The sequence below is a fragment of the Streptomyces sp. NPDC001920 genome (assembly GCF_053594495.1).
This window is the reverse complement of sequence record NZ_JBSFEP010000001.1, coordinates 460,104-517,774: the sequence shown is the minus strand read 5'-3', so window position 1 is coordinate 517,774 and position 57,671 is coordinate 460,104. Positions and strand designations below refer to the sequence as shown.

Sequence of the window (57,671 nt, the reverse complement as noted above, 5' to 3'; positions counted from 1 at the left end):
AGGTTGGCGGCAGGTAGTTCCAAAGGTGACGCCGGAGTCATGCGTGCGAGGGATCCGGGGATTATCTGCCTTTCGATGGAATGGGGCTGAACAATCAGGGAGTCCCGAGGAGTGACATGGCCGCAGAACCGGAAAAGAGCCGCGCCGGCACCGTGAAGGCGGGTCCCCCCGTCATCGACCTGCCCCGCTCACGGCTCCTGCTCGTGGGCTGTGGAGCGTTCGGTGTCACGGCTCTGCCGAGCTGGGCGGTGCTGATGAGGATGTGGTACGGCTGGGACATCCGGGCCTGCCTCACGCATGCAGCGTCCCAGCTGGTGTCCTCGCAGGCCCTGGCCGCCGCCACGCAGGCTCCGGTCGAGGGCCCTGACTGGGACACCGCCCGTGGCGTGACACCGCACCAGGAACTGGCGGAGTGGGCCGACCTCGTGATCGTCGCCCCGGCCACGACCAACTTCGTCGCCAAGTGTGCGCTCGGCATGCCGGACAGCCTCGCCCTGAGCGCCGTACTGTCCACGCGGGCGCCCGTGGTGCTGGCGCCCAGCATCCCCGAGGGAGCCTTCGAGCGGCCGTCCGTGCAGCGCAACCTCAGCCGGCTGGCGGAGGACGGCTTCCATGTGGCCCCCATGCAGCCGGGCGTCTCCGTCCACAAGGCCAAGGTGGGGGTGGCCGCCGGTATGCCGGACATCAACACCACGCTGCGTTTCGCCGCCGCCGTCCTGCGGCCCGAGGCGGCGCACGGTGCGGACCCCTCCGTACCGGCCTAGGTGTGCTGTTCGGGCGGTCCGGTGCGATGTCCGCGGTGTCCGGCGCGTGCTCCGGGGTGCCCGGCCGAAGGCCCTCGCACCGGACGTACGCGGGGCTTCGGCCGGTGCGGCCAGAAGGCGCGCCGGGCGCCGCGGGTGCTGAGCGGGACTTCTCGAAACACCCCCTGGACCGGCGCACGGGCAGGGTGCGGCCCGGGTTCGAAGTCCGGGACGTCCGTGCCGCGTGCCGAGCGAGGTGGCCGCCGCGGCGCAGTGCCTTGCCGTGGAGTGCCGTGGGTATCGGTCCGGGGAGGCGCGAGGTCCCCACGCCGCCCGCAGGCGGTCGGTCCCGTGGCGTCGGCGTCGTGCGGGGCCGCGCCCCCGTCGAGCGGGTGGGGCGGCCGTGTTCCGGAGGTCGGCCGGCGTTCCGCAGGCGAGGCGGTGCGCCTCGGTGGGCGCGGTCTCCTCGAGGAGGTCGCGCCCGACGGCCGCGGTGGTGGCCGCCGTACGGACGCCTCGCCGGTGAACTCGTCGACAGCGGGCGTCAGTACCGCTCGGCGCACCTCGCGGCGTCGACCGCCCGGCGGGCACCCGGATCCGCGGGAGCCCGCCGGGCAGACGCCCGCGGACCGTGCCAACCCCGGCCGGGTCAGGCGGACTTGTGCCGCTGGACGAAGGCGACGAGTTCACCGACGGTGTGCAGCTGGGTGAACTCCTCGTCGGGGATGGCCACTCCGAAGCGGTCCTCGATGGACACGCCGAACTCCACCATCAGCAGGGAGTCGACGTCGAGGTCGTCACGGAAGCGGGCCTCGGGCGTGATGTCCCCGGCGGGGATCTCGGCTATCTCCACGAGAAGGTCGGCGACGGCACCGAACAGTTCCTGGTCGAGGGTCTCGGTGGACTGAGTGGTCATGTTTTCGTTCCCATCTTTTCGTGCGTCGGTTGGGGCGCTGAGGTTCCTGCGGGGTGGTCAGCTGGCCCGCTGTCTCACCCAGCTGTCACGAACGCTGAGTGCCGCCTCCACCCGGCTGCGCAGGCCGAGCTTTCCCAGGACGCGGCTGACATGCGTCTTGACCGTGTTCTCGGACACGGTCAGGAGGGCGGCGATCTCAAGATTGGAAAGGCCCTGGCTCACGTAGGCGAGTACCTGTTGCTCGCGTGGGGTCAGCACGCGGGCGAACCGGTCGTCCAGCGTGACCAGGTCCTCGGGTCCCACGTTGGCCGCGGCGTTCACCAGGGCCCTGATGACTGTGGGATCCATGAAGCCCAGTCCGTCGGCGATGAGCCGGATGACGTGGATCAACTGCTGGGCGTCGGTGTCCATCGGCAGGAAACCGACGGCGCCGGCGCTCAGAGACTGGAGGATGGCGCCGTCCACCTGGTTCGGTGTCAGCACCAGGACATCGGTGGTGCCGAGGTCCGCGATGTCTCTGATCACGTCCGGACTGCCGAGTCCCAGCCGGCCGCCGTCGATGATGGCGATGTCCGGTCGGAGACGTCGAGTGAGGTGCACTGCCTGGCTGCCCGACGCGGCCTCGGCCACGACGCTGATCTCCTCGTCGCTGTGGAGGATCCGGACGATGCCGGCTCTGGCGAGTCCTTCTGTGTGCGCCACGAGTATGCGAATGGTCATGTACTGAACTAACCCCCGAGTCGAGGGCACACCGTGAAGCCCCGTGTGGGGTGGAGGGGTCCGGCGTGCCCATCTCTGATCATCACAACATGATCTTTCGGTGAAGGGATCCTCCTTCCGGGTGACCCGGAATGTAAACCTAAGAACTAGCCGACTTCACTGGCCGGAATGACGCGCCCAGCCCCCGCGAAACTGCAGGCTATGTCTGCCTGGAAAACAGAGGCGCCGGAACGCGGTCCCCATCGCGCAGCCGGGGGGATGCGTCATGGACCTGTCAGGAGGCCAAGTGATCGAGCAGCGCCAGCTGTACGGCTGGGCGGACCTCGTCTTCTATGAGACGCCCGCTCAATGGGCTGCTGACCAGGACCGATTCGCTGCGGCTGACCGTGAGCCGCCGACCGGGTGGGCCCGCACCGGGCAGGACGTCTGGGTGTCCCTCAAGCCGGAGGGTGCCGAGCTTCCCGCGCAGGGATGGAAAATACACATCTCCGCGGTGGCGGCCGATGCCGAACGGATAGTGGAAACGGCCTGGTCCTATTGCGTCGAGCGGGAAATACCCTTCAAATTCCTGCGCGACCGGCACCTGTTTCGGATGTACAACTCGAAGTACATGCCGCGGCAGGCGAGTGGAAAACTCGTCACTATTTACCCTGCGGACGACGAACAGCTCCGGCGCACGCTGGAAGAGCTGGCGTCATTGCTCCAGGGCACCTCTGGACCTTACATCCTGAGCGACCTGCGCTGGGGAGCGGGCCCGCTGCATGTCCGGTACGGAGGGTTTCGCACGCGTTTCTGTACCGATGCCAAGGGCGATCGGGTCCTCGCCATCGAGGACGCCGACGGAACGCTGGTACCGGACGAACGCCGCCCCGGGCACTACGCCCCACCCTGGGTGGAGGTCCCCGACTTCCTCCGTCCCCACCTGGAGCGCCGCAAGTCCGGCGGCGGCAGCTTCCCCTACCGGGTGCTGCGCGCCCTGCACTTCTCCAACGGCGGCGGCGTCTACCTCGCCGAGCGGCTGTCGGACAACCGGCAGGTCGTGCTCAAGGAAGCGCGCCCCGGAGCCGGCCTGGACATGTCCGGACGGGACGCCGTGGAGCGGCTGGAGCGCGAACGCTGGGCCCTCGAACGACTCGCCGGCATCCCCGGCATACCGCGGCTCCACGACAGCTTCCAGGCCGACGGCCACCATTTCCTCGCCATGGAACACATGGCGGGCGACGTGCTGTGGCTGTGGCTGGCCACCTACCACCCCATGGTCCACTTCGGCACCGGACGGGCGGAGGAGGCCGCGTACACGGCCAAGGCGGTGGACGTGGCGGACCGCCTCGAAGCGCTCCTTTCCGCCGTCCACGAGCGCGGCGTGGTCTTCGGGGACCTGCACCCGGGCAACGTCCTGATCACCCCCGAGGGTGAGCTGTCCCTCATCGACTTCGAGGCGGCCTTCGAGGCGTCCGAGGAGTCCGCCCGCCCCGCGCTCGGCGCCCAGGGCTTCCTGGCACCCCCCGGCGTCACCGGAACCGCTGTGGACCGCTACGCCCTCGCCATGCTGCGGCTGTGGCTGTTCCTCCCGGTCAACCGCCTCTTCCCGCTGTCGCGGACCAAGCTGGCGGAGACCGTCGACACCGTCGAGCGACGCTTCGCCGACCTGCCGGACGGCTTCGTCGCCCGGCTGCGCGAGGACACCGCCGTACCCGCCCGACCCGGCACCGTCCCGGCCGCCTCACCGCTGCCCGCCGCCCTGGTGCGACGCCGCAGCGAGCTGCTCGACGCACCGCTCGACGTGGATCTCGACGCCCCCGAGCCGGACTGGGACGCCGTCGGCAGGTCATTGAGCGAGGCCATCCTGCTCAGCGCGACGCCGGAGCGGACGGACCGTCTGTTCCCGGGCGACGTCCAACAGTTCCTGCACGACGGGCTCAACCTCGCGCACGGCGCCGCCGGAGTGCTCTGGGCCCTGCACGCCACCGGAGCGGGACGGTACCCCGAGCACGAGCGCTGGCTCCTGGACGCCCTCGCCCGGGGCCCGGTACTGCGGCGCGGGTTCTACAGCGGCCGGTACGGCATCGCCTACGTCCTGGACCGGCTCGGGTACGCCGACGAGGCGGCCAAGCTGCTCGCCGACGCCGGCGACGCCCCGCCCACCGTCGACGCCGGACTGTACGGCGGCACGGCCGGAGAGGGCCTGACCCACCTGTACTTCGCCGACCGGTACGACGACGCCGGGCACCTGGAACAGGCCCGGCTCCGCGCCGGGCGGATCGAGCGCCTGCTGAACGAGCCCGGCCACCCCGCCGCTCCCACGGCCGCCCGAGCGGGCCTGATGCACGGCTGGTCCGGCTGCGCGCTGTTCCTGCAGCGCATGTACGAGGCCGACGGCGATCCCCGCTACCTCGACCTGGCGTTCCAGGCGCTGCACCGCGACCTGGAGGTGTGCGTCACCCGGTCCAACGGCAGCGTGCAGGTGGCCGACCGCGGGATCCGCACGCTGGCGTACCTGGAGGTGGGCAGCGGCGGCATCGCCCTGGTGGCGGACGAACTGCTCACCGCACGGCCCGACCCCGGCATCGAGGAACTCCTCCCCGCCATCCGGCGCGCCTGCCAGACCGAGTACGTGGCCGAGCCGCACCTGCTCAACGGCCGCAGCGGGCTGATGGCGACCGCCGCACGGCTGGCCCACCGGGACTCCGGAACCGAGGCCCGGGACGCGGTGCGCCGCCACCTCAAGGCGCTCACCTGGCACAAGCTCGCCTACCGGGGCCGGCTCGCCTTTCCCGGCGACCAGACGTACCGCCTCTCGATGGACCTGGCGACCGGGAACGCGGGAGTGCTCCTCGGTATCCGGGCCGCGGTGGACGGCACCGGCCCCTTCCTGCCCTTCTTCACTCCCCGCCCGGTGGTGGACGGGTCCGCGTGACCGCCCCGTCCACCGACCGCCCACAGACCTGCCGCGCCGGCCGGCTCGGCACCCATCGGCATGCGAAAGGAGGTGTGACATGACCGAGTCCGTTCTCGACCTTCAGGAGCTGGAGACCTCCGAGGAGGAGACCGCCCTGATGGCGGCCAGCGCGTCCAGCTGGCACTGCTGAGTCGCCGCGGTGACCCACCGCAGCGACACGGCCCCCCGGAGGGAGGCGCAAGACCATGACCGAGCCCGTTCTCGGCCTTCAGGAGCCGGCGACCTCTGACGAGGAGACCGCCCTGATGACGGTCGGCGTCACCAGCCGGGAGTGCTGAGGCCGGCCGGGCCGCGACGCCCGGCACGGACCACCGAGACCCTTGAGGAGGTGTGTGACATGACCGAGTCGATTCTCGACCTTCAGGAGCTGGAGACCTCCGAGGAGGAGACCGCCCTGATGGCGGCCAGCGCGTCCAGCTGGCACTGCTGAGCGACAGCTCACTAGCAGGACCGCGCGGGATGGCGTGAGCCGGCTGCACTTCGGCTCACGCCATCCCCACAGGGCGGGATACCCGCCCGCCCCCTCAGCATCCCCGTCATCCGGCCACGTACCACCCAGGAAGCAGGAAGCGACCGCCCCATGGCCACCACCAGGATCGTCGATCCCCTCGCGCCCCACGCAAGCGTCGACGCCGAGGCGTACGCCGCGGCCGTGGCGCGGGCTCTGCGCGACCGGGGCGTGCGCCGCGGCGACCGGGTCCTGGTCAAGGCCGGCAACTCCGCCCTGTACCCGGCACTGCTGTTCGCGCTGATCCACCTCGACACCTCGGTCGTCCTCCTCGACGGCCAGCAGACCCCGCAGGCCACGGAGCGATTCGCCGCCCTGGCCCGGGTCCGGCACGCCGTCCTCGACGGCACGGACCCGGCACCCGCGGGCGTCACCGCCGTGTCGACGGCGCAGCTGGCGGCCGACGCCGCGGCGCGCCTGCCCTCCGCCCCCGTGACAGCGCTGTCGGACAGCAGCTGGCGGGCGCGCGAGGACGCCCTCGTCCTGTGGTCGTCCGGTTCGACGGGCGAGCCCAAGGGCATCGTCAAGCCGGGCCGGGCCGTCCTGGAGAACCTGGAGCGCACCCGGCGCCTGATGGGCTACGGGCCGCAGGACGTCTTCCTGCCGCTGCTGCCCTTCTCGCACCAGTACGGGCTGTCCCTGCTCCTGCTCGCCCGCATGGCCGGCGCCGACCTGCTGATCACCCCCTACACCCGTCTCGACCGGGCGCTCCGGCTCGGCGCCGAGCACGGGGCCACCGTCGTCGACGCCACCCCGGCCACCTACCTCAGCATGCTCAACCTCGACGACCGCCGGCCCGGTCTCCTGGCCGCGCTGGACCGGGTCCGGCTCTGGTGCACCGGCGGCGCTCCGATGGACGGCGGCCTCGGCAGGCGCTTCGCGGCCACCGTCGGCGCGCCCCTGCTCGACGGCTACGGCAGCACGGAGGCCGGCAACGTGGCCTTCGCGACGCCCGCCAACCCGGTCGGCTGCGGGCGCGTGCTGGACGGCGTCCAGGTGCTGGTCACCGGCGAGGACGGCACCGCGCTGCCACCCGGCGAGATCGGCGAGATCAGGCTGCGCACCCCGGACCTCATGGCCGGCTACCTGACCACGGCGGGAACCCTCGACCCGCCCGCGGCCGGGCCGTACCGGACCGGCGACCTCGGCCGGCTGGACGCGGACGGCAACCTCTTCGTCCTGGGCCGCGCGTCCGCGGTCCACCGGCTCGGCCACACCCTGTACCCCGAGGTGCTGGAGCACCGCGCCGCCGCCTGCGGACGGCCCGTGAAGATCATCCCGCTGGAGGACGCCCGGCGCGGGCACGAGCTGGTCTTCGTCGTCGCGGATCCCGCGGGCGGGGACGCCCGGCACTGGCGGGAAGCGATCTGCGCCCTTCTGGCCCCCTTCGAGCAGCCCAACCACCTCCTGGTGGTGGACAGCTTCCCCGTCACCCACCGCGGCAAGGTCGACGTGCCCGCCCTGACCGCCCGCGTCGTCGGAACCCTGGAACAGCGGATCCGGGTGCCGGCGGCCCGTCCGGACCGGAACGAACGAAATGGAAGGTCCCATGTCACGCAACGCTGAGGGTGTGCCGCGCCGGCGCGTCGTCATCACCGGCGCAGGAGCGGTCACGGCGACCGGCTCCACCGTCGACGAGTACTGGTCGGCGCTGGTCGACGGGCGCAGCGGCGTCGGGCCGATCACCGCATTCGACGCCTCGGACCTGCCCACGCGCATCGCCGCCGAAGTGACGGGCTTCGACCCCACCCGGTACATGACCGGGATCGCCGCCCGGCGCATGGACCGCTTCGCCTGGTTCGCCGTCGCCGCCACCGCGGAGGCCATGGAGCAGTCCAAGCTCTCCGCGGAACACGGGCTCGGCCCCCGCATCGGCGCCCTCGTCGGCTCCGGATACGGGGCGAACATCGCCGGCATCGACGCGGTCGACCGCCTGCGCGAGCGAGGCCCCCGCGGTGTGCCCACCGGCTACGCCATCGGAGGCTCCCCGGACAACCCGTCCGCCGAGATCGCCATGCGGTACGGCGTCGAGGGCCCGACCGGTGCCATCATCACCGCCTGTGCCACCGGCACCACATGTGTCGGCGAGGCCGTGGACATGATCCGCTCGGGCCGGGTCGACGCCGTCATCGCCGGCGGCACCGACGACCCGATCACCCGCCTCGACGTCGCGGCCATGTCCAACGTGCGCGCCCTGTCGCGGCGCAACGACGAACCCACCCGCGCCAGCCGTCCCTTCGACCGGGGCCGGGACGGGTTCGTCTTCGGGGCCGGCGCGGGGATCGTCGTCGTGGAGGAGGCCGAACACGCCGTCGGACGCGGCGCGCCGATCCTCGGCGAGATCATCGGCTACGGCGCCACCACCGACGCCTACCACGCCACCGCCCCGCACCCCGAGGGCCTCGGCGCCCAGCGCGCCCTGCGGATGGCGCTGGACGACGCGGGGATCGGGCCCGCGGACGTCGACTACATCAACGCCCACGGCACCGGCACGGCGCTCAACGACGCCACCGAGATATCCGCCGTACGGGGCGTGTTCGGCGACCACGCCCCGCGCATCCCGATCAGCTCGCAGAAGTCGATGATCGGTCACCTCATCGGCGGGGCCGGCGCGGTGGAGCTCATCGCGACGCTGCGCACCCTGGCCACCGGGATCGTGCCGCCCACCCTCAACTGCGACGACCCCGAGGACCCGGAGCTCAACTTCGTGCCCAACGAGGCGCAGCGGCACGACGTACGCACGGCGCTGACCAACTCGTTCGGGTTCGGGGGCCACAACGCCGTACTCGCCGTGCGCCGTTGGGAGCCGTGATGCGCGGCGACCTCGTCTCGCTGGAGGCGTGCACCGGCGACGACTTCCAGCTCATCGCGGACTGGTCCGCGAGCACGGTGAGCACCTACTCCTCGGGGTCACCGCAGTTCCTCTCCGCCGACCAGCTGCGCCAGGCCGTCCAGCAGGGCGGCATGCACTACCTGATGATCGCCACCCTCGACGGCACCCGGGTCGGCGCGGTCAACTGGGGCCCCCTCGCCTACGAGGGCAGCTACACCATCGGCTCCGCGATCGGCGCCAGCGGACTGTGGACGCAGGGCCACGGCGTCGAGGCCAACGTCCTGCTGCTCAACTACCTGTTCCACGCGAAGAACGCGCACCGCGTCCAGCTCACCCTGGGACTGCACAACCGGCAGATGGTGCAGATCATCGCGCACGGCGGCTTCACCCTCGAAGGAGTGCTCAGGGACTACTTCTTCCTCGACGGCCGGTACTGGGACGCCGTCGTCTGCTCCCTGCTGCGCGACGAGTTCTACGCCCTGGCCCGCACCTCCGAACTCGGCCTGGCCGCCGACGTGGTGCCGGCCGACGAGAAGGACGAGGCCCGGCGGCTCTTCCTGGAGCACCTCGACCGCACCGAAGCCCGATACCTGCGCGACGTCTTCGAACGCCGCTGAGCCGCGCCGGAACGGGCGCGCACCGCAGCATCCCGGATGAAAGAGGCCCCACCCATGCCCTCCCACGCACCGGTGACCGCCGTCGGCGGCACCGGGTTCCACGACCTGCCACGCGCCGTCCGGCACTGGGCGTGCGACCGAGGTGCGGCCCCGGCGCTGACGTTCGTCGACCACGGAACCGACCGCAGGGGCGTGGCCACCACCCTGACCTACGCCGAGCTTGACCGGCGGGCGTCCGAAGTCGCGGCGGCCCTGGCCGTGCACTGCCGCCCCGGCGACCGGGTCGCGCTGACGGCACCGCACGGCCTGGACTACGTGGTCGGTTTCCTCGGCTGCCTGTACGCCCGTACGGTCGCCGTGCCGCTCTACGCCCCGGAACTCTTCCGCAGCAACGACCGGCTGGAGGCCGTGCTGCGGGACGCCGGACCGTCCTGCGTGCTCACCACCCGGGCAGCCGCCGACGGGGTCACCGCGCTGACCCGCACCACCTGCGGCGAGGACACGACCGTACTGCTCCTGGACGACCTGAGGACGGCCGGCGGCCGGGCCGCCGAGGCCACCGGGCCGGCCGGCCCCTTCGACATCGCCTACCTGCAGTACACCTCCGGATCCACCCAGTCCCCGCGCGGCGTGCTCATCGGCAACGACAACCTGGTGGCCGCGGCCCGGCAGAGCGCCGAGCAGTCGAGCCTGACGGAACGGGACGTCATCGTCTCCTGGCTGCCGTACTTCCACGACATGGGCCTGATCACCGGCATCGCGATGCCGCTGCTCGCTGGCGCCCGCGCCGTGCACCTGACGCCGATGGCCTTCGTGCAGCAGCCGTACCGCTGGCTCCGCCTGATCAGCGACTACGGCGGCACCTGGACCGCCGCCCCCAACTTCGCCCTCGACCTGTGCGTACGCCGCATCACCGGCGACCACATGGCGTCCCTGCGCCTGGACACCCTGCACACCCTGTGCAACGGCAGCGAGCAGGTCCGCTCGGAGAGCGTCCGGGCCTTCGCCGAGAAGTTCGCGCCCTGCGGCTTCGCCCTCTCCGGCCACGCCCCCGGCTACGGCCTGGCGGAGGCCACCCTGGGCGTCACCTCCGCCCTGGACGGCGCCACGATCCTCACGTTCGACCGTGCCGAGCTGGCCGAGGGGCGCGTGCGCCGCTGCCCGCCGGACGCGCCCGAGGCCTGGCAACTCGTGGGCTGCGGCACACCCCTGCCCGGGGTGGAGGTGCGCATCGCCGACGACGGCACCGAGCAGCCCTGCGACCGGGTCGGGGAGATCTGGGTCAGCGGCCCCAACGTCTCGCCCGGCTACTGGGGCCGTCCCGAGGAGACCCGGCGCTCCTTCGGGGCCGAGCTGCTCGGCCGGGACGGCACCCGCACCGGACCCGTGTGGCTGCGCACCGGTGACCTCGGCTTCCTCCACGAGGGCGAGCTGTTCGTCACCGGACGGATCAAGGACCTCGTGGTCATCGACGGCCGCAACCACTACCCGTCCGACATCGAAGCCACCGTGGGCACCGCCCTCGACGGCATGCCGGTCGCGACCACCGCGGCCTTCCCGGTCACCGACGAGCAGGGGGAACGGCTGGTCGTCGCCGTCGAACTGCGCCGGGCCGCGGGAGCCGACCTGCCCGGCACCCGTGAGGAGGCGGTGCGGTCCGTGCGCCGTGCCGTCGGCGAGCACCACGGCGTCGAACCGCACGAGGTCGTCTTCCTGCGGCCCGGCGCCCTGCCCAAGACCAGCAGCGGCAAGGTACGACGCCACGCCTGCGCGCAACGCCACCGCCTCGGGACGCTGGACTACCTGGAAACGGAGTGGTGGACCGCATGAACGAGCAGACCCTGCGATCCTGGCTCGTCTCCTGGCTGGCGCAGCACCTCGACGTCGCCGAGGACGACATCGCCGCCGACCAGCCCCTGGCCGGCATGGGCCTCACCTCCCGGCAGATCGTGGAACTCTCCGGGAACCTGGAAGACCTCCTCGACCGCGCCCTGTCGCCCGCCCTGGTCTACGAGGCACCGACCGTGCGGGCCCTCGCCCGGCGGCTCCTCGCGACCGGCCCCGCCGAGCGGACGGAGCCGGACGCTCCGGCCCTCCCGGAGGGGCCCACCGCCGGTCTAGAGGCCGAGCCCATAGCCGTCATCGGGCTCGGCATGCGCCTGCCCGGAGGGGTGGCCGACCCCGAGTCGTTCTGGGAGCTGCTGAGCGACGGCCGGGACGCCGTCTGCGACCCGCCCCCCGGCCGTTGGGAGCTGCTGGGGGCGCTGGACCCCGCCGCCCGGGCCGTGCTGGACCGCACGCCGGCCCGCGGCGGCTACCTCAGCGACGACCTGGCCGCCTTCGACCCCGCCTTCTTCGGCATGTCCGACCGTGAGGCCGCCGCCACCGACCCCCAGCAGCGCCTCATGCTGGAGGTCGTCTGGGAAGCGCTGGAACACGCCGGCATCCCGCCGCGCTCCCTCGCCCGCTCCCGGACCGGCGTGTTCGTCGGCGCCTCGGTCTCCGACTACGGAGCCGTGCAGATGAGCCACCTTGCGGAGATCAACGCCTGGAGCGGCGCCGGCTCCGCGCTCGGGGTCATCGCCAACCGGGTCTCCTACGTCCTGGGACTGCGCGGCCCGAGCCTGGTCGTCGACACGGCCTGCTCCTCCTCGCTGGTCGCGGTGCACCAGGCCGTCGGGAGCCTGCGGTCGGGCGAGAGCGACCTGGCCCTGGCCGGCGGGGTGAACCTGCTGCTCTCGCCCGCGGTGACGGTGAACTTCGAAGAGGCCGGGGTCATGGCCGCCGACGGCCGCTGCAAGACCTTCGCCGCCGACGCCGACGGGTACGGCCGGGGCGAGGGCTGCGGGGTGGTGGTGCTCAAGCCGCTGTCCTCCGCCCGGCGCGACGGCGACCGTGTGCTGGCGGTGATCCGGGGCAGCGCGGTCAACCAGGACGGCGCGTCCAACGGCCTGCTCGCCCCCAACCCGGAGGCGCAGGAGGACCTGCTGCGCACGGCGCTGGCCGCGGCCGGACTGACCGCGCGGGACCTCGACTACGTCGAGGCTCACGGCACGGGGACCGCCCTGGGCGATCCCATCGAGGCGGCCGCCCTGACCGCCGCCCTCCTCGACGGACGCGACCGGGACCTCCTCATCGGGTCGGTGAAGACGAACATCGGCCATCTGGAGGCGGCGGCGGGTATCGCGGGCCTCATCAAGGTGGTCCTGGCCCTCGGCCATGACGCGCTGCCGGCCAGCCTGAACTTCGACCGCCCCAACCCGCTCATCCCCTTCGACGAGCTGAGGATGCGCGTCGTCACGGAACGCACACCGTGGCCGCGCGGCGAGCGCCCCCGCCGGGCCGGTGTGAGCAGCTTCGGCTTCGGCGGTACCAACGCGCATGTCGTCATGGAGGAGGCGCCGCCCGAGGAGCCCCGCCCCCACACCGGCCGTGACCGGTCCGACGAGGTTCTCCTGGTGCCGGTCTCCGCCGGATCGGCGGACGCGCTGGACGACCGGCTGCGCCGGCTCGGGGACTGGCTGGCCGGCAAGGGCGCGGACGTGCCCTTCGACGACGTGGTGCACACCCTCGCCCTGCGCCGGTCCCACGAACCGGAGCGGCTCACCGTCCCCGCCCGGGACACGCACGGGCTGCGTCGGGCGCTCGCCGACCACCTGGCCGGCACCGCCGTGCCCGGACTCACCCGCGGCCGGGCCGCCACCGAACCGCCGGGCGCCGTCTGGCTGTTCTCCGGCCAGGGCTCCCAGTGGGCCGGCATGGCTCGCACGCTGCTGGACACCGCTGCGGCCTTCCGGCGGGTCATCGACGAGCTGGAACCGATGATCGCGGCCGAGTCGGGCTTCTCCCTGCGCCGGGTGCTCGACGAGCCGGAGGTGCCCACCGACGTCTCCGTCGTACAGCCGCTGATCTTCGCGGTGCAGCTCGGCCTCGCCGAACTGTGGCGGGAGCACGGACTACGGCCCGCGGCCGTCGTCGGGCACTCCATGGGAGAGGTCGCCGCGGCCGTGGTGGCGGGCGCCCTCGACGTCCGAGACGGCGTCAGGGTGATCTGCCGGCGGTCCCGGCTGCTGCTGAAGGTGGCGGGCCAGGGCGCCATGGCGGTCGTCGAGAGTCCTGCCGAGGAGGTCGCCGCCCGGCTGGACCGGACGGCTCAGGCGGGTGCGGTCACCGTGGCCGTCGTGCCGAGCCCTCGCTCCACCGTGATCGCCGGTGACCCCGAGGGCGTCCGGCACGTGGCCGAGGCCTACGAGGCGGAAGGGGTCAACGCCCGACTGGTCCAGGTGGACGTGGCGTCCCACTCGCCCCAGATGGACGTCCTGCTGGACCCGCTCGTCGCGGAACTCGCCGACCTCGCCCCGCGCCCGCCCCACACACCCTTCTTCTCCACCGTCGAGGGGCGAGTGGACCGTACGCCGGTCTGCGACGCCGCGTACTGGTGCGACAACCTGCGTGCCCCGGTCCGCTTCGCCGACGCCGTACGCACCGCCTTCCGCGCCGGCCACACCGCCTTCGTGGAGATCAGCGCCCATCCGCTGCTCACCCGCGACACGGCCGCCACCCTCGGCGACCACGACGGTGTGCTGGTCACCGGCACCCTCGTCCGGGACCAGGACGCCCAGGAGAGTTTCCTTGCGGCCGTCGGGCGCCTGCACTGCCACGGCCTGGAACCGGACTGGGCGCACCTCGCCCCGGACGGACGCACCGCCGACCTCCCGTTCATGTCCTGGCGGCGGACCCGCCACTGGACGGCCGTCCCCACCGTGACCGTGAGCAGTCCCGCCATGGCCGTGAGCGGTCCCGCCACCGGGGCCCCGGCCCCGTCCGGCACCGGACTGCTCGGCGCGGTCACCACCCTGGCGGCCCATCCCGGCACCCGGCTGTGGCAGCCGCAGCCGGCCGGGCCCGCATGGGATCCGCTGCGCGCACACCTCCTGCACGGCCGCGAAGTCATGCCGCTGTCCGGCTACGCGGCCCTCGCCCTGGCCGCCGCCGGGGAAGCCGGCCTCGACACTCCGGACGTACGCGACCTGACGGTGCACAGCCCGCTCGTCCTCGACGGGACGGTCCGCTCCCTGCAGATCACCCTGCGCACCGGGGACGCCCCCGGCGAGCCCGCCGACCTGGACATCCACGCCCTGGACGCGGCCGGGCACTGGCAGCGCCACGCCTCCGCCCGCATCCACGACGACCCCGGTGTCCCGTTCGACGAGCAACCCGGCGCGGACGTCACCGGGCGGCCGGCGGGGACCGGTGGCGACGAGGCCGCCGAGGGAGCCGACACCGTCGAGTACTACGCACGCCTGGCCGAGGCGGGCCTCACCTACGGCCCCGCCCTGCGCGCCCTGCGCCGACTGCGCGGCGGCCCGGGCCGGGCCGTCGCCGTCGCCGAGGCCGAGCCGCACACCGCAGCCGGGTCCCTGCGCGAACTCGACGCGGCCTTCCAGGCGCTGCCCGCCGTGCTGCCGCCCTCGACGGGCTGGACCGTCACGGGCTTCGACAGCCTGGTCCAGCGTCCCGGCAGTCCCTCCGGGCCCCTCACGGTCCGGGCCACGATCTCCGGCGACCCGGCCGGGGCGGCCCTCGTGGCGGAGCTGGACTGGTACCGCTCCGGCACCCGGGTCGCCCGCGCCCGCGGGGTACGCGTGCGCCGTACGGACGCGTGGCCCGCTGCCCTGCAGCCGGCCTGGCTGCACGGGCTGGAATGGCAGCCGGCGCCGCAGCCCGACGGTGTCCCGGAGGGTCCGGTCGTCGTCGTGGGGTCCGGTGTACTCGCCGACCTGCTGGCGCGGCGCCTCGCGGACCTCGGTGTCGCATGCCGGTCCGTGCCCGGTCCGGGCCCGGCCGACCTCACCGGCGCCGCACTGCGCCGGCACCTCGGACTGGACGACGGCGTCCGGCACCTGGTCCACCTGCCCGCTCCCGGCACCGGACCGGAGTCGGCCCTCGCGCTGACCCTCGATGCGGTCCGGCTGGTCCGCGCCGTCACCGAAGCCGACGGACCACGGCTGTGGTTCGCCACCCTGGGGGCCCAGCCCGCGGGCAGCGGCGGCCCCGTCGACCCCGCCCACGCCGCCCTGTGGGGCATCGGCCGCAGCGCCGCACTGGAGCACCCCCGCGCATGGGGCGGCCTGGTCGACCTGGAGGCGCCCGCAGGACCGGACGACGCCGCCGCCGCGGCGCGGGCGCTGGTGACCGAACTGGCCGCAGCGCCCGGTACCGGGACGCAGAGCGCCTACCGCGCCACCGTGCGCCACGTCCCCCGGCTCACCGCACGCCCGCCCGCCCCGGCCCGCGGCCGTGCCGCCCGGCTGGACCCGCACGGCGCACATCTCGTCGTCGGCGCCACCGGCCGCACCGGCCCCGCCCTGCTGACCAGGCTCGCCGCCCTCGGTGCCCGGCACCTGGTGCTGCTCTCCCGGCGCGGCGTGACGGGGGCCGCGGCCCGAACCGTGGAGCGGCTGCGGGCCACCGGCACCACCGTGCACGAGGTCGCCGCCGACGTCGCCGACGAGAACGCCCTGCGCGCGCTGTTCGACCGCTTCGGCGACGAACTCCCCCCGCTGCACGGCGTCTTCCAGGCGGCGTTCGTGGAGGACGTCGCCCCCCTCGCGGACCTCACCCCCGAGCGGGTGACGGCCGTGCTGCGGCCCAAGGTCGCGGGCACCGCCCTGCTGCACCGCCTCAGCGCCGGCCACCCGGTGGAGCACTTCGTGTGCTTCTCCTCCACCACGGCCCTGCTCGGGTCGCAGGGCCTGGCCCACTACGCCGCCGCCAACTGCTACATGGACGCGCTCGTCCACGAACGCCGGCGTACCGGAACGCCCGCACACGTCGTCAACTGGGGACCGTGGCGCGACGGCCTGGATCCGGCGGTCCACGAGGCCATCACCGCGACCGGCATGCGCCTCATGCCGGGGGAGCGGGCCGCCGCCGCCCTGGATCACGTACTCGGCGCGGACACGGCGCAGTTCGTGATCGCCGACGCCGACTGGCCCGCCGTCGCCGCCGCCTACGCCCTGCGCACCCCGGTGCCGCTGCTGGCGGACCTCCACCAGGAGACCGACCCCGGCCCGCCCGGTCCGGGGACGGCCGAGGACACCCGGCCGCAGCCCCTGGCCGAGGACGACGTGGCCGCCCTGCTGGCCGCCGCACGGACCGCCGAACGCCGCCGCGAGATCGTCGTGGCCCACGTGCGGGCCACGGTCGCCCGAGCCCTGGACCTCGAAGGGCCGCAGGCGCTCGACCCCGACGCCGACTTCCACGCCCACGGCATGGACTCGCTGATGACCATGACCGTCCTCCGACGCCTCAAGGCACTGGCTCCCGGTCTCAACCTGGCCGCGATCAGCCCGCACCGGACGGTGACCGCCCTGGCCGACGCCGTGCTCCGGCACCGGGAGGAGACCGGAGCCGCCTGACCCCGCCGTCGCCCGTCACCCACCCACCCACCTCGCACACAGACCGCGGGCACGTCCGCCCGCGGAGGGAAGAAGGAAACCGTCATGTCCGAGAACGCCTTCGTCGTCGTCCACGACCGTCCGTACGGAGCCGGTGTCGTCGCCGCCCGCCCGCTGGCCGAGGGTGAGGCCGTCGCCGACCTCAGTGAATGCGTCATCGCCGACGCCCCGTCCGTCTACACCATCGACGTCGGCGGCCGGCACATCGACGGCCCCCAGGTCCGCTACCTCAACCACTCCTGCACGCCCAACGTGTACGTGGACGCCGAGCGGATGGACGTACGCACCCTGCGGCCGGTCGCCGCGGGGGAGGAGCTGGCCTTCTTCTACCCCTCCACCGAATGGGACATGGTCGCCCCGTTCGACTGCCTGTGCGGCGCGGCCGACTGCCTGGGCACCGTCGCGGGAGCGCGCGCCGCCTCCCCCGAGACGCTGCGCGGCCACCGGCTGAACCGCCACGTGGCGGAGCGCCTCGCCGCGGTGGAAGCGATCCGGAGCGCCTGATGCCGCGCTCCTGCCTGGTCGTCGGAGGGAGCCGCGGCATCGGCCTGGCCGTGGCGGAGGAACTGCGCGCGGCCGGTGACCGGGTCGCCGTCACCTACCGCAAGGGCTCACCGCCCGACGGACTGTTCGCCGTGCGCTGCGACGTCACCGACACCGCGGAGGTCGATGCCGCCTTCCGCGCGGTCGAGGCCGAGCAGGGCGCGGTGGAGGTCCTGGTGGTCAACGCGGGCATCGTGCAGGACCAGTTGCTGGCCGCCATGCCGGAGCACCGCTTCACCGAGGTCCTGGACACCAATCTGACCGGCGCCTACCGGGTGGTGAAGCGCGCGGTGCGCGGCATGCTGCGGCAGCGTGGCGGACGCATCGTCCTGGTCTCGTCGGTGGTCGCGCTGCAGGGGTCCGCCGGGCAGGCCAACTACGCGGCGTCCAAAGCGGGTCTGATCGGCTTCGGCCGCAGCCTCGCGCGCGAGCTGGGGCCGCGGAACATCACCGTCAACATCGTCGCACCGGGCCTGACCGAGACCGACATGACCGCCCGGCTGGCTGAGGAACTGCTGGCCGAGTACCTCCGCCAGGTCCCGCTCGGCCGTATGGCGCAGCCCGCGGAAGTGGCCCGTGTCGTCGGGTTCCTGGCCTCGCCCGGCGCGGGCTACGTCACCGGGGCCGTCGTCCCGGTCGACGGCGGCTCCTCGATGGGGCACTGAGCGGGCACCGAGCCCCCGTAACAACCGCAAGGAGACTTGATGGGCATCCTCGAAGGCCGGCGCGTCCTGGTCACGGGCGTCCTCACCCAGGCATCCATCGCCTTCCACGTGGCGCGCGTAGCGCAGGCCGAGGGCGCGCGGGTCGTGCTCACCGCGCACGGCAGGCCCAGCCTGGTGCGGCGCATCGCGCAACGCCTGCCCGAACCGCCCCCGGTGATCGAGCTGGACGTCACCGACACCGCCCAGCTCGCCACCCTCGCCGACCGGGTGGGGGAGCACGTGGACGGCCTGGACGGGGTCCTGCACTCGATCGGGTACGCCCCGCCGTCCGCCCTCGGCGGCAACTTCCTGTCGACGCCGTGGGAGGACGTCGCCACCGCGGTCCACGTCTCGACGTACTCCCTCAAGTCCCTGACCACGGCGGTGCTTCCGCTCATGGACGAGGGCGGCTCGGTCGTCGGCCTGGACTTCGACGCCTCCCGGGCGTGGGAGGGGTACGACTGGATGGGCGTGGCCAAGGCCGGGCTGGAGTCCTGCGCCCGCTACCTCGCCCGCGAGCTGGGACCCCGTGCGATCAGGGTCAACCTGGTGGCCGCCGGTCCCCTCGCGACCACCGCCGCCCGCAGCGTCCCCGGGTTCGACGGCGACTTCTGGGACCGGGCCGCGCCGCTGGGGTGGGACGCGGCGGACGCGGAGCCCACCGCGCGGGCCTGCGTCGCGCTGCTGTCGGACTGGTTCCCGGCCACCACCGGCGAGATCGTGCACGTCGACGGCGGCGCGCACGCCGTGGGCGGCGGCTGATCCAGGTGGCGGTCAACAGGGCGTATCTCGGCCGAAGTTTCGCCGCTGCCGAGCCGTACGAGGTCACCCGCGCCGCAGTGCGCGCGTTCGCCGACGCCATCGGCGACCCGCACCCCGTCTACCACCGTCCGGAGGCCGCCCGCGCGGCCGGCCACCCCGACCTGGTCGCCCCGCCGACGTTCGCCGCGCTGGTCGCCGGGGACGCGTACTGGCCGCTGCTGGAGGACCCGGCCTTCGGATTCGGCACCGAGGGCACGGTGCATCTGGCGCAGCGGTTCGAGTACGTCCGTCCGATCCACGCGGGCGACAGCCTCCGGGCCGAGGTCACTCCGGAGACCCTGGACACCCAGGCCGGCCGCGACCGCGTCGTCTTGCGCAGTCTGCTGCGGGACGCCCGCGGCGCGACCGTGGCCACGGTCCTGACGACTCTGCTCGCCCCGGAAGCGGCGTCCGCGCCCTGAACCCGGCCGGTCCGTGCTGGCCGAAACCGGATATCGGACGGGGAAGCGCCCGGGACAATGACGATCGAACTTTCGCGCAAGGGAGCCTGTCATCCTCTATCTGATTCTCGCTTGTGACGTGCTGTTCTGGGTCTTCCTCGTCGGCGGCCTGGCGGCGCGCTACGCCGCCGGCCGGCGGCTCCTGGGCGGCGCACTGCTGGTCTGCGTCCCGCTGATCGACGTCGTACTCCTGACCGCCACCGTCCTCAGCGTCCGGGACGGAGCGGAGCCGACCGTCTGGCACGGCCTGTCCGCGGCCTATCTCGGCATCACCGTGGTGTACGGCCATCGGACCGTGCGCTGGGCCGACGCGAAGTTCGCGCGCCGCTTCGGCGGTGACGCCCCTGCGCCGCGCCCCAGGCTCTACGGTCGCGCGGCCGTGGCGGACGCCTGGAAGTCCTGGTTCAGGTTCCTGCTGGCGTACACGATCAGCGTCGGCATGATCTTCGGTCTGGTGGTGCTGGTCGGTGGCCTGGAGGAAGGTGCTCCGCTGCTGGTCTGGCTCAACCCGCTCACCAAGGTCCTGGTGTACAGCTTGATCTGGCCCGTGGTGACCACCATCTGGCCCGGCAAGGCCCCGGAGCCGGAGCCGGAGCCGCTGCGGGACAGGGCCGGCGGGGGCGGCTGAGCCGGCGTCGCGGCGGCGGGCCGAGGAGCGGCGTACCGCGAAGATCGTCGCCGCGTCCCGTGACGCGCGGCGGACCAGCAGGTCGCGGCAGTGGCGATCGCGCTGTTCGCGCGGGTGCGGGTCGCGGCGGGCTGAATCACCCTGGGTGTCCCATGACCACCCCAGAGTGAGGAGGGTCCATGCGTCGTTCCTTTGCCCGGCCGCTGACCCGGCCCCTGGTCCTTGCGGCCGTCGCCGCCGCCATACCGCTGGTCTCCGCCGCTCCCGCGGCCGCCGACAGTGTCGTCGTCGGGGGGTTCCCGGTCGACGTGTCCCAGAGCCCGTGGACCGTGGCGCTGTCCAGCCGTGACCGGTTCGGGGGTACGCGGGCGGGGCAGTTCTGCGTGGGCGTGGCGGTGGGCCGGTCCACCGTGCTGACCGCGGCCCACTGCATGAGCGAGGAGGTCCTCGGGGGTGCTCCGGACCGCGTCCGCGACCTCAGCGTCATCGCGGGCCGTACGGATCTGCTGTCGAGCCAGGGACAGGAGATCCGTGTCCGTACCACCTGGGTGAACCCGGCCTACGACAGCGCCACCAACGCCGGGGACTTCGCTGTGCTCTCCCTCACTCGGCCCCTGCCCGCCGGCTCGGTCATCGGCATGGCCGGCACCGGTGACCCCGCCTATGCGCCGGGGACGGCGGCGCTGGTCTACGGCTGGGGGGACATCACGGGCGCGGGCGACTACGCGCGGAGCCTGCGCGCGGCACGCGTGCGTGTGCTGTCGGACGCCCTGTGCAAGGAGGCCTATCCGGGCGGCGGCGACGGCAGGTACCTCGCGGAGAGCATGGTCTGCGCAGGGGAGCCGCAAGGGGGCAGGGACGCCTGCCAGGGGGACAGCGGAGGGCCGCTGGTCGCTCAGGGGAAGCTGATCGGGCTCGTGTCCTGGGGGAGCGGCTGCGGTCGCGCGGGCAGTCCCGGCGTCTACACGCGGGTGTCCGAAGTCGCGCGGGCCCTGCGCTGGCGCAGTGCTCCCACGGGTGCCTGACGGGACCCGAGGGCCCGCGGGTACGAGCGCGGGCGGCCGCCCCTGCTCTTCAGGGGCGGCCGCCCGTCAACCGGCCTGTGCCGGGGCTGGCTCGTCGTAGTGCGAGATGTCAGCGCTCTTCTTCGGACGCGGATGCCGGAACGGACGTCAGCCGCTCCGTCTCGTCCTGTATCTCAGCGGCGATCTTCTTGAGTTCCGGCTCGAACTTGCGGCCGTGGTGGGCGCAGAAGAGCAGTTCTCCACCGCTGAGCAGGACGACACGCACGTATGCCTGTGCGCCGCAGCGGTCGCAGCGGTCAGCGGCCGTCAGCGGGCTCGCGGGGGTCAGAACAGTAGTCACGTCGCCTCTTCTCTAGCTCGACGAGCTGTCGTACCAGGGTCAACATCCAACCAGCCCCAAAACGTTCCCGCTCGTGGCTTCTCCCTCAGTGAAATTTTTCCGAGGGGGCTGGCTGCTGCCGGTGTGGCGGCGAATGTGCCGTAGTGCGTCTCTGTCTTGCTTACGGTTTCGCGCTGTCGGTCAAGGTCAGGTCCTCCCGGCTGGCTTGCCGGTTCGTTCATGAGGACGTGCCCGGAGCCTAAATGGTTCATGCCCCGAAGGGAACGTGATATGTACTTCACCCCATCGAGGGATCGAACAGGTATGCGAGCCTGGACTAGTCTGTGTTTCGCACGAGGGTGGCGTTACAACGGCTCTACCAGGCCTCGGTACCCTCTTGACGGCGACCGAAGCCGCGCCCTTACCCATCGGGGCGTCATCTGAAATTCAGCGAGGAGCGAACCGCGTGACCGCCGAGACGTCCGTGCCGTCCACAGCGCTGCTGGCAGGAGCAGACCGGGACGGTTCCAACTACACCGCGCGGCACCTGCTCGTCCTTGAGGGCCTCGAAGCCGTGCGCAAGCGCCCGGGCATGTACATCGGCTCCACCGACAGCCGCGGTCTCATGCACTGCCTGTGGGAGATCATCGACAACTCCGTCGACGAGGCACTCGGCGGCTACTGCGACCACATCGAGGTGATCCTCCACGACGACGGCTCCGTGGAGGTCCGGGACAACGGCCGGGGCATCCCGGTCGACGTCGAGCCCAAGACCGGACTGTCCGGCGTCGAGGTCGTCATGACCAAGCTGCACGCCGGCGGCAAGTTCGGAGGCGGCTCCTATGCCGCCTCCGGCGGCCTGCACGGCGTGGGCGCCTCCGTGGTGAACGCCCTGTCCGCCCGGCTGGACATCGAGGTGGACCGGGCCGGTCACACCCACGCCATCAGCTTCCGGCGCGGTGTCCCCGGCGTCTTCGCCGGGGACGGCTCGAACGCCAAGTTCGAGGCGAAGGGCGGCCTGCGCAAGGCCAGGAAGATCCCCAAGACCCGCACCGGCACCCGCACCCGCTACTGGGCCGACCGCCAGATCTTCCTCAAGGACGCCAAGCTCTCCTTGGACACCCTGCACCAGCGCGCCCGGCAGACCGCGTTCCTGGTGCCCGGACTGACCATCGTCGTCCGCGACGAGTTCGGCCTCGGCGAGGGCGGCAGCAAGGGTGAGGAGTCGTTCCGTTTCGACGGCGGCATCAGTGAGTTCTGCGAGTTCCTGGCCACCGACAAGCCTGTATGCGACGTCCTCCGCTTCTCCGGCCAGGGCACCTTCAGGGAGACCGTCCCGGTCCTCGACGAGCACGGTCAGATGACCCCCACCCAGGTCACCCGTGAGCTCGACGTCGACGTGGCGCTGCGGTGGGGCACGGGGTACGACACGACCCTGAGGTCGTTCGTGAACATCATCGCCACCCCCAAGGGCGGCACCCACGTCGCCGGCTTCGAGACGGCGGTGACCAGCACCATGAACGAGGTGCTGCGCGCCAAGAAGCTGCTGAGGGTCGCCGAGGACGACATCGTCAAGGACGACGCCCTGGAAGGACTCACGGCGGTCGTCACCGTGCGCCTGGCCGAGCCGCAGTTCGAGGGGCAGACCAAGGAGGTCCTCGGCACCTCGGCGGCCCGCCGCATCGTGAACACCGTGATCTCCAAGGAGCTCAAGGCGTTCCTGACCTCCACCAAGCGTGACGCCGCCGCCCAGGCCCGGGTCGTCATGGAGAAGGCGGTCGCCGCCGCGCGTACGCGCATCGCGGCCCGCCAGCACAAGGACGCGCAGCGCCGCAAGACGGCACTGGAGTCGTCGTCGCTGCCCGCCAAGCTCGCCGACTGCCGCAGCGACGACGTGGACCGCAGCGAGCTGTTCATCGTCGAGGGGGACTCCGCGCTCGGCACCGCCAAGCTTGCCCGGAACTCCGAGTTCCAGGCGCTGCTGCCGATCCGCGGCAAGATCCTCAACGTCCAGAAGTCGTCCGTGACCGACATGCTCAAGAACGCCGAGTGCGGCGCGATCATCCAGGTCATAGGAGCGGGCTCCGGGCGGACCTTCGACATCGACGCCGCCCGCTACGGCAAGATCATCATGATGACCGACGCCGACGTGGACGGCTCCCACATCCGGACCCTGCTGCTGACGCTGTTCCAGCGCTACATGCGGCCGATGATCGAGGCGGGCCGGGTGTTCGCCGCGGTACCGCCGCTGCACCGGATCGAGCTCATCCAGCCGAAGAAGGGCCAGGAGAAGTACGTCTACACGTACTCGGACCGCGAGCTGCGCGACAAGCTCATGGAGTTCCAGAGCAAGGGCATCCGCTACAAGGACTCCATCCAGCGGTACAAGGGTCTCGGTGAGATGGACGCCGACCAGCTGGCCGAGACGACCATGGACCCGCGCCACCGCACGCTGCGCCGGATCAACCTCTCCGACCTGGAGGCCGCCGAGCGGGTCTTCGATCTGCTGATGGGCAACGACGTGGCCCCGCGCAAGGAGTTCATCTCCGGGTCCGCGGCGACGTTGGACCGGTCGCGCATCGACGCGTAGCCGTTGCGCCCAGGCCCAGGCCGGTTCTGCCGGCCTGGGCCTCACGCGTTGTCCGGGTTTCCCACCCGCACCGTCCGCCCGAGGTACGTACGCGGCGTACGGACGCGGTCGGCACGACATATGCGTGCTTCAGCGGGTGAATCACCTGATGGGGTGAAGCGTACGAAGAAGCCGAGTCCGGGATCCTTCCGTTCTGTCCATGCTTGGACATGTACTCAAGCGACGGTCGTCCCCGCGACGCCAGAAACATGCGGTACGACGATCCCTGGTACGACGCGCTGGCGGCCGGGTGGGGGGAGTCGGACGGTGCGGACGCTCCCGAGGCGGCGCCGCCGGTCGCGGGCAATGTGTACCTGGAGGTACAGCGCAGCGCGGCCTTTCAGGAGGTGCGCGGTCGCTACCGCCGGTTCGTGGTTCCGGCGGTCGCCGTGTTCCTCTCCTGGTACGTGGCGTACGTCGTGGCCGCCACCACCGCGCCGGAGCTGATGGCCCGGCCCGTGGCGGGCGCCGTGAACGTGGCGATGCTCGCGGGGCTCGGACAGTTCCTCACCACCTTCCTGTTCACCTGGGCCTACGTCCGTCACGCACGGCTGCGCCGGGACCGCGCGGCGCTCGAACTGCGCTGGGACACCCAGGAGTTGACGCGCGTCACACAAGGCGGTGCCTCGTGACGGGAGAGCACCAGAGACTGGCGCTGATCCTGTTCAGCGTGTTCGTCGCCGTCACCCTGGCGATCACGACGTGGGTGAGCCGCAGGAAGCAGGGGTCGGCGGAGGAGTTCTACGCGGGCGGCAGGCTCTTCTCGCCCATGGAGAATGGTTTTGCCCTCGCCGGCGACTACATGTCCGCCGCCTCCTTCCTCGGCATCTCCGGACTCATCGCCCTCTTCGGCTACGACGGACTGCTGTACTCGGTGGGCTTCCTCGTGGCCTGGCTGGTGGTGCTGTTCCTGGTCGCCGAACTGGTGCGCAACTGCGGCCGGTTCACGCTGGCCGACGTGGTCGCCGCGCGAATGAGGGAGCGCCCCGTACGGATCGCGGCGGGAACCTCCTCGGTCACCGTGTCCGTGCTGTACCTGGTGGCGCAGATGGTGGGGGCGGGCACCCTGGTCGCGCTGCTGGTCGGGGGTGCGGGCGAGGCGGTGCGGACCTGGGCCGTCGTCGGCGTCGGCGCACTCATGGTGATCTACGTGTCGCTGGGAGGGATGCGTGCCACCACCTGGATCCAGATCGTCAAAGCCGTTCTGCTCCTCGGCGGGACCGTCGCCCTGACCGCGCTCGTCCTGGTGCGCTTCCACGGCGACTTCGACCGGCTGCTGCTCACGGCGGCCGAGCGCAGCGGCCACGGTTCCGCGTTCCTGGCGCCCGGGTTGAAGTACGGCGGTGACTGGACGGCCCGGCTGGACTTCATCAGCCTGGGCCTGGCGCTCGTCCTCGGCACCGCAGGGCTGCCGCACATCCTCTCCCGCTTCTACACCGTGCCCACGGCCCGCGCGGCGCGGCGCTCGGTGGTCTGGGCGATCGGACTCATCGGCGGCTTCTACCTGATGACGATCGTCCTGGGCTTCGGGGCGGCCGCGATCGTCGGGCCCGAGGCCGTGCGGGGGTCGAACGCGGCCGGGAACACGGCGGTACCGCTGCTCGCCCTCGATCTGGGCGGCGGTGCGGACTCCACCGGCGGAACGGTTCTGTTCGCCGTGGTCGCCGCCATCGCCTTCGCCACCATCCTCGCGGTGGTCGCCGGCATCACCCTCGCCTCCTCGGCCTCCGTGGCCCACGACCTGTACGCCTCCCTGCGGCGCCGACACACCGAGCCCCGCAGCGAGGTGGCCGTCGCGCGCGTCGCCGCGGTCGGCATCGGCGTGGTGGCCATCGCCCTCGGGCTCCTGGCCCGCGACCTTAACGTCGCCTTCCTGGTCGGCCTCGCCTTCGCCGTCGCCGCGTCAGCCAATCTGCCGGTGCTGCTCTACTCGCTGTTCTGGCGAAACTTCACCACGCGCGGGGCCGTCTGGGCCGTGTACGGGGGCCTGGCCCCGGCCGTGGCGCTCGTGCTGCTCTCACCGGTGGTCTCGGGCAGCCCCGACTCCCTTTTCCCGGGGGCCGACTTCCAGTGCTTCCCGCTGCAGAACCCCGGCCTCGTCTCGATCCCGCTGGGCTTCGTCGCGGGCTGGCTCGGCACGGTGACCTCGGCGGAGCTGCCCGACGAGGCCAAGCACGCGGAGACGGAGGTGCGGTCGCTGACGGGTGCGGGAGCGGCCTGACGCAAGCGGCTCGGGCAAAGCGCCGAGCGGTCGGCTGACGATTGCGCCGCCTTCATCCGTATGTAGAGGAGGCACGGTTCCTTCCCCCGCCCCCACGGGCCGTGCCTCAGGCGCGGGTCGCCCACACATAACGGTGTTCCGGGCGACCCGCGTCGCCGTACTTGAGGGTGAGGCGGGCCCGTCCGGTGCGCTCCAGGAGCTTGAGATAGCGCTGGGCGGTCTGGCGGCTCACCCCGGTCCGCTCGGCGATCTCCTGGGCCGACAGGGGGCCTTCCGCGTGCATCAGCGACTGGCGTACAAGTTCCGCGGTCGTGGGGGAGTGCCCCTTGGGCAGGTCCGGCTCGGACGGCGCCGACAGGGCGCCGAAGATGCGGTCCACCTCGGCCTGCTCCGCCTCGCCGCCGCCGTCGAGGGTACGGCGCAGCTCCGCGTACGCCTCCAGCTTGGCGCGCAGACCCGCGAAGGCGAACGGCTTCACCAGGTACTGCAGGGCGCCGTACCGCATCGCTGCCTGCACCGTCGACACGTCCCGGGCCGCCGTCACCATGATCACGTCGGCCTGGTGGCCGCGCCGGCGCATCTCCTGGACGACCGACAGTCCCGTCTCGTCGGGCAGGTAGTGGTCCATGAGGACCAGGTCGAGGCGGGGCAGCAGCTCCATCCGGCGCAACGCCTCCGCCGCGCTGTGCGCCTCACCGGCCACATGGAAGCCCGGGACCTTCTCGACGTACGCGGCGTTGACGCGCGCGACGCGCGTGTCGTCGTCCACGACCAGGACCTCGATCATCGCGACTCCTCCTCGGTGACGGTGTGCGGATCCGACGGGACGGTGAGGACCGGTGCCGGATCCGGCTCCGCCAGCGCCTCGGGCAGGACGACGATGAACTCCGCGCCCCCGCCGGGCGCTTCGTCCACTGCCGCGCTGCCACCCTGCCGTTCGGCGAGCCTGCGCACGAGCGAGAGCCCGATGCCGCGCTCGCGGTGGGCGGGCGGCTGCTTCGTGGACCACCCCTCGGTGAAGATCAACTCGCGGTGCTCCTCGGGGATTCCCGGCCCCGAGTCGCGTACCCGGAGGATCACGGTCCGCCCTTCGGCGCGCAGTTCGACCTCCACACGCGCGTGGGGTGTGCCCGCGACGGCGTCCAGTGCGTTGTCCACCAGGTTGCCCACGACCGTGACGAGCCCCCTGGGGTCGATCAGCCGGTCCGGCAGCCCCGTCCGGTCCGCGAGGCGCAGCGCGACGCCGCGCTCGGCCGCCACCGTCGCCTTGCCGACCAGCAGAGCGGCGAGCAAAGGGTCCTGGATCTTGTCGGCGACCTGCTCCGCGGTGGCCCGGTGATCGCCGACGACCTCCCCGACGAACTCCACGGCGTCGTCGTACATCTCCAGTTCCAGCAGCCCGAGCAGGGTGTGCATGCGGTTCGCGTGCTCGTGGTCCTGGGCGCGCAGGGCGTCGATCAGCCCGCGGGTGGAGTCGAGCTCCCGGCCGAGCTGCTCCAGCTCGGTGCGGTCGCGCAGGGTGGCGACGGCACCGCCGTCGTCGGTGGGCATCCGGTTGGCGACCAGGACTCGCTGCCCCCGGACCGTGAGCAGGTCCGTGCCCGTCACCCGGCCGGCCAGCACATCGGTCGTACGGCCCTGCCCGAGCGCCTCGTCGAGGGACCGGCCGACGGCCTCGTCGCCGATGCCCAGCAGCCGCCTCGCCTCGTCGTTGAGGAGCCGGACCCGGCCGTCACGGTCGAGGGCGACGACGCCCTCCCGGATGCCGTGCAGCATCGCCTCGCGCTCCGCCAGCAGCGCCGAGATGTCGGAGAAGGCCAGGTCGCGGGTCTGCCGCTGGACCCGGCGGGAGATGAGCCAGGCGGCCAGCGCACCGACCGCCAGGGCACCGCCCGCGTACGCGAACAGCCCGGGGATCGCGTGCAGCAGCCGGGCCCGCACGCTGTCGTACGCGATACCGACCGAGACCGCCCCGACGATGTCGCCGTCGCTGTCGCGCAACGGCACCTTGCCGCGGGCGCTGCGGCCCAGGGTGCCGTCGTCGATCTGCATGACCTCGTGACCGGCCAGGGCCCGGCCCGGGTCGGTCGAGACGAGCCTGCCGATCTCGGCCGGGGTGGGGTGCGACCAGCGCACCCCGCGCCGGTCCATCACGACGATGTACTCGGCCTTCGTCGCCAGACGGATCCGTTCGGCCTCCCGCTGGACCGGTCCGTCGGCGCTCGCGGGCGTGCTCACCAGGTCCTCGGCGATCTGCGGCTGGGCGGCGGTGGTCTGCGCGATCGACAGCGCGCGGCGCATCGCCTGGTCGTCGAGCTGGTCGCTGAGCGGGGCGAGGAACAGTCCGGTCGCGAGCACCGCGACTCCCGCGGCGATCGCCACCTGCATCAGCAGCACCTGCGCGAACATCCGCCGGGGCAGAGCGAGGCGCAGGCGGCGTGCGGGGGGAGTGGGGCTCATACCCACGAAGGTACGTGGACGTGCGGGAACCGCCGTAGAGGGGTGTGGCGGGTATCTCCCGGTCCATGTGCCGCGGCCCGCCCGGCCACGGCGCGCCCCGTCAGCCCGCGAGCGCGGGCGGGGCCAGGGCGAGCTCGCGTACCGCCACCACGTCCATGCGCGCGGGCGAGCCGAGCACCGAGACCCCGCAGCTCTCGGGGCGGGGCGGCAGGGAGGCGCCCTGGGCCACGACGACCTGCCAGTGCCGCCCGTCCACGTGGGCGACGGTCACGTCCCAGCGAGGGGCCGCGCCGTCCGTCCGCACGACGCGCAGAGCCTGCGCGGCGTCCTCGCCCGTCGCCGTGCGCACGGCCAGCTCGGCGGCCTGGCCGGGCCGCTCCCAGGCAGAGTTCCCGCGGCACCCGTCGACGACGATGCGGCCCTCCTGCACGCGGTGCAGGAGCTCCTTGACCGCGTGGGCCTGGACACGGCCGTAGGCGTAGCCGTACGGCAGCACGAGCAGCGTCGGGGAGAACCGATGTCCGCCCAGGTGGGTGACCTCCCAGACGCCGTCCACGCCGGACGCGCTCAGCTCGGCCGCGAGCGGACGGCCGAGGAGGGCGCAGCAGCGGTCCCGCTTGCCGTTGGTGCAGACGAGGGCGAGCGGATCGCCGGTGTGGGGCCGCCCCTGGAGCACCGCGTCGAAGGAGCGGTGGTCGCCCGCGCCGAGGGCGGTGAAGTCCAGGTCGAGCAGCCGCTCGGGCTCATGGGTCGTGGCGGTGCGCAGCCACACCTGTCCGGGCACGGTGTGGGCCACGTAGACCGTGCGTTCGGCAGCGGTTCCGCAGTCGGCGTGCCGCCCGGGACGGCGGATCAGCGCGACGCGGACGCCCGTGCCCTGCGCGGCCGCCTCCAGGGCACGCCCCAGGGCGGGGTCCAGGTGGCTCTGGGTGAGCGCCTTGGCACCCCAAGGACCGGGCTGCTCCAGCAGCAGCCAGGTCGTCGCGGTCGCCGCGGTCCCCGCGATGGGCTCGTCGAGGTCGCGCGAGACGGTTGAGCACGTACTCACAGAGGTGAGCCTAACCTGACTTGTGCCGAGGTGCCGTCCTGAGGGGGCTCCCACTGTGCTCCGGGCGGGGCCGGGGCGGCGTCAGGCCTGTGCGGTGCTCGTGCGGCCGGGGGAGCCGGTGCGGGTGCCGGAGGCGGCCTGAGAAACGCGTGTGGCCTGGTGCCGTTCTGGCGCCAGGCCTCATCGGTGGGGATCGAGCAGTGACGGGGTGCCGGCTGCTCGCCGGATCGGTCGCCCGGCTCGCTCAACGGATGGCGCGCGGCCGGGGCGTGCGACGGTACGGGCCCGGAGCGGACACGTGCTCGTGCGGTGGTCTCAGACGTCGGGGATGTCTGCCTTGGCGCGGATGAGCGTCTCCCGGCTGACGATGACGATGCGCTCGTAGTCGGCGCGGGCGGCGTCGGCGGGCAGTTCCCGCTCAAGCGCCTCGGTGGCCTCGGTGCCGATCACAGCGAAGTTGCCGTCGCTGAGTTCGAACACGTCCGGGCAGGTGGCTCCCGAGTTACTGCCTCGGGCGCTCGGAGGCACACCGATGCGGCGCACGATCTTCAAAGGTACCGGTCCTTACGAACATGGGGCTGGGCATACTGATGGGGAGCAAACCTACTAATGATCCCCGGTTCCACGCGGCTGGATCGGCGAAAAGTCACCCACTCGCGCCCGCGCGCCTTCGGTGTTGACCACTGCCCGTCCTCGGCTCCGGTCAGTCGGTCGGCGGGTTGCCGACGACCCACCACTCGTCCGTGTCGGCCTCGTCGAGGTCCCTGACGAGACCGTCGACCATATGTCCCAGCTGAGCCTCCTCGGACATCTCGTTCAGGGAGGCGCGCATGTGCTGCGACGCCTCCCAGTACTCGCGGAAGATCGGGCTCTGGAAGAACTCGCGCAGGTGGCGGTACAGCTCCTCCCGGTCCAGCAGCCCGGCTCGGTGCAGATGGTAGAGGTGGACGTACCAGGCGTTGGCGTAGAAGAACTGGCGGCGCCGCTCCGCCGGGATGCCCTTGTCGTACGTGTCGATCACCGCCGCGAGGGACGGGTCGTCGATCGCCCTGGCCAGCAGTTCCCACTGCATGCGCTGCTGGTGCGCCAGCGCCTTGCGGCGGATCGACAGTTCCTCCAGTTCCAGCTGCCTCTCGTGCAGACGTGTCCGCTCCGACCGCCGTCGACGCGCTGCCGCCGTGGTCACCGCGGTGACCAGGACGGCGAGAGCGGTGGTGCCCAGCCTTCCCGCTGAGTACTTCCGTGTGACCATGTCAACTACCCCCGATCAGGCGGCCGTCCGCCGGTCGTCGGAAGGTGGGTCGACTGGAGGGGACCGGCGGGGCGTGGGCGGCGCTTGCCGTCTCCCAGAGTGCCGAGCGGCTCTGATCGGCGGGGAGGCGGAGAGGAGGCGCACGGAGGGAAGCGAGGGTCGCACACTCCGGCGCCTTGCCCAACGTCTGCCCAGCAAGTACTGCTAACAATCGTTCACTTCGCGATGTTTCCTGCGGTTCGTATCCTGGGTCGGCATTCATTTTCCGTAGGTGCGCCGGGGCCGAGAGCCGGTGCACGCACAGGCGTGAGAGAGGTCGCACGTTGGGGCACAGCCGCACCGCGCAGCAGATCCCGGTCGTCGTCCTCGCCGGATTCCTCGGTTCCGGCAAGACGACTCTGCTCAACCACCTCCTGCACCGCAGCGGAGGCACCCGCATCGGCGCCATCGTCAACGACTTCGGCGCCATCGAGATCGACGCCATGGCGGTCGCGGGCGCGCTCGGCGACTCGACGGTCTCCCTCGGCAACGGCTGTCTGTGCTGCGCCGTCGACGCCAGTGAGCTGGACGTCTACCTGGAGCGGCTCGCCCGGCCCGCCACCGGCATCGACGTCATCGTCATCGAGGCCAGCGGGCTCGCCGAGCCCCAGGAACTCGTACGCATGGTGCTCGCCAGCGAGCACCCGGGAACCATGTACGGCGGGCTCGTGGAGGTGGTCGACGCCGTCGAGTTCGACGACACCCGGGCCAAGCACCCCGAGATCGACCGGCACCTCGCCCTCGCCGACCTCGTCGTGGTCAACAAACTCGACCGCGCGCCGGACGGCGAGCGCGTCCTCGAACTGGTCCGCGGCCTCGCCGACAGCGCCGCCGTCGTCCCCGCCACCTACGGCCGGATCGACCCCGAGTTCCTCTTCGACTGCCGGCCCGGCGAGGAGCGCATCGGGCAGCTGTCCTTCGACGACCTGCACGAGCACGACGACGATCACAGCGACCATCTGCACACCGGCTACGACAGCCTGCCCTTCACCTCCGACGTCCCGCTCGACCCGCGCCGGCTGATGCGGTTCCTGGACAGCAGGCCGCAGGGGCTGTACCGGATCAAGGGATACGTCGACTTCGGCGCGCACGACGCCGCCAACCGCTACGCCGTGCACGCCGTCGGGCGGTTCCTCCGCTTTCACCCGGAGCCCTGGGGCGCCGCCGAGACCCGCCTGACCCAGCTCGTCCTCATCGGCTCCGGCATCGACACCGAGGCCCTCGCCAAGGAACTCGCGTCGTGCAAGAGCGACGCCCCGCACGCCGACGAGCACGGCATGTGGGGCGTCCTGCGCTACGTACGAGACCCTGACGAGGCGGACCCGACCGGCCCGCCGCACCAGGACCCCTACGATCCGTCGGCCTAGACCGGTCCGGCAACCACCGCCACCGTCTTCGGCAGCGAGACCCCCGAGCCGTCTCGGCGCGGGTCGATGTCCGGGAGCTCCGCCGGAGTGCCGTTCTTCTGCGCGGCGCGCGCCGGGAGGGCACCCGCCCAGGCCACGGACAGGCAGTCCTCGCCCTTCAGGAACCGCTGGCAGCGCACGCCGCCGGTGGCGCGGCCCTTGCGGGGGTACTGGTCGAACGGGGTCAGCTTGCCGGTCGTCTGCACGGAGTCGTCCAGCGTTCCGCGCGAGCCCGCGACCGTGAAGACCACCGCGTCGGCCGCGGGGTCGACGGCCGTGAAGGAGATGACCTTCGCGCCCTGCGCGAGCTTGATGCCGGTCATGCCGCCGGCCGGCCGGCCCTGCGGACGGACCTGGGACGCCTGGTAGCGCAGCAACTGCGCGTCGTCCGTGATGAAGACCAGGTCCTCGTCACCGGTACGCAGCTCCACCGCGCCGACGATCCGGTCACCCTCCTTGAGGGTGATCACCTCCAACTCCCCCTTGTTGGACGGATAGTCGGGCACCACCCGCTTGACCACGCCCTGCTCGGTGCCGAGCGCCAGGCCGGGGGAGGACTCGTCGAGGGTGGTCAGGCAGACCACGGTCTCGGTGCCCTCCAGGGACACGAACTCCGACAGGGGCGCCCCGCCCGAGAGGTTCGGCCTCGACGCCGTCTCCGGCAACTGCGGCAGATCGACGACGTTGATCCGCAGCAACCGCCCCGTGGACGTCACCGCGCCCACCTCGCCGCGAGCCGTGGCCGGCACCGCCGAGACGATCACATCGTGCTTGGCGCGCTTGGCCGCACCGTCGTCGGCGAACGGGTCGCCGTTGGCCGTACGGGCCAGCAGACCCGTCGAGGACAGCAGCACCCGGCACGGGTCGTCCGCCACCTGGAGCGGAACGGCGGCCACCGGGGCACCCCCGGACTCCAGCAGGACCGTACGGCGCTCGGTGCCGAACTTCTTGGCCACCGCGGCCAGTTCGGTGGAGACCAGCTTGCGCAGCTCCGCGTCCGAGTCCAGGATCCGGGTCAGCTCGGCGATCTCCTGGCCCAGCCGGTCCTTCTCCGCCTCCAGCTCGATGCGGTCGTACTTGGTGAGACGGCGCAGCGGCGTGTCCAGGATGTACTGGGTCTGCACCTCGGACAGCGAGAAGCGCTCCATCAGGCGTTCCTTCGCCTGCGCGCTGTTCTCGCTGGACCGGATCACGCGGATGACCTCGTCGATGTCCACCAGGGCCGTGAGCAGGCCCTCGACCAGGTGCAGACGGTCGCGCCGCTTGCTCCGGCGGAACTCGCTGCGCCGCCGTACGACCTCGAAGCGGTGGTCGAGGTAGACCTCCAGCAGCTCCTTCAGGCCCAGGGTGAGGGGCTGGCCGTCGACCAGCGCGACGTTGTTGATCCCGAAGGACTCCTCCATCGGCGTCAGCTTGTAGAGCTGCTCCAGGACCGCCTCCGGCACGAAGCCGTTCTTGATCTCGATGACCAGCCGCAGGCCGTGCTCGCGGTCGGTGAGGTCCTTGACATCGGCGATGCCCTGGAGCTTCTTCGAGCCGACCAGGTCCTTGATCTTGGCGATCACCTTCTCCGGGCCGACCGAGAAGGGCAGTTCGGTGATGACGATGCCCTTGCGGCGGGCGGTCACCGACTCCACGGACGCCGTCGCGCGGATCTTGAAGGTGCCACGACCCGTCTCGTAGGCGTCCCGGATGCCGGCGAGGCCGACGATCCGGCCGCCGGTGGGCAGGTCGGGGCCCGGGACGTGCTTCATCAGCGTGTCCAGATCCGCGTTCGGGTGGCGGATCAGATGGCGGGCGGCCGAGATGACCTCGGCGAGGTTGTGCGGCGGCATGTTCGTGGCCATGCCGACCGCGATGCCGGAGGCGCCGTTGACCAGGAGGTTCGGGAAGGCGGCGGGCAGCGCGACCGGCTCCCGCTCCTGGCCGTCGTAGTTGGGGGCGAAGTCGACCGTGTCCTCGTCGATCGACTCGGTCATCAGGCTCGTCGCCGCGGCCTGGCGGCACTCGGTGTACCGCATGGCGGCCGGCGGGTCGTCGTTGCCCAGCGAACCGAAGTTGCCGTGACCGTCGACCAGCGGGAGCCGCATCGAGAAGGGCTGGGCCATGCGCACCAGGGCGTCGTAGATCGACGCGTCGCCGTGCGGGTGGAGCTTGCCCATGACCTCGCCGACGACGCGGGCGCACTTCACATAGCCGCGGTCGGGGCGCAGGCCCATCTCGTTCATCTGGTAGACGATGCGGCGGTGCACCGGCTTGAGGCCGTCGCGGGCGTCCGGCAGGGCGCGGGAGTAGATGACCGAGTACGCGTACTCGAGGAAGGAGCCCTGCATCTCGTCGACGACGTCGATGTCGAGGATCTTCTCCTCGTACGAGTCGTCGGGCGGCGGGGTTTTCGTGCTGCGGCGGGCCATCGCTGCCGGCTCCTCTTTTTCTGGTCGCTCGAGCGTTTGACGGATCTGACGCGGACCATTGTGGACCGTGGCACTGACAACCACCGACCAGGACCCGAATGTCGGCCTCCCGCCCGGCGTCCGAGAAGTGTCGCCGACGCCGGCCGCCCATGGCGACCGGGGGGACGGATCGGCACCAACGGCCGTGCGCCGTGAGCGGTTGTGCCGGGGCAAACGCGCGCCGCGGAACCGTTCACTCGCCGGGGTGATCTCGTTCCGGACGATCGTCGAGGCGGCTCGGCCGGAGCGCGAGCCCGACGGGAGCGTGCCGGGCGCCACCGCCCGCCGGGGGCGCGGCACGCGGTGACGAGCCGTGCCGCGGCGCCGCCCGCGCGACGTCCCCGGCCCGCGTCGGCCACCGTCCGGACACATCGTTCTGACCGGGAACTTCGCCGACCCTTCGGACGCTGCATACAGTGGCAGGAACTGAGCACGACATGCTCGACACAACGCAGTGCACGCGACCGGAAGGACACCTTGCCCATGGGTCACACGGCCACACCGGAGGCACAATCCGGCGGCCTCACCGCGACGGAGCACCGCCTGGCCAACGGCCTGCGCGTGGTGCTCTCCGAGGACCACCTCACGCCGGTCGCCGCGGTCTGCCTCTGGTACGACGTCGGCTCCCGCCACGAGGTCAAGGGCCGTACCGGACTCGCCCACCTCTTCGAGCACCTGATGTTCCAGGGCTCGGCGAGCGTGAAGGGCACGGGCCACTTCGAGCTCGTCCAGGGCGCGGGCGGCTCGCCGAACGGCACCACGAGCTTCGAGCGCACCAACTACTTCGAGACCATGCCCGCCCACCAGCTGGAGCTCGCGCTGTGGCTGGAGGCCGACCGCATGGGCAGCCTGCTGGTGGCGCTCGACGAGGAGGGCCTGGAGAACCAGCGCGACGTCGTCAAGAACGAACGCCGTCAGCGCTACGACAACGTCCCCTACGGCACCGCCTTCGAGAAGCTGACGGCGCTGTCGTACCCGGACGGCCACCCGTACCACCACACGCCGATCGGCTCTATGGCCGACCTGGACGCGGCCAGCCTGGAGGACGCCCGCGCGTTCTTCCGCACGTACTACGCGCCCAACAACGCCGTTCTCACCGTCGTCGGCGACATCGACCCGCAGCAGACGCTCGCCTGGATCGAGAAGTACTTCGGCTCCATCCCGTCGCACGACGGCAAGCCCGAGCCGCGTGACGGCTCGCTGCCCGACATCATCGGCGAGCAGCTGCGCGAGGTCGTCGAGGAGAACGTCCCCGCGCGCGCGATGATGGCCGCCTACCGCCTCCCGCAGGACGGCACGCGCGAGTGCGACGCGGCCGACCTGGCGCTGACCGTCCTCGGCGGCGGCGAGTCCTCCCGCCTGTACAACCGGCTCGTCCGGCGCGACCGTACCGCCGTCGCCGCCGGGTTCGGCCTGCTGCGCCTGGCCGGGGCGCCCTCCCTGGGCTGGCTGGACGTGAAGACCTCGGGCGACGTCGAGGTCCCCGCCATCGAGGCCGCCGTCGACGAGGAGCTCGCCCGCTTCGCCGCGGAGGGCCCGACGGCCGAGGAGATGGAGCGCGCCCAGGCCCAGCTGGAGCGCGAGTGGCTGGACCGGCTCGGCACGGTCGCGGGCCGCGCCGACGAACTGTGCCGCTACGCCGTCCTGTTCGGCGACCCGCAGCTCGCGTTCACCGCCGTGCAGCGGGTCCTCGACGTCACCGCCGAGGAGGTCCAGGCGGTCGCCCAGGCCCGTCTGCGCCCGGACAACCGCGCCGTGCTGGTGTACGAGCCGGTCGCCGGCGAGGCCGAGGACCTTCAAGCCGCCGCCGACGGGGCCGCCCCCGCCGGGACCACCGACGAGAACGAGGAGTCGGCGCAGTGACCGAGCTCGCCAGCATGGAGTTCCACCCGCAGCCCCAGGCCGGTGAGGCCCGGCCCTGGGCGTTCCCGGCGCCCGAGCGCGGCGAGCTGGACAACGGCCTGACGGTGCTGCGCTGCCACCGCCCCGGTCAGCAGGTCGTCGCCGTCGAGGTGCTCCTGGACACGCCCCTGGACGCCGAGCCCAAGGGCCTCGACGGCATCGCCACGATCATGGCGCGCGCCTTCTCCGAGGGCACCGACAAGCACACCGCCGAGGAGTTCGCCGCCGAGCTGGAGCGCTGCGGTGCCACGCTCGACGCGTACGCCGACCACCCCGGCGTCCGGGTCAGCCTCGAAGTGCCGGTCTCCCGGCTGCCCAAGGCGCTCGGCCTGCTCGCCGACGCCCTCCGGGCACCCGCGTTCTACGACGCCGAGGTCGAGCGCCTGGTGCGCAACCGGCTCGACGAGATCCCGCACGAGCTGGCCAACCCTTCGCGGCGTGCCGCGAAGGAACTCGCCAAGGAGCTGTTCCCGGCGAGTTCGCGCATGTCGCGCCCGCGCCAGGGCACGGAGGACACGGTCGCCGGCATCGACTCCGCGGCCGTACGCGCCTTCTACGAGCGGCATGTGCGGCCCGCGACGTCCACCGTGGTGGTCGTCGGCGACCTCACCGGCGTCGACCTCGACGCCCTGCTCGGCGACACCCTCGGCGCCTGGACCGGTTCCGCGGCCGAGCCGCGGCCGGTTCCGCCGGTGACCGCCGACGACACCGGACGCGTCGTCGTCGTGGACCGCCCCGGGGCCGTGCAGACCCAGCTGCTGATCGGCCGGCTCGGCCCCGACCGGCACGACCGCGTATGGCCGGCGCAGGTGCTCGGCACGTACTGCCTGGGCGGCACCCTCACCTCCCGCCTGGACAAGGTCCTGCGCGAGGAGAAGGGCTACACCTACGGCGTGCGCGCCTTCGCGCAGGTGCTGCGTTCCGCCCCGGACGGCACCGGTGCGGCGATGCTCGCCATCAGCGGCTCCGTCGACACCCCCAACACCGGCCCGGCGCTGGACGACCTCTGGAAGGTGCTGCGCGGGGTCGCCGACGAGGGGCTGACCGACGCCGAGCGCGACTTCGCGGTGCAGAACCTGGTGGGGGTGGCGCCGCTGAAGTACGAGACCGCCGCCGCCGTGGCGAGCACCCTGGCCGACCAGGTCGAGCAGAACCTGCCCGACGACTACCAGTCGACCCTGTATCAGCAGCTCGCCGCCACCGGCACCGTCGAGGCCACCGCCGCGGCCGTGAACGCCTTCCCGGTGGACCGCCTCGTGACGATCCTCGTCGGGGACGCGGCCGCGATCCGGGAGCCCGTCGAGGCCCTCGGTATCGGTGAAGTCACCGTCGTGACAGCCGAGTAGAGGACCCGAGCGGCGCCGGCGACGGCACGCGTGCAGGTGCCCTGGTGACATCGCAGTCACCAGGGCACCTTTATGCCCGAATTGAGGGAGAGGTTGCCTGTCTGACCTGTGGGATGCGCTACAAAAGCCGCGATCCGTTTGGGGATTGAAAGTCGTCCCGCTTAGCGTCTTCCGGGCTGTTCGTCAGGCAGTGCGCCGCACCCGCGGCACCGGACAGTCATCGCCGAGTCCCCGTACGGCGCGAGCCAGGGGAGCCGGGGACCCACCCGTAGTCCCTGGGGTGAATCGGACGCCCGCGCGAGCCGCGAGGGGGTCCGTAGGAGACCTTCCTGCTCCGAACCCGTCAGCTAACCCGGTAGGCGAGAGGGAAGGAAAGGACCAGCCACTACATGGCGTTCACCTGCGCCACGGGGAAGAACCGCCCCACCGGGAAGCACCGCAAGCCCAGCCGGTTCGAGCGCACCACGGCCCGCGCGGCCGGCGTCGCCGCTCTCACCGCCACCGGCGTCATCGGCACCCTGGCCGCCCCGGCCCTCGCCGCCGAACCCGCTGTCGAGCAGACCGGGCTCATCCCCGTCATCACCGTCGACGACTCGATCGCCGAGCAGATCGACGCCCAGGCCGACGCGCAGGAGCAGGCCGCCCAGGAGGCCGCCGCGGCGAAGAAGGCCGCCGAGGAGGCCGCCCGCAAGAAGGCGGCGGAGAAGGCCGAGCAGGAGCGCGAGGCCAAGGAGCGCGCCGCCCGTGAGGCCGAGCGCAAGCGCCTGCTGTCCTACGTCGCCCCGATCTCCGGCTCGTACGTCTCCACCGGCTACAAGTCCGGCGGCGCCGTCTGGTCCTCCGGCAGCCACACCGGCGTCGACTTCCACGCCGCCAGCGGCACCTCCGTCCACGCGGTCGGCGCCGGCACCGTCGTGGAGGCCGGATGGGGCGGGGCGTACGGCAACAACGTCGTGATCAAGATGAACGACGGCACCTACACCCAGTACGGCCACCTGTCGTCCATCGGCGTCTCGGTCGGCCAGACGGTCACCCCCGGCCAGCAGATAGGGCTGTCGGGCGCCACCGGCAACGTCACGGGCCCGCACCTGCACTTCGAGGCCCGCACCACGGCGGAGTACGGCTCCGACATCGACCCCGTCGCCTACCTGCGTTCGCACGGCGTGGACGTCTGACGGCTCCGTCCCGCTTCCAGAAGCCCCGGCTCACCGAGCCGGGGCTTTCGGTGTTTCCGGGGTGCTCGGCTGTCCAAAAAATATCCATGGATTCCGGCTCCCCGTCGGAAATTCCCGCTGTTTGCAATAGAGTCACTGACTACACGTCGTTCGTCGACGTTTCACGGGGATTAAGGCGGAGGTCGGTCATGCGTATTCCGGCGCACTCGGTATGCACCGCGATCCGGGACGACATCGTCGCCGGGGTCCACGAGCGCGGCAGCCGGCTCACCGAGGAGCTCCTCGCCCGCCGCTACGGCGTCTCCCGGGTCCCCGTGCGGGAGGCGCTGCGCACCCTGGAGGCGGAGGGTTTCGTGGTGACCCGGCGGCACGCGGGCGCGTGTGTGGCCGAACCGACCGAGCTGGAGGCCGCCGACCTGCTGGAGATGCGCACCCTGCTGGAGCCGCTCGGTGCCTCCCGGGCCGCCCAGCGGCGCACCGAGGCCCATCTCAAGGTGCTGCGTGGCCTGGTCAAGCTGGGCCAGGAGCGGGCCAGAAGGGGCAACAGCGAGGATCTGCGCTCGTTGGGCGGCTGGTTCCACGAGACGCTGGCCCAGGCCTCCGGCAGCCCTGCCCTGACCTCGATGCTGACCCAGCTGCGTCACAAGATCGCCTGGATGTACGCGGTGGAACCGCCGGTCGACCCGATGGAGTCCTGGACCGAGCACGGCGCGATCGTGGACGCCGTGGCGCGCGGTGACGGCGAGCGGGCCCGGTCGATCACGGCGTTGCACACCGAGCGCTCGCTCTCCGCGTACCGGCTGCGGTTCGGCTCCGGTGGTGAGCGCAGGGAGCGTGTGAGGAATTCGCAACATCCCGTAAACATGCAGAGCCTGCGGCATTAACACGGGCACCGTATACAAAGGGGAGATATTCGGGGCGGTGTATTTCTGCTGCCCTTTTCACGGACGCTGCCCCTTTCTCGCGCGTCCGGCGGTAAAACCGCGGTCGCTCCTAAAAGCAGCCGCTCCTGAAAAAGGCCGTGCCCCGACCGTGAACAGGTGACGCCCGGTCCGGGGAGCCGGCGAGGCCCTATACCGCGAAGTGGTGCACCCCGCCCGGAAACAGCGAAGCCGCGCCCGCCGGAAGGACGGACGCGGCTCCACCGCATGCTGCCAGACCCGCTCAGGTCGTTCAGACCGTCTCGGGCAGCTCCTCGAGGCCCTCGGAGACCAGCTTCGCCAGCCGGTCGAGGGCGGCGTCCGCCCCCTCGGCGTCGGAAGCGAGGACGATCTCCTCGCCGCCCTGGGCGCCCAGGCCCAGGACGGCCAGCATGGAGGCCGCGTTGACGGGGTTGCCGTCGGCCTTGGCGATCGTCACCGGGACGCCTGTGGCCGTGGCGGCTCGGACGAAGATGGAGGCGGGGCGGGCGTGGAGGCCCTCGGCCCAGCCGACGTTGACGCGGCGCTCAGCCATGTGTTGCTGCCCTTCGGTGTTCAGGGTTGTCTAGACCAGTTTCCCACACTCGTGAAGCACGCCGGGAGAGGACAAAGCACCACTCCTGAGGTGACCGTGGGGTCGCGGCCTCGACCCCACGTACGTCCCGGACGGACTGCCTCGCGCCGTTGTCGGACGCGAGCCGTACTCTGGGCCCCATGCAGAGCGCCTCGGACCGGCACGAGTACCCCGCCCACTGGGAAGCCGACGTGGTGCTGCGCGACGGCGGCACCGCACGCATCCGCCCCATCACCGTTGATGACGCCGAGCGTCTGGTCAGCTTCTACGAGCAGGTGTCGGACGAGTCGAAGTACTACCGCTTCTTCGCGCCCTACCCGCGACTGTCCGCCAAGGACGTCCACCGCTTCACGCACCACGACTTTGTGGACCGGGTGGGACTCGCGGCCACGGTGGGCGGCGAGTTCATCGCAACCGTACGCTACGACCGGATCGGCGCCGACGGAATGCCCGCGTCGGCACCCGCCGACGAGGCCGAGGTCGCCTTCCTCGTCCAGGACGCCCACCAGGGCCGCGGTGTCGCCTCCGCCCTGCTGGAGCACATCGGCGCCGTCGCGCGCGAGCGCGGGATCCGCCGGTTCGCCGCCGAGGTGCTGCCCGCCAACACCAAGATGATCAAGGTGTTCACGGACGCCGGGTACACCCAGCAGCGCAGCTTCGAGGACGGGGTCGTGCGCCTGGAGTTCGACCTGGAGCCGACGGACCGCTCGCTCGCCGTGCAGTACGCGCGCGAGCAGCGCGCCGAGGCGCGGTCCGTGCAGCGGCTGCTGGTACCCGGCTCCGTCGCCGTCATCGGCACCGGCCGCACGCCCGGCGGGGTGGGCCGCAGCGTCCTGGGCAACATCAGGGACGCCGGCTACACGGGGCGGCTGTACGCGGTGAACAAGGCGTTCCCGGACGATCTCAAGGAACTCGACGGGGTACCGGCCCACCGCTCCGTGCGCGACATCGACGGGCCGGTCGACCTCGCGGTGGTCGCGGTGCCGGCCGAGCACGTCCCCGATGTCGTCGCCGAGTGCGGTGAGCACGGCGTGCAGGGGCTGGTCGTGGTCTCCGCCGGGTACGCCGAGAGCGGGCCCGGCGGGCGGCAGCGACAGCGCGAACTCGTGCGGCAGGCGCGCGCGTACGGCATGCGGATCATCGGACCGAACGCCTTCGGGATCATCAACACCTCGGCCGGCGTGCGGCTGAACGCCTCGCTGGCTCCCGAGATGCCCCGCCCCGGCCGGATCGGGCTGTTCGCCCAGTCCGGCGCCATCGGGATCGCGCTGCTGTCCCGGCTGTACCGACGCGGCGGCGGGGTCACCGGGGTCACGGGTGTGTCGACCTTCGTCTCGTCCGGCAACCGTGCCGACGTGTCCGGCAACGACGTCCTGCAGTACTGGTACGACGACCCGGACACCGACGTCGTCCTCATGTACCTGGAGTCCATCGGCAACCCGCGCAAGTTCACCCGCCTCGCCCGGCGCACGGCGGCGGCCAAACCGCTGGTCGTGGTGCAGGGCGCGCGGCACGGCGGCGCCGCCCCGCAGGGGCACGCGGTCCGGGCCACGCGGTTGCCGCACGCCACGGTGTCCGCGCTGCTGAGGCAGGCCGGCGTGATCCGGGTGGACACGATCACCGAGCTGGTGGACGCGGGGCTGCTGCTCGCCCGGCAGCCGCTGCCCGCCGGGCCCCGGGTGGCGATCCTGGGCAACTCCGAGTCCCTGGGGCTGCTGACGTACGACGCCTGCCTGTCCGAGGGGCTGCGCCCGTTGCCGCCGCTGGATCTGACCACCGGGGCGTCGGCTGAGGACTTCCGGGCCGCCCTGGCGCGCGCGCTGGCGGACGAGTCCTGCGACGCGGTGGTGGTGACGGCGATCCCGGCCATCGGGGAGGTCTCACCGGGGGACGCGGAGCTGGCGGAGGCCCTGAGGTCGGCGGCCGAGCGGGTACCGGGCAAGCCGGTGCTGGTGGTGCACGTGGAGCTGGGCGGGCTCGCGGAGGCTCTCTCGGCAGCGGCCAGCACGGCACCCCAGGCCGGTGTGGCACCACCCGGCAGGCCAGGCCGTACCCACCCCTTCCGCCCCCTGGACTTCCCTGCCGAGCCCCGGCCCGAAGATCAGCAGACCGCTGAGCACGCCCCCCGCCTCATCCCCGCCTACCCCGCCGCCGAGCGTGCCGTCCGGGCGCTCGCAGAAGCCGTGAAGTACTCCCAGTGGCGTCGCGAGGCGGCAGACCCGGGGAAGGTGCCCGAGTACGACGACATCGACGAGCGGGGTGCAGCCCGGCTCATCGACGGGCTGCTCGCCCGCGGGCAGGGGCTCACGCTCGGCACGGACGAGACCGCCGACCTGCTCGGGAAGTACGGCGTCCACGTGCACCGGGCCCTGCACGCCCCGACCCCCGACGCCGCCGCCGACGCGGCCCGCACCCTCGGCTACCCGGTCGCCCTCAAGGCCACCGCCCCGCACCTGCGGCACCGCGCCGACCTCGGCGGCGTACGGCTCGATCTCGCGGACGAGGAACAACTGCGGCGCGCGTACACCGAGTTGACGACACTGTTCGGCAAGCCGGAGGAGCTGCGGCCGGTCGTGCAGCGCATGGCGCCACGCGGTGTGGACACCGTCGTACGGGCCGTGATCGACCCGGCCGCCGGTGCCGTGCTGTCCTTCGGGCTCGCCGGAGCGGCCTCTCAGCTGCTCGGGGACACGGCCCACCGGCTCATCCCGGTCACCGACCGCGAGGCGACCTCGATCGTCCGGTCGATCCGGACCGCGCCCCTGCTCTTCGGCTGGCGCGGTTCCGCGCCCGTCGACACACCTGCTCTGGAGGAACTGCTGCTGCGGGTGTCGCGGCTGGTCGACGACCACCCCGAGGTCGTCGCCGTCACCCTGGAGCCGGTCGTCGTCGCCACCCACGGCCTGAGCGTGCTCGGCGCCTCGGTACGCCTCGCCCCGCCCCCCGCCCGCGACGACCTCGGCCCGCGGACCCTCCCGACGTACTGAAGACCACCGCGACCGTGCCTCGCAGTCGGTGCGCCCCCGTAGGATGGGCGTCATGGCCAAGACCAGTACGACGACCCAGGGGCTGCGTGCGGCGATCGAACGCAGCGGCTACTACCCGGCCCTCGTGGCCGAGGCGGTGGAGGCCGCCGTGGGCGGCGAGCCCATCCGGTCGTACCTGGTCCATCAGGAGACGACGTTCGACCAGAACGAGGTGCGGCGGCACGTGACGGTGCTGGTCCTCACCGGCAACCGCTTCATCGTTAGCCACACCGACGAGCAGGCCGCCGACAACACCTCCCCGACGCCGTACGCCACGACCTCCACCGAGTCCGTGAAGCTCGGCCGGATCTCGTCGGTCGTCGTCAGCCGTGTCGTCGCCAACCCGGAGCAGTACACGCCGGGCACCCTGCCCCGCGAGGTCGTGCTGACCATCGGCTGGGGCGCCGTCTCCCGCATCGACCTGGAGCCCGCCGCCTGCGGCGACCCCAACTGCGAGGCGGACCACGGCTACACGGGCAACTCGACGGCCGACGACCTCAGCCTGCGGGTCAGCGAGGCCGGTGACGGCCCGGAGACGGTGCGCCAGGCGCTCGCCTTCGCGCAGTCGCTCTCCGAGGCGACCGCGGACGTCGCTCGCTGATGTCCCACCCGTCGCCGCCGGCCGCCCACGATCGAGGGCGCTCCACGTCCACCCCGTCCGGCTCCACCGCCTGGGACGCGGATCCGGAGCCCCTCGCCGTCGCCTCCGCGCCGGTCCCCGAGTACGGCAGCGGATCGCTCGCCGATCTGCTGCCCACGCTGGCCGCGGGGATGGCCGTACCGGACATGAACGCTGCCATCCCCGAGTTGACCGCCGCCGATCGGAACTGCGTGTTCCTCATCGACGGTCTCGGCTGGGAGCAGCTCAGGGCGCACCCCGAGGACGCGCCGTTCATGACCTCGCTGCTGGACAGCTCCCGCGGCGGCACCGGCCGCCCGATCACCGCCGGCTACCCCGCGACCACCGCGACCTCCCTCGCCTCGGTCGGCACCGGCCTGCCGCCGGGCGCACACGGCCTGCCCGGTTACACCGTGCGCAACCCGGAGACCGGCGAGCTGATGAACCAGCTGCGCTGGAACCCGTGGACGGCACCGAGGGTGTGGCAGCCGTATCCCACCGTCTTCGACCTGGCGCACCGGGCGGGCGTGCATGCCGCGCAGGTGTCGTCGCCGACCTTCCAGAACACCCCGCTGACCAAGGTCGCGCTCAGCGGCGGAACGTTCCTCGGGCGGCTGACCGGCGAGGAGCGTATGGATCTCGCCGCCGAGCAACTGGCCGCGGGTGACCGCTCCTTGGTGTACACCTACTACGCCGAGCTCGACGGCGCGGGCCACCGCTACGGCGTCGACTCGGACACCTGGCGCGGCCAGCTCATGTACGTCGACCGGCTCGTCCAGCGCCTCGCCGAGCAGCTCCCGCCGCGCAGCGCGCTCTACGTCACCGCCGACCACGGCATGCTCGACGTGCCCTTCGACGAAGAGCACCGCATCGACTTCGACGAGGACTGGGAGCTGCGCGCCGGTGTCGCCCTGCTGGGCGGCGAAGGCCGAGCGCGACACGTCTACGCGGTGCCGGGCGCCGCTCAGGACGTGGTGACCTGCTGGCGTGAGGTGCTCGGCGAGCAGTTCTGGGTGGCCTCCCGGGAGGAGGCGATCGCCGCGGGCTGGTTCGGCCCGCGGATCGACGAGCGGGTGTACGACCGTATCGGGGACGTGGTCGCGGCCGCGCGGGACGACGTCCTGATCATCGCGTCCGAGCGGGAGCCGAAGGAGTCGGCCATGGTCGGCAACCACGGTTCGATGACCCCCGCCGAGCAGCTGGTCCCCCTGCTCGAAGTACGCTCCTGACCGTCCGGCCCGGCGTGCCGGGCCGATCCACGCCCCTCTTTCACCGAAAGGTGCTCAACTCAACATGCCCGAGCTGGTCTTCTTCTCCGGAACGATGGACTGTGGGAAGTCGACGCTGGCGCTGCAGATCGCGCACAACCGGTCGGCGAGAGGGCTGCAGGGCCTGAACTTCACCCGGGACGACCGAGCGGGGGAGGGCAAGCTCTCCTCGCGACTGGGGTTGGTGACCGACGCCGTGGAGGCGGTTCCGGGCCTGGATCCGTACGCCTATGTCGTCGACCGGGTCTCGCAGGGCGGCAAGGTCGACTACGTGATCGTGGACGAGGCGCAGTTCCTCGCGCCGGTCCAGATCGATCAACTGGCGCGGATCGTGGACGACTTGGATCTGGACGTCTTCGCCTTCGGCATCACCACGGACTTCCGCACGAAGCTGTTCCCGGGTTCGCGACGGCTGATCGAGCTGGCGGACCGGATCGAGACGCTCCAGGTCGAGGCGCTGTGCTGGTGCGGAGCGCGCGCCACGCACAATGCCCGTACCGTGGGCGGCGAGATGGTGGTGGAAGGCGAGCAGGTCGTCGTCGGTGACGTGAACGGACTCACCGCGCAGGTCGGCTACGAGGTGCTCTGCCGACGGCACCATCGCCGCCGCATGACGAGCGCTTCCGCCCATGCAGGCGTGCTCTCGCCGGACGTTCTGCCGGTGCCTTCCGACTGAGGGATGTCGGGCTGCCGGGGCGCGGTTCCCGCGCGTCGCGGACAGCGTGGCCGGAATCCCGGGCCGCCTTGACGTGTTCATGATTTCACGCGGGCTGCGGCATCCTCTCCGGCGCCGCGGACTCACGCCGCAACGCGGTGAGGCGGTGGCCTCCGAGGCGGGCGACAGCCTCACCATGAAGCCGGGCTCATGACGCGCCCTGCCGTCCTGCTGCCCGCTCCGGCCGCTGCGGTCGTACCGAGGGTGCGGCTGCACCCCGAACCGGCGCCGCCCCCGGTCGCCGTCAGTGCCGCGTCCGGATCAGGGCGAACCGGGCGCCCTCCGGGTCCGACACCGTTGCCACGCGACCGTGGGCGCCGTCCTGGGCCGGTCCGAGGGCGTGGCCGCCGAGCTCGACGACCCGGGCCAGCGTCTCGTCGGTGTCGGCGACTTCGAAGTACGTCATCCAGTGCGGTCCCCGGTCCCGGGGCAGCGCCGTGCCGACGCCTCGGATCCTGGCGACCGGGCGGCCGTCGACGCACAGGGTGACGCAGTCGGGATCGGCGGAGACCTCCGCGTCCTCCTCGTAGCCGAACACGGTCTCGTAGAACTTGGCCACGTTCACGGACTCGAAGGTCAGCAGTTCGTTCCAGGCGGGGGTGCCGGGCACGCCCGTGACGGCCGTGCCGCGGTGGGCCGCCGTCTGCCAGATGCCGAAGACGGCACCGCAGGGATCGGAGCAGATCGCCAACCGGCCCGCCTCGGCGGCGTCCAGCGGCCCCACGCCGACGGTGCCGCCGCACAGCCGTACCGTGTGGGCGGTCTGGTCCGCGTCGTGCGAGGCGAGGTAGGGCGTCCAGGCGATGGGGAGGTGACGGTCGGGCGGCAGCTGGCCGATGCCGGCCACCTCCTCGCCGTTCAGCAGGGCCCGCACATAGGGGCCGAGTTGCTGGGGGCCGGGCTGGAACTCCCAGCCGAACAGCGCTCCGTAGAACTCCTGGGTCGCGGCCAGCCCGTGCACCATCAGGCTCACCCAGCAGGGCGTGCCGGGCGCGTGCCGGGCGGGCGTCGCGCCGTTCGGGCCGGCCGACCCCCGTGCCTCCGTCATCCGTCACTCTCTCCTCGGCCCTCGTGGCGGCCGTGTCGTCTGCGCTGTCCGGACCCCCGTGCCGATGCTCGCACCACCCGTGGCCGCGCGGGCTGCGGGCGCGCCGCCGCACGACGGCCGGCGCCCGGAGGGTGCCCGGTGTGCGATTTACCGCCCGTTCCCGTGCGATTGGCCGCTGATGTCGCTCACGAGTACAGCACGTGCCCGATCCCGTACGCCTCGTGATCGGGCCTGTCCGGCGGGCAGAGTAACCGGCGCCGGCCGCCGCGGCCACCCCATGCGCAAGGATGGTGACCATGAACGCCATCATTTCCGCATCCGAACTCGCGAGCGAACTGACGGGCGAGAACCCGCCGGTGCTGCTCGACGTCCGCTGGCAGCTGAGCCTGGCCAAGGCGTCCGGGGAGCCGCCGTTCGACGGCCGGGCCGCGTACGAGGCAGGGCACATCCCCGGCGCGGTCTACGTCGACCTGGACCGGGAACTGGCCGGCGCTCCCGGCCCGCGTGGACGCCACCCGCTGCCGGACCTGGCCGGGTTCGGCGCGGCGATGCGGCGCGCGGGCGTGTCGTCCGGGACGCCGGTCGTCGTGTACGACGGCGGACAGGGCTGGGGAGCGGCCCGCGCGTGGTGGCTGCTGCGCTGGACGGGCCACCCGAACGTGCGCGTCCTCGACGGCGGGCTGCCGGTCTGGGCGGGGCCGCTGGAGACGTCCGTACCGGAGCCGACGGATGGGGACTTCGAGCCGGTTCCTGGCCCGACCGGGCTGCTGGACGCCGACGGTGCCGCGGCGCTCGCCCGGGCCGGGGTGCTGCTGGACGCGCGGGCGGGGGAGCGGTACCGCGGCGAGGTGGAGCCGATCGATCCGGTCGGCGGCCACATCCCGGGCGCCGTCTGCGCACCCACCACCGAGAACGTGACGGCGGACGGCCGCTTCCGGCCCGCGGAGGACCTCGCGGCCCGCTTCAAGGCGCTGGGCGCGGCCGAGGGCACGCAGGTCGGCGTGTACTGCGGTTCGGGCGTCTCCGGTGCGCACGAGGTGCTGGCGCTGGCGGTCGCGGGCATTCCGGCGGCGCTGTACGTGGGTTCGTGGTCGGAGTGGTCCTCGGATCCGTCGCGTCCGGTGGCTGTGGGGCCGGATCCGCAGTAGGGCCACGGGGCCCGCTGACGGCGGTGTCCTCGTCCCGTACGGCACGAGGGCCGCGTCACGTCGGACGCGGCCCTCGTCCTCGTACGGCCGCGCACAGCCGTACGACCGGCTACTCCTGCTTCTTGCGACGCGTCCCGAACACGATCTCGTCCCAGCTCGGGACGGCGGCCCGGCGGCCGGGGCGGACGCCGTCCGCTTCGGCCTGACGGTCGGTGGCACCGATGAGACGGTCCCGGTGGCTGCCGACCGAGCGGGGCATCAGGACGTCCGCGTAGGCGGAACCCGCCGAGGCTGCGGGAGCGGGCGGCTCCTCCGCGGCGGGTTCGTCGGCGGGCTCCTCCGTGTCCGGCTCCGAAGGGCGTTCCGGCACCACGAGATCACCGCGGAAACTGGGCACCGCCTCCAGCAGGCTGGTCAGCGAGTCCCGTTCCTCCGTGGTCTCCTCGTCCGGCTCGGAGGCCTGTGCGGGCAGACTCGGCCGCTCCAGGGCGCGGTCCAGCGACCGCTCGCGCGGAAGGCGTGCGATCCGCGGCACGAACGGGAAGCTGGGCTCCGGCGCGGCGAGGTCGTCGGACTCGCCGATCAGCGAGCGCGCCTCGTCGTCGACGGCCTGGACGAGCCGCCGGGGCGGATCGTAGGTCCAGCTGGCCGAGTGCGGTTCACCCGCCACCATGTAGACCAGCAGCACTTCCCAGGTGCCGTCGTCGCGGCGCCACGAGTCCCACTGGACGGTGTCCTTGTCGGCACCACGCAGCAGCAGGCGCTCCTGGACCGCTTCGCCGAGCTGCGGCCCGGCGTTCTCACCGGGGCGGCGGACGGGGGTCTTGCGTGCCCTTTCGGCCATGAACGCGCGCTCGGCGAGGACGGGGCCCTCGAAGCGGCGCACGCGGTCGACGGGGATGCCGGCGAGTTGGGCGACCTCTTCCGCGGTCGCTCCGGCACGTATACGCGCCTGGATGTCGCGGGGGCGGAGATGGCTCTCCACCTCGATCTCGATCTGGCCGAGACGGGGACGGTCGCCGCGCACGGCGGCGCGCAGGCGTTCGTCGATAGGAAGCGTGTACTCCGTCGAGTCGGCAGCCTTGAGCACCAGCCGTGTGCCGTCATTCGAGACGGCCACGACACGCAGTTCGGGCATGGGGACCTCCCGGGTGGTGCCTGCCGACGTCACGTGCGTCGCTGCTTCCGCTAGTCGAGTGTGGCCTGCCCGGGTGCAGCCTGCCACAACCTTGCCGAGTTGCCCGGCGTGTCGGGCGCGGGCCCTGGATCGCCGTTATGGCACGGTTACCTATTCGCAACGCTAAGTGACCAACTCGGTCACCCTGTGCAACTAGCCCCCTCCCGGCGGTCCTTGAAGGCCACGGACGCCCTGGCGGGAGACCGGACCCAGGGCTCGCAACAGTACTCCATTTGGGCCACGTGCGTGGATTGGCGCGCCGCCCATCTTCTGGCAAGAGGCGCGACTCGGCCGTATGTTGCCCGGTTCTGGGATCTTGAACGTGGCGTACTTCACGCAATCCGCAGAAACGGAACTAATGGATTTCGCCCATGAGTCGCGCCGGCTAAGCCCCCAACACCCTGCGCAGGTAGTCGTTCTGGAACCGGCGGTCCGGATCCAGCCGGTCCCGCAGCCGTGTGAACTCCTCGAAGCGCGGGTAGGCCTGGGCGAGGTACTCGGCGTCCCGCGTGTGCACCTTGCCCCAGTGCGGGCGGCCTTCGTACGCCGTGAAGATCCGCTCGGCGGCGGTGAAGTACCGCTGGTAGGGCGTGCCCTTGACCATGTGGACCGCGATGTACGCGCTGTCGCGGCCCGAGGCGGTGGACAGCGTGATGTCGTCGGCCGGCGCGGTGCGCACCTCGACCGGGAAACTGACCCGCACACCGGAACGGTCGACCGTGGCCTTCAGTTCGCGCAGCGTCTCGACCACGGCCTCACGCGGAACGGCGTACTCCATCTCCATGAAACGCACCCTGCGCGGTGATGTGAAGACCTTGTAGGGGATGTCGGTGTACGTCCGCGCGGACAGGGCCTTGCTGGAGACCTGGGCGATCGCCGGGATCGCGGCGGGCACCGCGCGGCCCACCCACTGGGCCACCTGGAAGACGCCGTTGGAGAGGAACTCGTCCTCGAACCAGCCCTGGAGCTGCGGCACCGGCTTCTCGGGGCCGGCGCTGCGGTTGTTGCGCTTGGTGTTGGTGTTGCCGGTGTGCGGGAACCAGTAGAACTCGAAGTGCTCGTTCTCCGCCCACAGTTCGTCGAACGCCGCCAGGACCTTCTCGAAGGGCATCGGCTCCTCGCGCGCGGAGAGCAGGAAGACGGGCTCCACGGCGAAGGTGATCGCGGTGACGATGCCGAGGGCGCCCAGGCCTATGCGGGCCGCCGCGAAGACGTCGGGGTTCTCCTTCTCGGAGCAGGTGAGCACCGAACCGTCGGCCGTCACCAGCTCCAGGGCCCTGATCTGGGCGGCGATCGAGGCCGACTCGCGGCCGGTGCCATGGGTGCCGGTGCTGGTGGCGCCGGAGACCGTCTGCTCCATGATGTCGCCCATGTTCGTGAGCGACAGGCCCTCGCGCGCCAGAGCCATGTTGAGCCGCTTGAGCGGGGTGCCGGCCTCGACCGTGACCGTCATGGCGTCCCGGTCGATGCCGCGTATGCCGGTCAGGAGTTGAGGGCGGATCAGCACACCGTCGGTCGCGGCGATCGACGTGAACGAGTGCCCGGTGCCGACCGCCTTCACCCGCAGTCCGTCCTCGGCGGCCCTGCGCACCGCCGCGGACAGCTCGTCGACGGAGGCCGGAGTGACCTCCCGCGCGGGGCGGGCGGCGACATTGCCACCCCAGTTACGCCACGTTCCGTTCCTGCCGCTCGCTGTGCTGCTCAACGGTGCCTCCCCGACGCGGAGCCGGCCTGCTGAGCCGGCGGTACCCCAGGAAACCGACCGCGACCGCGACGGCCCCGGACACCGCCGGAACCCCGTACCCGGCCTTCGCACCGGCCGCGTCGATCACCCAGCCGGCCATGGAGGAACCGAGCGCGACCCCGACCGCGAGCCCCGTGCTCACCCAGGTCATGCCCTCGGTCAGTTGCGCGCGTGGTACGTGCTCTTCGATCAGGGACATGGTGGTGATCATCGTGGGAGCGACGGCCATGCCCGCAACGAACAGCGCCACGGCCAGAAACGGCAGGTTTCCGACCAGTAGGAGGGGGATCATACTCACGGCCATGGCGCATATGCCCAGCAGCCAGCGAGGTTCCGGCGCCCCCTTGAAGCGCAGCAGCCCGAAGACGAGCCCCGCCGCGCAGGAGCCGGCCGCGTACAGCGCGAGGACCACGCTCGCGGCGCCCTTGTGGCCCCGCTCGTCCGCGAAGGCCACCGTGACCACGTCGACGGCCCCGAAGATCGCCCCGGTCGCCACGAAGGTGGCCACCAGGACCTGCAGTCCGGGGGCGCGCAGCGCCGAACTGCCGCCGCGGCGCTCGCGCGGATGAGGCGCGGGCTCGGTGACGCGCTGTGCGGTCAGCCAGAAGACACCGACCGCGAGGAAGCAGCCGGCGAGCAGGGGCCCTGCCTCCGGGAACCAGGCCGTGGACAGGCCGATGGAGATGATCGGCCCGAAGATGAAGCACACCTCGTCCACCACGGACTCGAACGAGTACGCGGTGTGCAGTTGCGGCGTCCCCCGGTACAGCGCGGCCCAGCGGGCGCGGATCATCGCCCCGACGCTCGGCACGCAGCCGATGCCGACACAGGCCACGAACAGCACCCAGTCCGGCCACCCGTAGTGCGCGGCGAGCAGCAGCACGGCCCCCGCCACGAGCGAGATCAGCGTCGCGGGACGCAGCACCCGCCGCTGCCCGTACTGGTCGACCAGCCGGGACACCTGGGGACCCGCCACCGCGGCGGCCAGCGCGATGGTCGCCGACAGGGCGCCGGCGAGCCCGTAGCGCCCGGTCAGCTGGGAGATCATCGTCACCACGCCGATGCCCATCATCGACAGCGGCATCCGGCCGAGGAGGCCCGCGGCGGAGAAGGCCCTGCTGCCGGGGGCGGCGAACAGGGCGCGGTAGGGGCTGGGCACGGAGGTCTCCGGTCGGGCGGGAGCACCGGGGGCGGCGGCTCGGGTCGGGTCGGGAGGGGGCGGGGCAGCGCGCAGGGCGCGAGGTGCGCGGTGGGGCGTGGAGTGGTGCGTAGGGCGTGCAGTGGTGCTTAGAGGTATGTGGTGGTGCGTAGAGGTGTGGGGTGGCGCGTTGAGGCGTGTGGTGGCGCGGTAAGGCGTATGGATGGCCGATACAGCTTACGAGTTAGGCGACCCTAACGCACCTGCTCGGACGAACCGGGAACCCGGGTGGCCACCCCACCGTTTCCCGGCTGTCAGTACCGGATGACAGGATCGACCCATGCCAGACGCGCGCGATGCCAGTCCCTACGACGCCCTGCTCCTGCTCTCCTTCGGCGGCCCCGAGGGCCCCGACGACGTGATCCCGTTCCTGGAGAACGTCACACGCGGGCGGGGCATCCCCAAGGAGCGCCTCAAGGAAGTCGGCGAGCACTACTTCCTGTTCGGCGGCGTCAGCCCCATCAACGCCCAGAACCGGGCTCTGCTCGACTCCCTGCGCAAGGACTTCGCCGAGCACGGCCTGGACCTGCCGATCTACTGGGGCAACCGCAACTGGGCGCCGTACCTGACCGACACGCTGCGCGAGATGGTGGCCGACGGCCGCCGTCGTGTCCTGGTCCTCGCCACCAGCGCCTACGCCTCCTACTCGGGCTGCCGCCAGTACCGCGAGAACCTCGCCGACTCGCTCGGCGCCCTGGAGACCGAGGGCCTCGCACTGCCCCGGGTCGACAAGCTGCGGCACTACTTCAACCACCCCGGTTTCCTGGAGCCGATGATCGAAGGCGTGCTCGCGTCCCTCGCCGACCTTCCCGAGGAGGTGCGGGACGGCGCCCACATCGCCTTCTCCACCCACTCCATCCCGGTCGCCGCCGCCGACACCTCCGGGCCCGTCGAGGACCACGGCGACGGCGGGGCGTACGTCAAGCAGCACCTGGACGTCGCGCAGCTCATCGCCGACGCCGTCCGCGAGCGCACCGGGGTCGACCACCCCTGGCAGCTCGTCTACCAGTCCCGCTCCGGCGCCCCGCACATCCCGTGGCTGGAGCCCGACATCTGCGACCACCTGGTGGAGCGGCACGCGGCCGGGGCCCCGGCGGTCGTCATCTCGCCCATCGGCTTCGTCTCCGACCACATGGAGGTCCTGTACGACCTCGACACGGAGGCCAAGGCCAAGGCCGAGGAGCTGGGCCTGCCGATGCGCCGCTCGGCCACCGTCGGCGACGATCCGCGCTTCGCCGCCGCGATCCGCGACCTCGTCCTGGAACGCGCCGCCGTGGAGCGGGCCCAGGAGGTCACGCCGTGCGCCCTCGGCGCGCTCGGCGCCAGCCATGACCTCTGCCCGGTGGGCTGCTGCCCGTCCCGTGCGCCCAGGCCCGCCGCCGCGGGCGCCGACAGCCCCTACGCGTGAGGAGCCACGTGACCGACGCCCAGCATTCGGACCTGCTCGCCCTGGCCCAGGAGGCCGCCCGCCGCGCGGGCGAGCTGCTGCGGGACGGCCGCCCCGCCGACCTCGCGGTCGCCGCGACCAAGTCGAGCCCGATCGACGTGGTCACCGAGATGGACATCGCGGCGGAGAAGCTGATCACCGGCCTGATCTCCGAGTACCGCCCGGACGACGGCTTCCTCGGCGAGGAGGGCGCCTCGACGGACGGCACGAGCGGCGTCCGCTGGGTGATCGACCCCCTGGACGGCACGGTCAACTACCTCTACGGGCTGCCCACTTGGGCCGTTTCCATCGCCGCCGAGCAGGACGGGCAGACGCTCGTCGGGGTGGTGGCGGCCCCGATGCGGGGCGAGACGTTCCACGCGGTCCGCGGTCGGGGCGCATGGGCCAGGGGCGCGTGGGCCGGGGAGCGCAGACTGCGCTGCCGGCCGGCCGCTCCGCTGGACCAGGCGCTGGTCTCGACCGGCTTCAACTACGTCACCGAGGTCCGCACCCATCAGGCCGACGTCGCCCAGCGGCTGATCCCCCTCCTGCGGGACATCCGGCGCGGCGGCTCGGCCGCGATCGACCTCTGCGACGTCGCGGCGGGACGGCTCGACGGCTACTACGAGCGGGGGCTGCACCCGTGGGACCTCGCCGCGGGGGATCTCATCGCGCGGGAAGCGGGCGCGGTGACGGGTGGGCGGCCCGGAGAGCGGCCGTCACGTGATCTGACGGTGGCGGCCACGCCGGAGGTCTTCGAACCCCTCCAGCGGCTCCTGGAGGACTTCGGGGCCTGGCACGACTGACCGGGTGCGCGGGTGCGCGGCGAGCCCGCCCTGCGGCCCCCGGACGCGCGAACGGGCCCCGGTGCTGGATTCACCGGGGCCCGTTCTGTGCTGCCGTGCTGGTCAGACGCTAGACGCGCCGACTTCCACACCGTGCTCGGCGGCGAGGCGGCGCAGGTCGTCGAGTTCGCCCTGCTCGACCTCGACGAGGAAGTCGTCGCCCTCGTCACGAGCCCGCGTCAGGTCGGACTCGGTCGCCTTTATGCGCTGCAGAAGTCCTGCGGTGAATGCGTCCATGCTGCGCCCCCTCGTCCTGGGTCGTGGGTCGGTGGCACGGGGGTGTGCCGTTCGGAAGGGGCGATCACGTCTCCGGTAGGTGCCCAGCGCTGCCCTGCCGGGCGGCGACGGTGCCGGACACCCACGCCCGCCCTGCGGGAAGCGGATCGCTGCGTACCGGATGGTGGTGCGGCACAAGCAGAGCGTGATCGCGGGGTGTACATGCCGTCCTCCCCTCGCGCCGTTCCGCGGAAACCTCAACCGGACGAGAAAAATTCGCATCCCCGCGCCCCACAGTCGTCCTCCATGGTCCGCACACCCCCCTTACCGTCGACTTATGACGGAAAAGGGCAGGATGGAGGCCAGAACCCAACCAAGCCCCCGCCCGCGCGCGGAAGATCAACCGCTACGCGGGTGGACACAGGAAGGACAAGCGACGTGCGCGTACTCGTCGTCGAGGACGAGCAACTGCTCGCCGATGCGGTGGCCACCGGACTGCGCCGGGAGGCCATGGCCGTCGACGTCGTGTACGACGGTGCGGCCGCCCTGGAGCGCATCGGCGTCAACGACTACGACGTGGTCGTCCTCGACCGCGACCTCCCGCTCGTGCACGGCGACGACGTCTGCCGCAAGATCGTCGAACTCGGCATGCCCACCCGCGTCCTGATGCTCACGGCGTCCGGCGACGTCAGCGACCGGGTCGAGGGACTGGAGATCGGCGCCGACGACTACCTCCCCAAGCCCTTCGCCTTCAGCGAGCTGACCGCGCGCGTGCGCGCCCTCGGCCGCCGTACGAGCGTGCCGCTGCCGCCCGTCCTGGAGCGCGCCGGCATCAAGCTGGACCCGAACCGCCGTGAGGTCTTCCGCGACGGCAAGGAGGTGCAGCTCGCGCCGAAGGAGTTCGCCGTCCTGGAGGTGCTGATGCGCAGCGAGGGGGCGGTCGTCTCGGCCGAGCAGCTGCTGGAGAAGGCCTGGGACGAGAACACCGACCCGTTCACGAACGTCGTGCGGGTCACCGTCATGACGCTGCGCCGCAAGCTGGGCGAGCCGCCGGTGATCGTCACCGTGCCCGGCTCGGGCTACCGGATCTGATCGACCATGGCAACCACTCCCGCGCCTCCTCAGGCGCCGCCCAAGCCCACCTGGGATCCCCGCAGGGTGGAGCCCCCGTTTCCGTGGCTGCGCCCCACCATCCGCATAAGGCTCACGCTGCTGTACGGCGGCATGTTCCTGATCGCCGGCATCCTGCTGCTGTCGATCATCTACCTGCTGGCAGCGCAGGCGATCAACACGGGCAACGAGCCCCTCTTCAAGATCGCCGACGCCACCGACCTCAGGGTCACGAGCGAGAACTGCCCCGGCATCAGGAACGCCGACAACCTCACCTTCCCCCAGTTCAACGAGGCGGTCAGCGCCTGCACCGACGATCAGCGCCGGGTCGCGCTGGACGATCTTCTCAGCCGCTCCCTGCTGGCCCTGCTCGGTCTCGCCGTCATCGCCTTCGCCTTCGGTTACGCCATGGCCGGCCGGGTGCTGTCGCCGCTCGGCCGCATCACCCGCACCGCCCGCGCGGTGGCGGGCTCGGACCTGTCCCGCCGTATCGAGCTGGACGGGCCGGACGACGAACTCAAGGAACTGGCCGACACCTTCGACGAGATGCTGGAGCGGCTGCAACGGGCTTTTACCGCCCAGCAGCGCTTCGTCGGCAACGCGTCGCACGAACTGCGCACCCCGCTCGCGATCAACCGCACGCTCCTCGAAGTGCATCTGTCCGACCCGAACGCGCCCGTGGAGCTCCAGCAGCTCGGCAAGACGCTGCTGGCCACCAACGAGCGCAGCGAGCAGCTCGTCGAGGGCCTGCTGCTGCTCGCCCGCAGCGACAACCAGATCGTCGAGCGCAAACCGGTCGACCTCGCCGAGGTGGCCGAGCAGGTCGTCGACCAGGTGCATGCCGAGGCCGAGGCCAAGGGCGTGGTGATCCGGGGCGTGCGCAAACCCGTGGTCGTCCAGGGCAACGGCGTGCTGCTGGAGCGGATCGCGCTGAACCTGGTGCAGAACGCGGTGCGGTACAACATCCCGGAGGGCGGCTGGGTCGAGGTCACCACCGAGGCCCAGCACGGGCAGGCGGTGCTGGTCGTGTCGAACACCGGACCGGTGGTGCCGGCGTACGAGATCGACAACCTCTTCGAGCCCTTCAGAAGGCTGCGCACGGAGCGCACGGGCAGCGACAAGGGAGTCGGTCTCGGGCTGTCGATCGTGCGGTCCGTCGCCCGGGCGCACGGCGGGCACATCTCGGCGCAGCCCCGGGAAGGGGGAGGGCTCGTGATGCGTGTGGCTCTGCCGATCTGAGATCATGTGCGCCGACTACCTGCCGCGACGTGGGGATGTTCGCTTTGCGCGGAATTTTCTGGGCACTCGTCGAGCAGTCCCATGTGTGATCGATCACAAGGGCGAATTTCCGGCCATCTACTCTCCGTGATCATGCGACCTGTCGGAAAGCCGGGAAAATCCGGGTTTTCGAGGGTCCTGATCACGGGAAGTACACGGTGAGACGCCTTTGAACTGCGGCATTAGGACCG

47 protein-coding genes and 1 riboswitch are annotated in these 57,671 nt (G+C 72.0%); of the genes, 32 read left to right on the top strand and 15 right to left on the bottom strand.

Annotated features, from left to right (window positions below):
• The first annotated feature begins 116 nt into the window (after positions 1 to 116).
• Positions 117 to 764, top strand: a complete 648-nt coding sequence (locus ACWCPI_RS02110) for a flavoprotein (protein ID WP_451036264.1) — start codon at positions 117 to 119, stop codon at positions 762 to 764.
• Positions 765 to 1,392: 628 nt separating this feature from the next.
• Here ACWCPI_RS02110 and ACWCPI_RS02105 read toward each other — a convergent pair.
• Both ACWCPI_RS02105 and ACWCPI_RS02100 read right to left on the bottom strand, forming a co-directional pair.
• Positions 1,393 to 1,659: an acyl carrier protein gene (locus tag ACWCPI_RS02105; RefSeq protein ID WP_388810665.1), complete on the bottom strand. Its 267-nt coding sequence runs from the start codon at positions 1,657 to 1,659 to the stop codon at positions 1,393 to 1,395.
• Positions 1,660 to 1,716: 57 nt separating this feature from the next.
• Positions 1,717 to 2,379, bottom strand: coding sequence for a LuxR C-terminal-related transcriptional regulator (locus ACWCPI_RS02100; protein ID WP_388810662.1), 663 nt, complete (start codon positions 2,377 to 2,379; stop codon positions 1,717 to 1,719).
• A 286-nt stretch (positions 2,380 to 2,665) separates the two neighbouring features.
• On the opposite strand from ACWCPI_RS02100, the gene lanKC reads away from it, so the two are divergent.
• The 14 genes from lanKC to ACWCPI_RS02030 all read left to right on the top strand — a co-directional run bounded on the left by lanKC (position 2,666) and on the right by ACWCPI_RS02030 (position 20,918).
• On the top strand, positions 2,666 to 5,296 hold the full coding sequence (gene lanKC / locus ACWCPI_RS02095; protein WP_451036263.1) for a class III lanthionine synthetase LanKC: 2,631 nt from the start codon (positions 2,666 to 2,668) through the stop codon (positions 5,294 to 5,296).
• 79 nt (positions 5,297 to 5,375) lie between these two features.
• The gene (locus tag ACWCPI_RS02090) at positions 5,376 to 5,468 is read left to right on the top strand and encodes a class III lanthipeptide (RefSeq protein ID WP_019757305.1); all 93 of its coding nucleotides are present in this window, start codon (positions 5,376 to 5,378) and stop codon (positions 5,466 to 5,468) included.
• 207 nt (positions 5,469 to 5,675) lie between these two features.
• Entirely contained in the window at positions 5,676 to 5,768 is a 93-nt protein-coding gene (locus tag ACWCPI_RS02085; protein WP_388810657.1) for a class III lanthipeptide, read from the top strand.
• Positions 5,769 to 5,918: 150 nt separating this feature from the next.
• A complete protein-coding gene (locus ACWCPI_RS02080) occupies positions 5,919 to 7,412 on the top strand; it encodes a class I adenylate-forming enzyme family protein (protein WP_451036262.1) in 1,494 nt (497 codons plus the stop codon).
• A complete protein-coding gene (gene fabF, locus ACWCPI_RS02075; RefSeq protein ID WP_451036261.1) occupies positions 7,396 to 8,658 on the top strand; it encodes a beta-ketoacyl-ACP synthase II in 1,263 nt (420 codons plus the stop codon). The genes ACWCPI_RS02080 and fabF overlap by 17 nt, the downstream gene beginning before the upstream one ends.
• On the top strand, positions 8,658 to 9,296 hold the full coding sequence (locus tag ACWCPI_RS02070) for a GNAT family N-acetyltransferase (RefSeq protein ID WP_388810648.1): 639 nt from the start codon (positions 8,658 to 8,660) through the stop codon (positions 9,294 to 9,296). Before fabF ends, ACWCPI_RS02070 begins: the two co-directional genes overlap by 1 nt.
• 54 nt (positions 9,297 to 9,350) lie before the next feature.
• On the top strand, positions 9,351 to 11,126 hold the full coding sequence (locus ACWCPI_RS02065; RefSeq protein ID WP_451036260.1) for a fatty acyl-AMP ligase: 1,776 nt from the start codon (positions 9,351 to 9,353) through the stop codon (positions 11,124 to 11,126).
• Complete coding sequence (locus ACWCPI_RS02060) at positions 11,123 to 16,717, top strand: SDR family NAD(P)-dependent oxidoreductase (RefSeq protein WP_451036259.1); 5,595 nt, start codon at positions 11,123 to 11,125, stop codon at positions 16,715 to 16,717. Before ACWCPI_RS02065 ends, ACWCPI_RS02060 begins: the two co-directional genes overlap by 4 nt.
• Before the next feature lie 84 nt (positions 16,718 to 16,801).
• A complete protein-coding gene (locus ACWCPI_RS02055; protein WP_451036258.1) occupies positions 16,802 to 17,260 on the top strand; it encodes an SET domain-containing protein-lysine N-methyltransferase in 459 nt (152 codons plus the stop codon).
• Positions 17,260 to 17,964 (top strand): 3-oxoacyl-ACP reductase FabG, encoded by a 705-nt coding sequence (gene fabG, locus ACWCPI_RS02050; RefSeq protein ID WP_451036257.1) that lies wholly within the window; start codon positions 17,260 to 17,262, stop codon positions 17,962 to 17,964. Before ACWCPI_RS02055 ends, fabG begins: the two co-directional genes overlap by 1 nt.
• Positions 17,965 to 18,000: 36 nt before the next feature.
• A complete protein-coding gene (gene fabI, locus ACWCPI_RS02045) occupies positions 18,001 to 18,765 on the top strand; it encodes an enoyl-ACP reductase FabI (RefSeq protein ID WP_451036256.1) in 765 nt (254 codons plus the stop codon).
• Between the two features lie 5 nt (positions 18,766 to 18,770).
• The gene (locus ACWCPI_RS02040) at positions 18,771 to 19,226 is read left to right on the top strand and encodes an FAS1-like dehydratase domain-containing protein (RefSeq protein WP_451036255.1); all 456 of its coding nucleotides are present in this window, start codon (positions 18,771 to 18,773) and stop codon (positions 19,224 to 19,226) included.
• A 118-nt stretch (positions 19,227 to 19,344) separates the two neighbouring features.
• Positions 19,345 to 19,893, top strand: coding sequence for a hypothetical protein (locus tag ACWCPI_RS02035; protein ID WP_451036254.1), 549 nt, complete (start codon positions 19,345 to 19,347; stop codon positions 19,891 to 19,893).
• 179 nt (positions 19,894 to 20,072) lie between these two features.
• Positions 20,073 to 20,918: a serine protease gene (locus ACWCPI_RS02030; protein ID WP_451036253.1), complete on the top strand. Its 846-nt coding sequence runs from the start codon at positions 20,073 to 20,075 to the stop codon at positions 20,916 to 20,918.
• A 109-nt stretch (positions 20,919 to 21,027) separates the two neighbouring features.
• On the opposite strand, the gene ACWCPI_RS02025 is transcribed toward ACWCPI_RS02030, so the two are convergent.
• The gene (locus ACWCPI_RS02025) at positions 21,028 to 21,258 is read right to left on the bottom strand and encodes a DUF7455 domain-containing protein (RefSeq protein ID WP_030945102.1); all 231 of its coding nucleotides are present in this window, start codon (positions 21,256 to 21,258) and stop codon (positions 21,028 to 21,030) included.
• A 445-nt stretch (positions 21,259 to 21,703) separates the two neighbouring features.
• On the opposite strand from ACWCPI_RS02025, the gene ACWCPI_RS02020 reads away from it, so the two are divergent.
• The 3 genes from ACWCPI_RS02020 to ACWCPI_RS02010 all read left to right on the top strand — a co-directional run bounded on the left by ACWCPI_RS02020 (position 21,704) and on the right by ACWCPI_RS02010 (position 26,087).
• Positions 21,704 to 23,827: a DNA gyrase/topoisomerase IV subunit B gene (locus ACWCPI_RS02020; RefSeq protein ID WP_451036252.1), complete on the top strand. Its 2,124-nt coding sequence runs from the start codon at positions 21,704 to 21,706 to the stop codon at positions 23,825 to 23,827.
• A gap of 248 nt (positions 23,828 to 24,075) precedes the next feature.
• A complete protein-coding gene (locus ACWCPI_RS02015; protein ID WP_451036251.1) occupies positions 24,076 to 24,498 on the top strand; it encodes a DUF485 domain-containing protein in 423 nt (140 codons plus the stop codon).
• Positions 24,495 to 26,087, top strand: coding sequence for a solute symporter family protein (locus ACWCPI_RS02010; RefSeq protein ID WP_451036250.1), 1,593 nt, complete (start codon positions 24,495 to 24,497; stop codon positions 26,085 to 26,087). The genes ACWCPI_RS02015 and ACWCPI_RS02010 overlap by 4 nt, the downstream gene beginning before the upstream one ends.
• Before the next feature lie 106 nt (positions 26,088 to 26,193).
• On the opposite strand, the gene ACWCPI_RS02005 is transcribed toward ACWCPI_RS02010, so the two are convergent.
• From ACWCPI_RS02005 to ACWCPI_RS01985, 5 genes are all read right to left on the bottom strand, one after another.
• Entirely contained in the window at positions 26,194 to 26,874 is a 681-nt protein-coding gene (locus ACWCPI_RS02005) for a response regulator (protein WP_451036249.1), read from the bottom strand.
• Positions 26,871 to 28,547 (bottom strand): ATP-binding protein, encoded by a 1,677-nt coding sequence (locus ACWCPI_RS02000; protein ID WP_451036248.1) that lies wholly within the window; start codon positions 28,545 to 28,547, stop codon positions 26,871 to 26,873. Before ACWCPI_RS02000 ends, ACWCPI_RS02005 begins: the two co-directional genes overlap by 4 nt.
• Positions 28,548 to 28,647: 100 nt before the next feature.
• Positions 28,648 to 29,595 carry a sucrase ferredoxin gene (locus tag ACWCPI_RS01995; RefSeq protein WP_451036247.1) on the bottom strand — a complete coding sequence of 316 codons (948 nt, stop codon included), beginning with the start codon at positions 29,593 to 29,595 and terminating at the stop codon, positions 28,648 to 28,650.
• A gap of 315 nt (positions 29,596 to 29,910) precedes the next feature.
• Positions 29,911 to 30,147, bottom strand: a complete 237-nt coding sequence (locus ACWCPI_RS01990) for a hypothetical protein (RefSeq protein WP_451036246.1) — start codon at positions 30,145 to 30,147, stop codon at positions 29,911 to 29,913.
• A gap of 151 nt (positions 30,148 to 30,298) precedes the next feature.
• Entirely contained in the window at positions 30,299 to 30,847 is a 549-nt protein-coding gene (locus ACWCPI_RS01985; RefSeq protein ID WP_451036245.1) for a DUF6082 family protein, read from the bottom strand.
• 323 nt (positions 30,848 to 31,170) lie between these two features.
• On the opposite strand from ACWCPI_RS01985, the gene ACWCPI_RS01980 reads away from it, so the two are divergent.
• Entirely contained in the window at positions 31,171 to 32,253 is a 1,083-nt protein-coding gene (locus ACWCPI_RS01980) for a CobW family GTP-binding protein (RefSeq protein ID WP_451036244.1), read from the top strand.
• On the opposite strand, the gene ACWCPI_RS01975 is transcribed toward ACWCPI_RS01980, so the two are convergent.
• Positions 32,250 to 34,706 (bottom strand): DNA gyrase/topoisomerase IV subunit A, encoded by a 2,457-nt coding sequence (locus tag ACWCPI_RS01975; protein ID WP_451036243.1) that lies wholly within the window; start codon positions 34,704 to 34,706, stop codon positions 32,250 to 32,252. The genes ACWCPI_RS01980 and ACWCPI_RS01975 overlap by 4 nt on opposite strands.
• A 522-nt stretch (positions 34,707 to 35,228) precedes the next feature.
• On the opposite strand from ACWCPI_RS01975, the gene ACWCPI_RS01970 reads away from it, so the two are divergent.
• The 4 genes from ACWCPI_RS01970 (at position 35,229) to ACWCPI_RS01955 (ending at position 40,052) form a co-directional block, all read left to right on the top strand.
• The gene (locus tag ACWCPI_RS01970; protein WP_388810600.1) at positions 35,229 to 36,608 is read left to right on the top strand and encodes a M16 family metallopeptidase; all 1,380 of its coding nucleotides are present in this window, start codon (positions 35,229 to 35,231) and stop codon (positions 36,606 to 36,608) included.
• Positions 36,605 to 37,993: a M16 family metallopeptidase gene (locus ACWCPI_RS01965; RefSeq protein ID WP_451036242.1), complete on the top strand. Its 1,389-nt coding sequence runs from the start codon at positions 36,605 to 36,607 to the stop codon at positions 37,991 to 37,993. The genes ACWCPI_RS01970 and ACWCPI_RS01965 overlap by 4 nt, the downstream gene beginning before the upstream one ends.
• Positions 37,994 to 38,204: 211 nt before the next feature.
• Positions 38,205 to 38,370, top strand: a riboswitch (cyclic di-AMP (ydaO/yuaA leader).
• A 12-nt stretch (positions 38,371 to 38,382) separates the two neighbouring features.
• The gene (locus ACWCPI_RS01960; RefSeq protein ID WP_451036241.1) at positions 38,383 to 39,168 is read left to right on the top strand and encodes a M23 family metallopeptidase; all 786 of its coding nucleotides are present in this window, start codon (positions 38,383 to 38,385) and stop codon (positions 39,166 to 39,168) included.
• A gap of 188 nt (positions 39,169 to 39,356) precedes the next feature.
• Positions 39,357 to 40,052: a GntR family transcriptional regulator gene (locus tag ACWCPI_RS01955; protein ID WP_451036240.1), complete on the top strand. Its 696-nt coding sequence runs from the start codon at positions 39,357 to 39,359 to the stop codon at positions 40,050 to 40,052.
• 289 nt (positions 40,053 to 40,341) lie between these two features.
• On the opposite strand, the gene ACWCPI_RS01950 is transcribed toward ACWCPI_RS01955, so the two are convergent.
• Complete coding sequence (locus ACWCPI_RS01950; RefSeq protein WP_019755624.1) at positions 40,342 to 40,623, bottom strand: HPr family phosphocarrier protein; 282 nt, start codon at positions 40,621 to 40,623, stop codon at positions 40,342 to 40,344.
• 179 nt (positions 40,624 to 40,802) lie between these two features.
• Between ACWCPI_RS01950 and ACWCPI_RS01945 the strand changes: the two genes are divergently transcribed.
• The 4 genes from ACWCPI_RS01945 to ACWCPI_RS01930 all read left to right on the top strand — a co-directional run bounded on the left by ACWCPI_RS01945 (position 40,803) and on the right by ACWCPI_RS01930 (position 46,251).
• The gene (locus ACWCPI_RS01945; protein ID WP_451036239.1) at positions 40,803 to 43,649 is read left to right on the top strand and encodes a bifunctional acetate--CoA ligase family protein/GNAT family N-acetyltransferase; all 2,847 of its coding nucleotides are present in this window, start codon (positions 40,803 to 40,805) and stop codon (positions 43,647 to 43,649) included.
• 52 nt (positions 43,650 to 43,701) lie between these two features.
• Positions 43,702 to 44,289, top strand: coding sequence for a DUF5998 family protein (locus ACWCPI_RS01940; RefSeq protein WP_451036238.1), 588 nt, complete (start codon positions 43,702 to 43,704; stop codon positions 44,287 to 44,289).
• A complete protein-coding gene (locus ACWCPI_RS01935) occupies positions 44,289 to 45,536 on the top strand; it encodes an alkaline phosphatase family protein (protein ID WP_451036237.1) in 1,248 nt (415 codons plus the stop codon). The genes ACWCPI_RS01940 and ACWCPI_RS01935 overlap by 1 nt, the downstream gene beginning before the upstream one ends.
• A 64-nt stretch (positions 45,537 to 45,600) precedes the next feature.
• Positions 45,601 to 46,251: a thymidine kinase gene (locus ACWCPI_RS01930; protein WP_451036236.1), complete on the top strand. Its 651-nt coding sequence runs from the start codon at positions 45,601 to 45,603 to the stop codon at positions 46,249 to 46,251.
• Positions 46,252 to 46,534: 283 nt separating this feature from the next.
• Here ACWCPI_RS01930 and ACWCPI_RS01925 read toward each other — a convergent pair whose 3' ends face one another.
• The gene (locus ACWCPI_RS01925) at positions 46,535 to 47,338 is read right to left on the bottom strand and encodes a VOC family protein (RefSeq protein ID WP_451036235.1); all 804 of its coding nucleotides are present in this window, start codon (positions 47,336 to 47,338) and stop codon (positions 46,535 to 46,537) included.
• Positions 47,339 to 47,634: 296 nt separating this feature from the next.
• Between ACWCPI_RS01925 and ACWCPI_RS01920 the strand changes: the two genes are divergently transcribed.
• Positions 47,635 to 48,486: a sulfurtransferase gene (locus ACWCPI_RS01920; RefSeq protein WP_451036234.1), complete on the top strand. Its 852-nt coding sequence runs from the start codon at positions 47,635 to 47,637 to the stop codon at positions 48,484 to 48,486.
• 109 nt (positions 48,487 to 48,595) lie between these two features.
• Here ACWCPI_RS01920 and sepH read toward each other — a convergent pair whose 3' ends face one another.
• The 3 genes from sepH to ACWCPI_RS01905 all read right to left on the bottom strand — a co-directional run bounded on the left by sepH (position 48,596) and on the right by ACWCPI_RS01905 (position 52,566).
• Positions 48,596 to 49,624 carry a septation protein SepH gene (sepH, locus tag ACWCPI_RS01915; RefSeq protein ID WP_388810577.1) on the bottom strand — a complete coding sequence of 343 codons (1,029 nt, stop codon included), beginning with the start codon at positions 49,622 to 49,624 and terminating at the stop codon, positions 48,596 to 48,598.
• A 424-nt stretch (positions 49,625 to 50,048) separates the two neighbouring features.
• Positions 50,049 to 51,368: a D-arabinono-1,4-lactone oxidase gene (locus ACWCPI_RS01910; RefSeq protein ID WP_451036233.1), complete on the bottom strand. Its 1,320-nt coding sequence runs from the start codon at positions 51,366 to 51,368 to the stop codon at positions 50,049 to 50,051.
• Positions 51,328 to 52,566, bottom strand: coding sequence for an MFS transporter (locus ACWCPI_RS01905; protein ID WP_451036232.1), 1,239 nt, complete (start codon positions 52,564 to 52,566; stop codon positions 51,328 to 51,330). The genes ACWCPI_RS01910 and ACWCPI_RS01905 overlap by 41 nt, the downstream gene beginning before the upstream one ends.
• 319 nt (positions 52,567 to 52,885) lie before the next feature.
• Here ACWCPI_RS01905 and ACWCPI_RS01900 point away from each other — a divergent pair, with 319 nt between their 5' ends.
• Both ACWCPI_RS01900 and ACWCPI_RS01895 read left to right on the top strand, forming a co-directional pair.
• Positions 52,886 to 54,013 (top strand): ferrochelatase, encoded by a 1,128-nt coding sequence (locus tag ACWCPI_RS01900; protein ID WP_451036231.1) that lies wholly within the window; start codon positions 52,886 to 52,888, stop codon positions 54,011 to 54,013.
• An 8-nt stretch (positions 54,014 to 54,021) separates the two neighbouring features.
• On the top strand, positions 54,022 to 54,837 hold the full coding sequence (locus ACWCPI_RS01895; RefSeq protein WP_451036230.1) for an inositol monophosphatase family protein: 816 nt from the start codon (positions 54,022 to 54,024) through the stop codon (positions 54,835 to 54,837).
• A gap of 102 nt (positions 54,838 to 54,939) precedes the next feature.
• Here the strand turns inward: ACWCPI_RS01895 and ACWCPI_RS01890 are convergent, their stop codons facing one another.
• Entirely contained in the window at positions 54,940 to 55,113 is a 174-nt protein-coding gene (locus ACWCPI_RS01890) for a hypothetical protein (RefSeq protein ID WP_167348321.1), read from the bottom strand.
• A 417-nt stretch (positions 55,114 to 55,530) separates the two neighbouring features.
• Here ACWCPI_RS01890 and ACWCPI_RS01885 point away from each other — a divergent pair, with 417 nt between their 5' ends.
• Both ACWCPI_RS01885 and ACWCPI_RS01880 read left to right on the top strand, forming a co-directional pair.
• Entirely contained in the window at positions 55,531 to 56,184 is a 654-nt protein-coding gene (locus ACWCPI_RS01885; protein WP_007385219.1) for a response regulator transcription factor, read from the top strand.
• Between the two features lie 6 nt (positions 56,185 to 56,190).
• A complete protein-coding gene (locus ACWCPI_RS01880; protein WP_451036229.1) occupies positions 56,191 to 57,441 on the top strand; it encodes a sensor histidine kinase in 1,251 nt (416 codons plus the stop codon).
• Positions 57,442 to 57,671 lie beyond the last annotated feature (230 nt).

Coding starts and splice junctions, on each gene's coding strand:
- ACWCPI_RS02110 (WP_451036264.1), top strand. CDS start 117: ATGGCCGCAGAACCGGAAAAGAGCCGCGCCGGCACCGTGAAGGCGGGT.
- ACWCPI_RS02105 (WP_388810665.1), bottom strand. CDS start 1,659: ATGACCACTCAGTCCACCGAGACCCTCGACCAGGAACTGTTCGGTGCC.
- ACWCPI_RS02100 (WP_388810662.1), bottom strand. CDS start 2,379: ATGACCATTCGCATACTCGTGGCGCACACAGAAGGACTCGCCAGAGCC.
- ACWCPI_RS02090 (WP_019757305.1), top strand. CDS start 5,376: ATGACCGAGTCCGTTCTCGACCTTCAGGAGCTGGAGACCTCCGAGGAG.
- ACWCPI_RS02085 (WP_388810657.1), top strand. CDS start 5,676: ATGACCGAGTCGATTCTCGACCTTCAGGAGCTGGAGACCTCCGAGGAG.
- ACWCPI_RS02080 (WP_451036262.1), top strand. CDS start 5,919: ATGGCCACCACCAGGATCGTCGATCCCCTCGCGCCCCACGCAAGCGTC.
- fabF (WP_451036261.1), top strand. CDS start 7,396: ATGTCACGCAACGCTGAGGGTGTGCCGCGCCGGCGCGTCGTCATCACC.
- ACWCPI_RS02070 (WP_388810648.1), top strand. CDS start 8,658: ATGCGCGGCGACCTCGTCTCGCTGGAGGCGTGCACCGGCGACGACTTC.
- ACWCPI_RS02065 (WP_451036260.1), top strand. CDS start 9,351: ATGCCCTCCCACGCACCGGTGACCGCCGTCGGCGGCACCGGGTTCCAC.
- ACWCPI_RS02060 (WP_451036259.1), top strand. CDS start 11,123: ATGAACGAGCAGACCCTGCGATCCTGGCTCGTCTCCTGGCTGGCGCAG.
- ACWCPI_RS02055 (WP_451036258.1), top strand. CDS start 16,802: ATGTCCGAGAACGCCTTCGTCGTCGTCCACGACCGTCCGTACGGAGCC.
- fabG (WP_451036257.1), top strand. CDS start 17,260: ATGCCGCGCTCCTGCCTGGTCGTCGGAGGGAGCCGCGGCATCGGCCTG.
- ACWCPI_RS02030 (WP_451036253.1), top strand. CDS start 20,073: ATGCGTCGTTCCTTTGCCCGGCCGCTGACCCGGCCCCTGGTCCTTGCG.
- ACWCPI_RS02015 (WP_451036251.1), top strand. CDS start 24,076: ATGCGGTACGACGATCCCTGGTACGACGCGCTGGCGGCCGGGTGGGGG.
- ACWCPI_RS02005 (WP_451036249.1), bottom strand. CDS start 26,874: ATGATCGAGGTCCTGGTCGTGGACGACGACACGCGCGTCGCGCGCGTC.
- ACWCPI_RS02000 (WP_451036248.1), bottom strand. CDS start 28,547: ATGAGCCCCACTCCCCCCGCACGCCGCCTGCGCCTCGCTCTGCCCCGG.
- ACWCPI_RS01985 (WP_451036245.1), bottom strand. CDS start 30,847: ATGGTCACACGGAAGTACTCAGCGGGAAGGCTGGGCACCACCGCTCTC.
- ACWCPI_RS01975 (WP_451036243.1), bottom strand. CDS start 34,706: ATGGCCCGCCGCAGCACGAAAACCCCGCCGCCCGACGACTCGTACGAG.
- ACWCPI_RS01970 (WP_388810600.1), top strand. CDS start 35,229: ATGGGTCACACGGCCACACCGGAGGCACAATCCGGCGGCCTCACCGCG.
- ACWCPI_RS01960 (WP_451036241.1), top strand. CDS start 38,383: ATGGCGTTCACCTGCGCCACGGGGAAGAACCGCCCCACCGGGAAGCAC.
- ACWCPI_RS01955 (WP_451036240.1), top strand. CDS start 39,357: ATGCGTATTCCGGCGCACTCGGTATGCACCGCGATCCGGGACGACATC.
- ACWCPI_RS01950 (WP_019755624.1), bottom strand. CDS start 40,623: ATGGCTGAGCGCCGCGTCAACGTCGGCTGGGCCGAGGGCCTCCACGCC.
- ACWCPI_RS01945 (WP_451036239.1), top strand. CDS start 40,803: ATGCAGAGCGCCTCGGACCGGCACGAGTACCCCGCCCACTGGGAAGCC.
- ACWCPI_RS01940 (WP_451036238.1), top strand. CDS start 43,702: ATGGCCAAGACCAGTACGACGACCCAGGGGCTGCGTGCGGCGATCGAA.
- ACWCPI_RS01935 (WP_451036237.1), top strand. CDS start 44,289: ATGTCCCACCCGTCGCCGCCGGCCGCCCACGATCGAGGGCGCTCCACG.
- ACWCPI_RS01930 (WP_451036236.1), top strand. CDS start 45,601: ATGCCCGAGCTGGTCTTCTTCTCCGGAACGATGGACTGTGGGAAGTCG.
- ACWCPI_RS01925 (WP_451036235.1), bottom strand. CDS start 47,338: ATGACGGAGGCACGGGGGTCGGCCGGCCCGAACGGCGCGACGCCCGCC.
- ACWCPI_RS01920 (WP_451036234.1), top strand. CDS start 47,635: ATGAACGCCATCATTTCCGCATCCGAACTCGCGAGCGAACTGACGGGC.
- sepH (WP_388810577.1), bottom strand. CDS start 49,624: ATGCCCGAACTGCGTGTCGTGGCCGTCTCGAATGACGGCACACGGCTG.
- ACWCPI_RS01900 (WP_451036231.1), top strand. CDS start 52,886: ATGCCAGACGCGCGCGATGCCAGTCCCTACGACGCCCTGCTCCTGCTC.
- ACWCPI_RS01890 (WP_167348321.1), bottom strand. CDS start 55,113: ATGGACGCATTCACCGCAGGACTTCTGCAGCGCATAAAGGCGACCGAG.
- ACWCPI_RS01880 (WP_451036229.1), top strand. CDS start 56,191: ATGGCAACCACTCCCGCGCCTCCTCAGGCGCCGCCCAAGCCCACCTGG.